Here is a 57,671-nt window from a genome sequence, read left to right on the forward strand (position 1 = left end):
CAAAAAAAGGGCCAACTCTTTCGAGTTGGCCCTTTCCAAACGTTTGGTGGAGCTGGCGTCATCTGAAAATAAAGATTATCTGACTGATTATTATAGAAAAAATTACAAATCATTTTCTTTTTGGGTAACTCATTGGGTACTAAAAAGAAAAGTAAGGGAAAATTATAAGAGTGTGATTTAGATCGACTTCAGCTACTAACTAAGCCACTTAACCTTATCTAATGAGAAATCTCTTACTGCTTACTCTGCTGTTTTTCGTCTTTCGTGCAATAAGCTTAGTTTGACTATTTGCAATAACTTTAAATCTCATAACGAAACATATCTTCGAAATCTCTTTTCTTTCTTTTTTGTGGTTCTACAGTCCTTTGTTTTCTTAGAGTTCTCTTTGGCCGTTTGTTGAGGTGCTCTGTTTGTTCTTTCAAGTATTCAGGACTTTTGATACTAGCAACCGCTTTATCTGACCATGAGATGAGTTTGAATTTTTTCATCTTCATACCATCTTGGGTAGTCATGTTTTTAAACAGTATTGGAGTTTGATAGTCCCAATATTTGAGGAATTCAGCTATCGATGCGTCTGTATATCCTTCATCTTCCTTAAACTTGATGGTTTTATGCAGTTGTTGAAGGCGAATAGAATTTCTACTCGGCTTTCTATTTTTGGGAAAATGATCTGTGAAGGTATCTATACAAACTTCGAGAATAGCGGAGAGATTTTCATTTTTTTTTAATTCGAGCTCATTGTATCCAATGAGTAATCCTAACTCATACAGTTTATCCACGGAATCTTGATGAAGATGAAATTTCTTCGTAACCAAGCCTGATTCTTTGCGTCGGATCGTGACGTATTCTTGTCTTGAGGCTGCATCAGATTTACATACCATAAAGCATAGTCTCTACTTAAAAATGATATATAAATATACACTATTTATTGTGAGTCTCACAAAGTGTTGTTGCTAACCTATTGTTTTGAAATTACTTAATAACACAAACTTTAAGTGAGGCTCACAAAAATTTGTGAGCCTCACTTAGCTAAAAAAACGCATGTTAGGATATGTTCTACGTATTGGGTTAGACCTGTAATTTTGGGATTAAAAATGCTTAGTGATAGATACTTAAAAATCGGAGAAGTATTGGAAAGAAGCTCCTACAGTAGAGCGCAAATCTATCGTCTGATGAAATCAGGAGAGTTTCCAAGTTCATATCGACTTTCGAAAAACCGAGTCGCATGGAAAGAATCTGAAGTGGATGCTTGGGTTGAAGAGCGTCAAAGTATTTTTCTATTTCCACAATTAGATAAAGGGCAAAAGCTACTCGAAGAGGTATGGAAAAGATGAAACTAGACATATTCTTATCTGGCATCAGATTAGAAGAGTGCGATTGGTTAATGAGCGAGTATGAAACTTATTTGGAGAATGAGTATCGCATCGAGCTGTTGAGAAAAATGGCTGATCATGTCCATGGGAGTCTTGGTCGAAGATATAGTTGTGGTCGACTGCATGCGCTAGCAGACAAGCTAAAAGACTGCAATGAAGGTCTATACGAGTGTAAGAGTGTGGCGTGTAAGAAGTGTAATCGGCAGTTTAAAATAGAACGTGTTAATAACATCATTGCTTCAATTTTGCTTGATCAAGAGCAAACAGAGAATGTTGAATACGGTGTCTACACTATAATCCAATACTCGCGCGGAGTGGATGCGTATGACTTCGTTGACTATGATATCCCTAAAGATAAAGACAGATTGAGAAAGTTATTGTCTAGATGTGGTATCGATGGTCCGGTATTGGGTTCTTTCGAGCTAGATTTTCATGATTCACCACAAAAATGGTTACCTCATTATCATGTTCTTATGCGTAAATCGGGTAACGAAGAGGCGATTGAACGGCTAAGAGAGAAGCTTACGAAGCTACACCCTAAGCATATCAAGCAAAACAGACAAGCTAGACCATTCATGAAGCAGGACTTTAGAGAACCTCTCAAGCAGTTGAGTTACATACACAAGCTGGCTTGCTTTGAAGTTCGTGATTATCAATCGTTTTGGGGTAAGAATCTGACTAAAAAATATCGACTTAATAAGTTGATGTTCTGTGAGTCTCTTTGCTGGTTAGATGAACAAGATAGAAGGACTCTATTTTTTCAATGGCATGCAAGACCGTGGTTAAAGCAGTCCAAAGTGTAATCTACGATTTGTGTAGATTACACCAATATGATCTATCTCAATGGCTTATATTTGCACTTTCAAGAAACATCCGATACAACACTAGTCGCCTATTAATTATGTTCTAGTGACAAGGTGTTAATTTTAAATTCATTCATTTAATAGGCGCGTTCGCGCGGCGTTTCTTTTTGTTTATAGTCCATTAAGTTAACAAATTGCTTGGGGGAGTTCCCATATGTTTCCTTAAATTTTTTGCAAAAGTAAGATGCGCTAGAAAAACCAGTTAAGTGAGCTACCTTTTTTATAGGATGTTTTTTCTTCAATAGTAAATAAGCAGCTTTGTTCATTCTTTCTGAAAGTATCAAGTCTGATAACGTGGTTTTTTCTTGAGATATCCTCCTCATAAGTGTAGCTTTTGACATATTAAGATTTTTGGATATTTCTTCTGCTGTCCAACGATGTTGGATTTGTTTAGATATTAGACGATGAACACGTTCAGATATAGAGTCATTTTTTTTAAGATCAAATCTTTTTAGAGTTCTAAAAGCATCTCTATTTATTAATTCGCGTAAAAAATCAGTATGTTCGAAAATGCCATTTTGAAGATTAATTAACGAATCGATATAAGGTTTCATTTTTTTAAACGTATAGCTATCATAATCCATATCACACATCACTAAATATAACTCATCGGATAACTCTTTTTTCAACGAAAAATTTATTAATGTATTTGAGGGTAACTGAATCAAAGCTTCCCCTTCTATCACTATGACGCATCCTGGGTATGAGATAGCCCCGAAAAAACCAGTGAATTTAATTATGTGTTTTGACTTAGATACAAAGCTTCCTGTATCTTTTATTTTTGAATTTATTTTTATCTTTCTTATCTTAAACATGTTCTTTATTCGTTATGTTCATTTCTCTTTTTAGCTGTGTCCAGCTTACTGGCGGAGAATATAAATATCCTTGAACCAGAACATCAAGGTTCTTCACGATATCGTGCTGATAAGAGGTTTCGACACCTTCTAAAATAATACCGTTCTTGGCGTAAGGAGATATTACCCTCAATAGATAGTTTATTGTATTAATATCATCAAAGTTATGATGAAGGAAAGACTTGTCTACTTTAATATAATCCCAATCAATAAATCCTAATGATGAGTTTGCAGCATTGTTTTTATGATAATAATCATCTAATAACAATCCTACACCAGAGCGTTTTAATAATCTGATACTACTTTGCAAGCGGCCGCAATTTACATCACAGTCGATATCTGTAATTTCAAGATCAAAGTTAACATCACATTCATTTAAGAGACTTTGCAAAAAAAAACTATCCTTTAAACATGACAAAGTGATATTAAGAGTTATAGGAATATGGACTTTGAGATCACTACAGAACTTAATTTGAGCTAGCGCGACCATTTTTATGAACTCTTGATCAATTTCAGAGAAAAACGTTTCGTTGTAGAAAATTTCACCGGAATCGCTCAAAACTTTAGATAGGATTTCAAGATGCCTTACTTGTCTCTGCTTCAAATCGATTATTGGTTGAAACAAAAACTCAAGCTTAACAAATGATGCATCGCTTCTTACTGTGATTCCACTTTCCGTGTAATTATATTCGTACATATTATTCTTCAATGAATTGATGTTGTTTTTTGTATCATCTATATGCATCACTTTTCCGTCTACTAAGCGTGTTGATCTTACAAAAGATTGAGTTGATATTTTCATTATTAACAAGCGTCATAATCCTGACGCACAAGGAATAACTGAAATAACAAAACAGTATGTTCTTTATTCACTGTCTTTTTAGGGACTAGACGGTTACGAACAGTGTGTGATTTCGGTTCAAAAATTTCATTAATTATTTTTGTTTTTCTTGGTGATTACCCCGGTTTGTTATATGGATCACGTTTTTTAGCCAATTTGCGAGTATCAGTTTCTACTTGGGTTGGTTAGCAAAGAAAGAAAGATTGATTGCTCTTGTTCGTGATCGTTTAATCAATTAACGGAGTCTAACTCTGCTCTCTTACTCCTTGGTAAGTTCGATGACTTAGCGTCTCTTCGCTGTTTAGAAGTAACTAAAGTTACGATGATTGTAGTATTTCAAACTGCGCTAGCTCAGCGGAATACCTGTTCGAGTAGCATCAACAATATGCTTACTCCACCAAGTCATAAGATCTCTTCTACGTTCTAGGTAATCTGTTCGGCTGTATGCACGATGTGTTTTGGTACCAATAAGGTGAGCGAGTGCTGATTCAATTAAAATGTAGTCGTGTCCAGCTTCATTCAGCGTTGAGCTAGCTATAGAGCGTAAACCATGGGAAACTAACCGACCTCCAAACCCCATGCGTTTTAGAGCCATATTAGCTGTTTGACTATGCATTGGTTTTTTTGGATCTGTTGCCGACGGAAAAACATATTCGCTATTTACTCTCATCGAGCTCATCGCATTTAATAGAACGATGACTTCGTCCGTTAGAGGTATTCGGTGTTCTTTGCGTTTTTTCATCCTTTCTGCAGGTATTGTCCAAACTCGATTTTCTAAATCGAATTCTGACCACTTGGCTCCAGCAGCTTCGTTTGGTCTGGTCATTGTATGTAGTTGAAACTTGATCAGGCATCGTGTAGAACGCTTGATACTTGCTTCAGTTAAAGTTGCCATTAATTCGGGTAATTCGTGTGGCTCTAGTGCTTTCAAATGCTCTTGTTGAGGCTTTTTAAAAGTAGCAAAAACATTGCTTATTGGATTGGCGTTAATTAAGCCACTGTGCATAGCGTAAAGCATGACTTCATTTAGCCGTTGAGATAATCGTTTGAGTGTTTCTAAAGAGCCTTTGGCTTCGACAACCTTTAGAGTTTGAATTACAGTCTGAGCTGTAACCATAGAGATAGGTTGTGGGCCCAAAGAAGGAAAAACATGTAGCTCAAGTGAACGCCAGATATCTTTCGCATAATCTTCGGTAACTGTTGATTTCTTTTGTTCCATCCACTGCTGTGAAACATTGAATAGCGTGTGCTTATATATAGCGTCGGCTTTTTCCTTTGCTTCTTTTTTGTGGTGTTTTGGATCAATGTCTAGTGCTATTAGCTCACGGTGGCCTTCTGTTATTTTCCGTGCATTAGCTATCGATAGATCTGGGTACTTGCCTAAGGTTATATTGCTGCGTTTCCCTGTCGCTGGACTCTTGTATACAAAACGCCAAGATTTAGTTCCATTTGGCATTATTCTAAGCTGTAAGCCTCGTCCATCACTGAGCAATTTTTCTTTGCCAGTTGGTTTTGTGCTTTTGACTTTTTTTTCTGTCAGTTGAACTGCTGGTCTTGCCATTTTTAAACCTATTTAGTACCCGAAATATCTTGGATGAGAGTATAGGGTAACTGGACGGGTACTAAAAACGTGAGCAGATATGAGACGCGATGAGACGCGATGAGACAGAAAAGTGAGTTAAGTGATTGAATTTTTGATGTTTTAGGTACAAAAAAGGCCACCCGAAGGTGGCCTTTTCCAAACGTTTGGTGGAGCTGGCGGGAGTTGAACCCGCGTCCAAAAATCATTCATCATTGGTACTACATGCTTAGTCGATCTTTAATTTCACCAGCAACCTGCGAACCGACACGCTAGTTAAAGGCTAACCTGAATTATAATTCGCGCTTTTCCTCTCAGGTGGGAGAAGCCACGCTAGCTAGTTTGGGTTTGATCTCTTATTATTCCCCGTCTTACGAGCGGAAGCTAGGGTAAGAGAGCTCTGAGCAGGTTATTAAGCTGCTAGTGCGTAGTTTTCGTCGTTTGCGACTATTTTTTTGCGGCTTTTAACGTGGCCAACCGCCCCACGGCATGCACCTCAGACTTCAAAATTCCTGTCGAATCCTAAATCAGCCCCAAGTGTTATTTGTATAGTACCAGAAAAGCTTAACCTGTCTAGCGCTGTGCGTTTAAGTGCTTAAAATTAACGCAAATTACTCTTCATAATTCGTGCTTTGTCTCTCGCCCAATCTTTTTCTTTCATATCAGTACGTTTATCATGCAGCTTCTTACCTTTCGCTACGCCAACTTTAATCTTCGCCCAAGAGCGAGACCAGTAAAGTGCGGTTGCAACAAGTGTCATGCCTTCACGGTTAATACGACCGATAAGGTTATCGAGCTCTTTTCTCGACATAAGGAGTTTACGAATACGTGTTGGGTTCGCCACAATATGAGTACTCGCTTGAGTGAGCGGAGTAATCGTCATACCACTGATGAATGCTTCGCCATCTCGGATGTAAACGTAGCTTTCTGCGATATTGGTTTTGCCTTCACGTAGGGACTTTACTTCCCAGCCTTGTAGCTCAAGCCCCGCTTCTATCTCATCATCGATGAAATATTCGTGGCGAGCTTTCTTGTTAAGCGCAATGGTATTGCTACCAGCTTTTGATTTTGATTTATTCTTTGCCATAATGGCCTCATTATACGGATTGAGCCCTAGATGGGGAATCCTTTTTATTTGCGCTCTGGCCCAATACAATTAAAATTGCAGTTTGTGTTAATGTAACGCTGTCTTTAACAGGAGTCTATATGCCAAAGGTTACTCGTTCAGCATTAGTGTCTTTTAGTGCCGACCAGATGTTCAGCTTGGTCAATGATGTTGCTCGTTATCCTGAGTTTTTGCCAGGGTGTTCTGGCTCTCGTGTGATCGAATCTTCAGATTCAGTGATGGTGGCTTCGGTTGATGTATCTAAAGCCGGTATCAGCAAAACATTTACAACGTCAAACCGAATGGCGAATGGCGCCGAGATCTTAATGGAACTGGTGGACGGCCCGTTTAAGAAGTTGGAAGGTGGCTGGTATTTCACTCCTCTAGACGACCAAGCTTGTAAAGTTGAGCTTAAGTTAGAGTTTGAGTTTTCTAGTCGAATGATTGAAATGGCATTCGGTAAAGTTTTTAATGAACTGACGAGCAATATGGTCAGCGCTTTTACTCAACGAGCGAAACAGGTGTACTAAACCATGACTATTGAATCTGATATGATCCACGTAGAAGTTGTGTTTGCACTTCCGCATGAGCAACGTGTATTTACTTTGGTTGTGAATAAAAACGCAACCGTTGAAGACATTATTGCACAGTCCGGTGTTTTGGAGTTGTATCCAGAGATCGATTTGGCGAAAAACAAGGTTGGTGTATTCAGCCGTAACGTTAAGTTAGATGCAACGGTTCGTGATAAGGATCGTATTGAAATTTATCGAGCATTATTGGCCGATCCGAAAGAGATTCGCCGTAAGCGTGCTGAACAAGCAAAAGCAGCAGCAAAAAAATAAAAATGCTCAACGAATCTGAATGAGAAGAGAGCTCGCATCGGCGAGCTTTTTTGTGTCTACTGGTTAGGTGATTAAGGTTGACTTGTTAGTAGATATTAAAAAACCTGCTCATGTGAGCAGGCTTTTGCGATTCTTGCTTTGTCGACTGAGAGCTTTGTTGATTGAAAGCTAGCGAAGGCTTTCGAAGAACTCATCACTGGCTTCAAAATCACCATTTATCGTTACTAAGGTGCCAGTCGCATCAAAGTTAACAACGAGGTTTTTCTGAATCGAGTCTTCATGGCCTTTTGTGTGATGGTAAATGTAGTACCACGTATCTGGGTAGCCGTTTTCGATAAGCATTGGTGAGCCCATAACGTAACGAACTTGTGTTTTTGTCATGCCAAACTTCAGCTGGTCGACAGCTTCCTGTTCAACATAGTTACCCTGATTGATGTCAATTCGATAAACCAACTTCTCTAGTAGAGAGCAACCGGTCAACATTGTTAGTGCAAGTGGAACTGCAACTAACCACTTTTTAATTCGCATAGTTTGAGATCTTTCTTCGCTAAAATACTGCCTGATAATAAACAAGCTCCAGCAAGAAGTAAAAAGCTCCTTGCGCTTTGAACTTGTTATGACTAGCAATTTTGAATTTAGTTGCAAAATTACCAATGATTTTCGGTAAATTATCAGAAAATTGCTGAATAGTTAACCTAGGCTGCGGTTAATAATTCTTTTGCATTGGCTAATGTCGACTCGGTGATCTGACTGCCGCCGAGCAAACGAGCAAGCTCTGAAATACGTTGTTGTTCATCCAATGTGTGCATTTGAGTTTCTGTTTTGCCCGATTTGGTGTTCTTCGCAACGAACAATTGTTGGTGACCACAACCTGCTACTTGAGGTAAGTGAGTCACACACATCACTTGAGTCGATTCACCTAGTGTACGCAACATTTTTCCGACAACCGCAGCGGTTGGTCCACTGATACCCACATCGACTTCATCGAAAATCAGACTTGGTGTGTCGACTTTCTGTGCCGTGATTACCTGAATCGCGAGTGAGATTCGTGATAGTTCACCACCAGACGCTACTTTAGCAATGGGCTGCATCGGTTGACCTGGGTTCGTCGACACAATGAAGGTCACGTTATCCATACCCAGTGGCGATGGGTGTGTATTGGTGTTGTTCACTTCAATAGCAAACTGCGCTTTTTCCATGCTCAGTTCGTGCATGCTTTGCGTGATCAGTTTGTTCAGCTCTTTCGCGTAACGAGTACGTGACTTATGAAGCTTATCGGATTTCGCCACGAACGACTGGTATTGGCTCTCAACTTCGTTAGCTAATTCATCCAGCTTTTCATCAGAGCAATCCAGCGCTTCGACTTGTTGTAGCAAGTCTTGGTGGTGTTTATAAAGTTCTTCTGGCAACACATGGTGCTTACGCGACATCGACATCACTTTTGAGAAGCGTTCTTCTACGTAAGCCATGCGAGCAGGGTCGACATCAATGCTGTCTAGGTAACTTCTTAACTCGCTATTGGTTTCTTCAATCTGAATGATGGCTTCAGAGAGTAGATTTGGTAGCTCAGCTAGTCTTTCATCTAAATCGGCAAGTTGAATTAGGGAGTGATTGGCCGATTGCAGAATACCAAGCGCATTAACTTCTTCACCTTCATAAATAAGTTCGATAGCTTGTTGGCAGGTTGAGGCCAATTCTCCGCTATTGGAGAGGCGCTTATGCTCTTGTTCGAGCTCTTCATATTCTTCCTCTCCAATAGATAATTCGTTTAGCTCTTTGATTTGATATTCAAGAAGCTGTTTTTGAGCTTGGTTTTGTTGGCTGTTTTCACGCAACTCTTTTAGATGGTTATCTGCTTGTCGCCATGCTTGGTAAGCGTTACGTGTCGACTTCAATAGGTTCAAGTGGCCTGCGTATTGATCAAGCATGGCCATTTGGTAGTCGCTCTTCATTAACTGGTGATGAGCATGTTGACCATGAATGTTAATCAACAGCTGCCCGAGCGATTTCAATTGCGAAAGAGGGACCGGGCTACCGTTGATAAATGCACGGGAGCGACCTTCTTTGGAGATGGTTCTGCGTAGGATACATTCACCGCCATCAAGCAGTTCATTGTCTTCTAACCAGCGGGTAGCGTGCAGGTTGTTCTCAAGTAAAAAAGCAGCACTGACTTCGGTTTTATCTTCTCCTTGTCTTACCATTCCTGCATCAGATCTTCCCCCAAGACATAAGCCTAAAGCATCGATAGCGATAGATTTACCCGCACCAGTTTCTCCGGTGATTGTTGTCATGCCTTTAGAGAGTTCTAGCTGTAAAGACTTAACAATAGCGAAATTATTAACACTTAAATGAGCCAGCATTTTTATTTACCTGTATAACTGAACAATACTGTATATAAGGTCAGTATATACTGTTTCTTTATACAGTAAAGTCGGCTGGTGAAAATTTTTTGCGATAGCTCTCAGAATTGAACTTGTCTATAGATCACTGAAACCGCTATAGATTCCCAACTCAGTCGTTCCTCCCTCTTGGGGAATGACGATATAAGAAAATTGACGAGAAGCTAGAGCTGGCGGGCTTTTTGTGAGGAATAAAAAAGGCTGACGGATGTCGTCAGCCTTTAAAATTTTCGGTTATTGCTAGAGTCGTTTAGTTAAAACAACTTACTCGACCAGCCTAGTTTATTACGTAGGACATGATAGTAGTTGTAGTCTTTCGGGTGGATTAGCTTGAGCACATTTGGGCTTTGGTAAATGTGGATCTCGTCGCCAGGAGACACAGGTAGTGAGATTTGACCATCGCAGCTCACTTCTTGAGTGCCGCGGTTATCAGGCGATACGATAAGCTTAATACGACGTTTTCCATCGACGACGAGTGGCCGGCTTGAAAGCGTATGTGGAAACATTGGGACCAAGGAAATGGCATTTAAGCTTGATGACAAAATAGGACCGCCGCCAGAAAGTGAATAAGCGGTAGAACCTGTCGGAGTGGACACGATCAAACCATCAGAACGCTGTGAGAAGGCAAAGCTGTCGTCGATATACACTTCAAACTCGATCATATGTGCAACTTGACCGGGGTGAAGTACCGCTTCGTTAAGTGCGGCGTTGTGACTTTTTATTTGGCCGTGACGGTGAATTTCAGTTTCAAGTAAGAAGCGCTCTTCTTCCATGAACTCTCCTTTGAGTACGTCGGTAAGTGCACTCTGGAAGTTTTCAGGATTGAGATCGGTTAGAAATCCAAGGTTACCTCGGTTAACACCAATCACCGAAATGTCAAAACGTGACAAGATCCTGGCTGCTCCGAGCATGTTTCCATCACCACCGACGACAATCGCTAGATCGGCACGCTTTCCTAATTCAATTAGGCTAGAAAAATGTTTTTTTGGGATATCATCTAAAATACTGGCGAGTCTGTCATCGACAAACACTTGATAACCCTCGGAACTCAACCATTGGTAGAGTTCTTTATGGGTCTGAATTGCTTGTTGATCTCGAGGTTTACCTATAATGGCGATGACTTCAAATGGCTTTTTCATACGGTTTCCAAACGAATTAGGCTTGAATCAAAATTCTTCATCCCCATAATAAAGGCAAGTTGAACGTCTATGCGAGTGTTTTATATCAATTTGAGGCGCAAACATGCCTGTCACTTGCATTGAAAACGAATTCTGGAGATATCATGAGCAACGAAGAAAACAAAGTAACCGAAGAAGAGCTAGATCAGATCATTGCTGAAGCAGAGAAAGTTGAAGAAGCTGAGCTTAATGAAGGTGCAGTTGACGAGCAGGAAGCAAAAATTGCTCAACTAGAAGCAGCGTTGCTATCTAGCGAATCTAAAGTGAAAGAACAGCAAGATTCTGTTCTTCGCGCAAAAGCTGAAGTTGAAAACATGCGTCGCCGCAGTGAGCAAGAAATTGATAAAGCACGTAAATTTGCTTTGAACAAGTTTGCTGAAGGTCTACTTCCTGTTATCGATAACCTAGAGCGCGCAATTCAAGCTGGCGATACAGAGAATGAAGCGGTTAAGCCAATCCTTGAAGGTGTTGAGCTTACGCACAAAACATTTGTTGATACTGTTGCTAAGTTTGGTCTCAGAGAGATTAACCCTGAAGGTGAAGTGTTCAACCCTGAGTTCCACCAAGCGATGTCTATTCAAGATAGCCCAGATCACGAATCAAACACAGTTATGCTCGTGATGCAAAAAGGCTACGAGCTGAACGGCCGAGTAGTTCGCCCTGCGATGGTTATGGTTGCTAAATAATTAAAGTAGTACGTAGTCAAGTGATTGACTGGCACTTTTACTGAGTAAATAGCGACTGCAAAATAATTCACTGGTTAATGTGAAATGAAAAGAGAGGCATATGCCTCTCTTTTTTTATGCTTGTAACTTGGAGTCCTCGTAAATAGTAATCAAAAACGTATTGATAACGTCGTTCTCTTTATTTTATCCAGATCAGGCATTTAGAGTTTTATGTTATGAAACTGATTGTTATTGATGGAATGTTTTGATGTCACATTTGTAAATTTTTTGTGAATAAGTGCTTTTAATTGTTATCTTTGTATGTAAAATCCACTGCAATATAGCGATTTGAGTCGCATATATAACTATAAAAGTGCAAATTTTAAACACAACAGACTGGAGAAGAACGATGGATAAATCGCTCTCAAGTAAGATTTTTGTAGGCTTGTTTGCAGGACTACTTATTGGTACTGCTATTCAGTACTTATTTAGCGGTATTACGATATTTGATACTTATCTGCTTGGTTTAGCAGAAGGTGCTGGTGGTATGTTTGTCTCTTTGATCAAACTATTGGTTGTTCCACTGGTATATGTTTCTATCGTGTGTGGCATTGTTGAATTGAAAGATATTCGTTCTTTCGGTCGCCTAGGTGGTAAAACTTTTGCTCTTTACATTATCAATACCATCATCGCGATCTCTGCTGCCCTAACCGTTGGTCTTATTTTCCAACCGGGTGCTGGCGCAGATCTAGCTGGAACGATCTCTGAGACAGTTCAATTAACAACAACTGAAACGCCAGATATCTTCTCTCTCGTTGTGAATATCGTTCCTAGTAACCCTGTAGAAGCGTTTGCAAGTGGCGACATGCTACAAATCATTTTCATGGCAATTTTGACAGGTCTTGCTATTCAAGCTCTTGATTCACGTGGCGGTCCAGCGATCAAAACGTTCAAGATGGCTAACGAAATCATGATGAAACTTATCGGCCTCGTCATGAGCCTGGCTCCATTTGGTGTATTTGCACTGATGATTCAACTGGGCGCAACGCTTGATGCTAATACCCTGATGTCGGTCGCCGGGTATGTTGCACTAGTAGTTGCAATGTTAGTGTTTTGGATTTTCTTCTTCTACCCAATGATGGTTGGACTAGCGACAGGTATTACACCTAAGCAATTCCTACGTGCAATCCGTGAGCAAATCCTTTTCTCACTATCGACGGCAAGTTCGAATGCGACGATTCCTGTAACAATGCGCACCCTAACTGAAAAGCTTGGTGTATCTAAATCAGTAGCTGGTTTCGGTGTTCCACTCGGCGCAACAATGAATATGTCTGGTGTATCTATCTACATCGCACTAGCGACAATGTTCGTCGCAAACGCATTCGGTCAACCAATCAACACTGCTGACATTTTTACTCTTGGTCTAACTATCCTGCTACTGTCTATCGGTGCTGGTGGTGTTCCAGGTGGTGGTGTTGTAATGGTAGGTGTTCTATTGCACCAACTAGGTTTACCACCAGAAGGTCTTGCTATCATTGCTGCTGTTGACCGTATTAATGACATGTTCTGTACTTCTTCTAACGTAGTCGGTGATACTGCGGTTAACACTATCGTTGCTAAGTCTGAAGGTGAAATCGGCGCAGAAGTTAACGAAGAAGCCGAATTAAAGAAAGCAGAAGCATAATCAGAGGCTGTTTGTAATATCGATGAAACTTGAATAGAAAGCCTGAATAGATAAACGGAGCCAAAATGGCTCCGTTTTTATTGGGTGAGAGGTTAATCATATTATATCGCTTTGGTTGAATAGAAACTGGGGCAGGTTGAGTTGATGAAAAGCTTTTTAACTAATCTGCTTACAGAAACAAGCTCTTCTATAGAAGAGGGGAGCGGCGGCTGATAAAGCTAGTTGTAGGAGTTATAAGCTCAGTAATGATAGGTATTCGTGCCGAATCATCCTTTTTAGCAAAATAAATTTAAAAAAATATCTTTTTACCCTTGAAAAGGTGTCGTGAGCCCTTATCTATTGGGCATACGAAAGCAAATTACATTTGCACTTTAATTTTGTGTCTTGGGGTTGAATCCCTGATTATCACCCCCCACATATGTGGGTATAGCAAAAACTAAATAATATATATTCGGAGATGGCCTGATGGGTAAAATCATTGGTATTGATTTAGGTACTACTAACTCTTGTGTTGCTGTTCTTGACGGCGACAAACCACGCGTAATTGAAAATGCTGAAGGCGAACGCACAACAGCATCAGTAATCGCATACACAGAAGGCGAAACGCTAGTTGGTCAACCTGCGAAACGTCAAGCTGTTACTAACCCTCAAAACACACTGTTCGCTATCAAGCGTCTAATCGGTCGTCGTTTTGAAGATGAAGAAGTTCAACGTGATATCGAAATCATGCCTTTCAGCATTATTAAGGCAGACAACGGTGATGCATGGGTTGAAGCGCAAGGCCAAAAAATGGCGGCTCCTCAAGTATCTGCTGAAGTTCTTAAGAAAATGAAGAAAACAGCTGAAGACTTCCTAGGCGAAGAAGTAACTGGCGCAGTTGTTACTGTTCCTGCTTATTTCAACGATGCTCAGCGTCAAGCAACTAAAGATGCTGGCCGTATCGCTGGTCTAGATGTTAAACGTATCATCAACGAACCAACTGCAGCAGCTCTAGCTTACGGCTTAGACAAGAAAGGTGGTGATCGCACTATTGCTGTATACGACCTTGGTGGTGGTACATTCGATATCTCTATCATCGAAATCGATGAAGTAGAAGGCGAGAAGACTTTCGAAGTTCTTTCAACTAACGGTGACACTCACCTTGGTGGTGAAGATTTCGATAACCGCATGATCAACTATCTAGTTGATGAGTTCAAAAAAGAACAAGGTATCAACCTTAAAACTGATCCACTAGCAATGCAGCGAGTTAAAGAAGCAGCAGAAAAAGCGAAAATCGAGCTTTCTTCTACGACTCAAACTGACGTAAACCTACCTTACGTTACGGCTGACGCGACTGGTCCTAAGCACATGAATATCAAAGTGACTCGTGCGAAGCTTGAGTCTCTAGTTGAAGACCTAGTTCAACGTTCTCTTGAGCCACTAAAAGTAGCTCTAGCAGATGCTGACCTATCTGTAGGCGAAATCACTGACGTTATCCTAGTTGGTGGTCAAACTCGTATGCCTATGGTTCAAGCTAAAGTAACTGAATTCTTCGGTAAAGAGCCACGTAAAGACGTGAACCCTGACGAAGCTGTTGCAATGGGTGCTGCTGTTCAAGGTGGTGTACTAGCTGGTGATGTTAAAGACGTTCTCCTACTAGACGTTACTCCTCTATCTTTCGGTATCGAAACGATGGGCGGCGTGATGACTAAGCTTATCGAGAAAAACACAACTATCCCTACTAAAGCGGATCAAGTGTTCTCTACAGCTGAAGACAACCAAAACGCAGTAACTATCCACGTTCTTCAAGGTGAGCGTAAGCAAGCGACTTACAACAAGTCTCTTGGACAGTTCAACCTAGAAGGTATCCAACCAGCACCTCGTGGCATGCCACAAATCGAAGTAACATTCGACCTAGATGCTGATGGTATCCTGAACGTATCTGCTAAAGATAAAGCAACAGGTAAAGAGCAGAAGATCACTATCCAAGCATCAGGTGGTTTGTCTGATGAAGAGATCGAAGCAATGGTACAAGAAGCAGAAGCTAACAAAGAAGCGGACAAAAAGTTCGAAGAGCTAGTAACTGCACGTAACCAAGCTGACCAAATGATTCATGGTACTCGTAAGCAAGTAGAAGAAGCTGGTGAAGCTCTACCTGCAGAAGAGAAAGAGAAGATCGAAGCAGCTATCACGGCACTAGAAGAAGTTAAGTCTGGTAACGACAAAGAAGCTATCGACGCTAAAGTTCAAGAACTTATGCAAGCAGCTCAGAAGCTAATGGAAATTGCTCAACAGCAAGCTCAAGCACAACAAGCTGGCGCTGAAGCGGGTGAGCAACCTAAGCAAGACGACGACGTTGTTGACGCGGAGTTTGAAGAAGTTAAAGACGACAAAAAATAATTTCGTCGCAGAGTAGCCTGGTTTCGTTGTCGGAAGTGCTCACCTACTAGCGTAGGCTCCGCGCTTCCTCCTAGAACTCAAGCTATCTGCTTAGAAATTTGTCTCGAAGACTTATTAATACGGGCGTCAGAGGTAACTCTCACGCCCGTAAATTTGTGTTTAGACTTGTCGATCTAGATAATAGCTTTATTCGGTTCTTCAGCCGACAGAACTTTTATCTAGATTGATACACAGACTACTGAAGTGAACATTCGGTAGTAGCAATTATTTTGGTGACCTAGAACATGTCAAAACGTGATTTTTACGAAGTATTAGGCGTAAGCCGCGATGCATCAGAGCGCGATATTAAAAAAGCTTACAAACGCTTAGCGATGAAATTCCACCCGGACCGTAACCAAGGTGACGCTGCCGCACCAGATAAGTTTAAAGAAGTAAAAGTAGCGTACGAGATCCTGACCGACCCTCAAAAGAAAGCAGCTTATGACCAATACGGCCACGCTGCTTTTGAACAAGGCGGTATGGGCGGCGGCGGTGGTTTCGGTGGCGGTGGCCAAGGTGACTTCGGCGATATTTTCGGTGATGTATTTGGTGATATCTTTGGCGGCGGTCGTCGTGGTGGCGGTCAAGCACGTGCACAACGTGGTTCTGATTTACGTTACAACATGGAGCTTTCTCTAGAAGAGGCGGTTCGTGGTATTTCTAAAGAAATCGAAGTACCAACACTGGTTGAATGTGATACTTGTGACGGTAGCGGTGCTAAAGCGGGCTCTTCTGCACAGACATGTGGCACTTGTCATGGCCATGGCCAAGTACAAATGCGTCAAGGTTTCTTTGCTGTTCAACAGACTTGTCCTACTTGTAATGGTAAAGGCAAGATCATCAAAGATCCATGTAACTCATGTCACGGTCAAGGCCGTAAGCAGAAGACAAAAACACTTAACGTTAAGATCCCTGCAGGCGTTGATACTGGCGATCGTATTCGTCTGTCTGGCGAAGGCGAAGCGGGAGAGCAAGGCGCTCCAGCTGGCGACCTGTACGTACAAGTTCACGTAAAAGAGCACAATATCTTTGAGCGTGACGGCAACAACCTTTACTGTGAAGTTCCAGTCAGTTTCTCTATGGCTGCTCTAGGCGGAGATGTTGAAGTCCCTACATTAGATGGCCGTGTTAACCTTAAAGTGCCAGAAGAAACACAAACGGGCCGTATGTTCCGTATGCGTGGTAAAGGCGTGAAAGGCGTTCGTGGCGGCGGTGTGGGTGACCTAATTGTTAAGCTAGTAGTTGAAACCCCTGTTAAGCTAAGCTCTCGCCAAAAAGAGTTACTGCGTGAATTCGAAGAAACATGTGGTGGCGAAGCGGCAAGCAAGCACAAACCAAAATCTGAAGGTTTCTTCAGTGGCGTTAAAAACTTCTTCGATGACCTAACTAAGTAATCAATTAATTACTTGGTAACTGGTTAAGCCAACTAATAGGGTTGTTGATAAAATTAGGAAGCCTGCTTATGTAGCAGGCTTTTTTGTATCTGTAGATCAGAGAATAAATAGCTGATTTTTTCGAGGTACGTTCTCGAATTATTTGATGGTTTAATTCGTTACTTCCAACATGTTTCTGGCTCCGAGATACCTGAGTGGTGCAATTCCAAAATATCGGTCGTCGAATCTAAGCAGTTATCGTTTGTTTGTGGTGAATGTGGTTCAGCCTGAATCGAATAGGTGGTGCTGCTGGCTGAAACCGCTAGCGTGTATCGGCTAGTATCGGTATCACAAAATAAACATGTCCCTCCAGAAATAATACCCGCCGCTGCCGACGCGTAGTTTCCCGTGTACAGGGTCTCTATTTCCAACTGTATCTTTGTCATATCAGCCATTGCTGTGACTCGATGCGCCTTTATCACATGATTGGTATAACTTGGATACGCTATTGCACCTAGTATCCCTATGATGATGACAGTCAACAATAATTCGATCAATGTCATTCCTTTAATACTTAAGTTGTTGTTGTTGCATTTATTTTTTCGAATCATCACGAGTAGTTCCCTTTTATTATTCTGCCCATTTTTCTCTGGTGATAGCATCTGTGCAAGATTAAATACGGTTACGTATCGGTTTACATAGGAATTTGGGAAATGTCTCGCGGGTTTACCTTCTTAGAGCTACTTATAACCATTTCAGTGCTCTCAATATTACTGGCAGTTGCTGCGCCAAGTTTTAGTTCTGTCTCTCAGACTATTAAGATGCAAAGGCTAGCAAGTGAATTGAACGGTTTTATGATGCAAGCGAAATCTGAAGCTGTGATGAGAAATACAGACCTTTGGGCGCACTTTCTGATGAATGGTAACTCAAGTGATACTGGTGACTGGAAAGTAGAGCTAACTGAATTTAATGTTCCTAATACAGGTACTGCAATATTAACGATGGAGGGCGGGGCGTTCCGTAACGTTGATGTCACCGTTAACTATAGTTCAGAACAAATAAAATTCAGTGGAATCAATGGAAGGGCTAAAGATGGAAGCTTTTTATTTGATATTAATTCAAAGCCATTGAAATTAATCACGTATAGAGCTTCTGGGCGGATGAGGATTTGTGGTGTTGGGGGAGACTTTTATGGTTATCAAGCCTGTAGTTAGAAGGCGACAATGTGGTGCGACTTTAATTGAATTTATGATCTCTTCTATCTTAGGCGTTATTGTTATTGGAAGTGTCGGTTCAGTCTTTATATCAGGACAAAATATAGCATCAGAGAAAAGTAAGGAGTTGCTATTACTACAGCAAGTTTCTGGTGCTCTCCAGTATTTTAAAGAAGATCTCCAGCGAGCTGGCTATGATGGAGGAGCTGGGATATCTCTAAAATTATCTGATGCCACAAATATAGTATACATATCTCCGGACTCAAAAACGGTCGCATACGCTTATACATATCAATCTGAGGTGAGAAATGTTGCGTTTGTATTTGATTCAGGTGTAGTAAAAGTCTGTGACAGTCCTTCTACCACTGTAAAAACAGTGTCTGCAGCCACGAGTGGTTGTTCTTCTATTTTTGAACCAAATCAAATCCGAGTGATTAACTTCGATGTTAGACAATCAAGTATAGGCACTCAAGGGGTTAGTTCAGGTATTACAACCATTGCGATCTCTGCGGAGTTGGTTGGGGAGCCTTCAGTAAGTTATTCATCAAGTGTGGTTGTAAAAAATAGGAATTGGGGATGAATAAAAATCAACAAGGCGCGGTTGTTCTATTGGTGACAAGCGTGTTACTGGTCTCTGCTTTAATGCTCACTTTCGGTAGCTACCGTTCGGTTTTCTACCAAATAAAGAGAGCTCAAAATGAAGTGGAAGCTCGTAAGCAGCATTGGAAGGCAGAAGGAGGTTTAGAATGTGCGATTACAGAAATTAAATATGATCGTTCTATTCATCCAGTAAATCAGGCTTATAGTTTATGTGATTTATCTTCAATATCTATTTCCCCTCAGACTGTTGGTGAAACGATATATACGTTGACATCAATGAGTGGTTACAATTCATTGAAAAAAAACATAGATATATCTTCTCGCTCAACTGGAGCTATTCAGGCTCGATCTGACCTTAAATTGATCGGTGCGAATGAATTTGTGCCCGATGTTGAAGGGGATGATCAATGTGTATCTGTTCGGTATGCGAGTGGGTTTATCATGAATGGTTCATTTAAAACCTTGAACCCTGCAGGTGTTATTTGTGACAGTGCGTACCAAACAGACACAGAGGCATCGGATTATATGTGCATATCAGGTGATAGTAATTGTGTGAAGCATAGTAAGTCGGATTACGACCTAACTGTTGTCGGGAGCGATATAACTCACAGAGGTGCAGATAAATTAGTTGAAAATGACTTTGTTTATGATCCTAGTCTTGACCCATTTGAAAGTTTTTTTGGAGATGCAAGAAGTAATATTGATTCAATAAAAGCAGAGTATGAGATTGTACAAGGGACTGTAACTTCAGGATCTTCGGGAAGTGATAGCTGCCAAGATAGAATCAAGAATGCTTACTCTATCAACGATAATGTTTGGGTTGAAGGTGACTGTGATCTTGAAAGTGGTAACTTGCTGAATACAACTTCAATTGGTGCATCATCGAAGGTGTTAGTCGTCGAAGACGGGATTCTTAGTGTAAATGGGACCAATGACTTCCCTGGTATTATATATCAGTTATTCACCTCTACGATTCCAAGCGATGCGAATTTAAGCTCGCGTTGGACAAGTGATGTTTCCACGTATAACAATCTTTCTACAGCTGAGTTAACGGTAGCCCAAAAAAAGAAACTAACATTCTTCTCTCGTGGTGCATTTAAGCCTAAAGGAGGTTATGTTTTTGATACACCGGGAGGCTTAACCGTTTTTGGTGTTTCATTAAGTTTAACCTTTGATTCTGGGTCTGTTCCAAATAACAGCTTAAAGGTTAAGTGGCAAAAAGGTTCATGGAATGATTTGTAGGCAAAAAGGCTTCAACTTAATCGAAGTACTCATTTCTTTTTTATTGATAGGAGTAGGAGCTCTTGGACTTATTAAACTACAAACGTATGTAGAGCAAAAATCTGATTTTGCTATTCAAAGTGTTGAGGCTTTGCACTTAGCTGAAAATAAATTGGAAGGGTTTAGAACTCGCGGAGCATCTGCAGCCTTGTCAAGTATTACCCCTACCGATTTTATTACTGATATCGTCGATGGTGAGGATCACACCCACGTTAAGTATCAACTTGATTGGACTGTGACGAGTCGTTTATCTGGAGCGTTGAAAACTATCCAGATGACCAGTTCGTGGCAAGATAGGTTTGGAGAAGATCAATCCATAACTTTAGATACAATGATTTCTAAATACAGTGAGTTTGACTGACCTTTTAAACAAACATTGTCTGTATATCAGTTTCCACCAACTTTTTACTGATAGTTGTAATTTTTCGGGTGTTATTTGCGCTCTGGTTAAAGTTATGTATACGAGATGGTGTGTTTTGTGTTTTTATATTGTTGCTTCCTAATAGTAATTTTGCAAAATATGTCTCCATTTATGTAAAATAAGGCGGAACCTTGTGCTTTTTAATGGCGATTTAAATAGAATATGTGCTGTGCCAATAGGCCTTGATTAAAATTTATATAAGCCCTAAACAAACAACATCACATATGGAGTTACCATGAGTAACCAAGCCGTAAAAAAAGCACCGCCGACTGATAAGATCAGTGGGATGGACCGCTTTCTAAACTTCATTGAACGTGCCGGTAACAAAATCCCAGATCCAGCCCTACTCTTTTTTTGGGGACTTATTTTAGTCTGGGTGTTATCTGCAGTATTCTCACGTTTTACTTTCGATTTGATTCACCCTGTATCTGGTGAAGCCATTGTCGTTTCGAACTTATTAACCGGTGAGTCCTTTGCGAGCTTTTTAGCTAATATGGTGACTAACTTTACCGGGTTTGCACCTCTTGGCATCGTACTGGTTGCTATGTTGGGTGTTGGTGTTGCTGAAGCTTCAGGCTTTATTAATACTGGTCTGAAAAAGATGCTGAACGTGACTCCAGTTAAGCTATTAACGCCGATGCTTATCTTGGTAGCTATTGTGTCTCACACAGCTGCCGATGCTGGTTACGTACTGGTTATTCCTCTTGGTGGTATTATTTTCCACGCCGCGGGTCGCCACCCTCTAGCGGGTATTGCAGCTGCGTTTGCTGGTGTATCAGGTGGCTTTGCGGCAAACTTCTTGCCATCAGGTATCGATCCTCTTTTGGCGGGCTTTACACAAGAAGCTGCGCAAATTCTTGATCCAGATTACATAGTAAACCCTCTTTCTAATATCTTTTTTACAGGTTTATCTTCCCTATTAATTGTAAGTATTGGTTGGTATGTAACGGATAAGATTATTTCACCACGTCTTGCTAAAACGGCTATCGATGAAGATGCAGAAGAAGCACCGGATATGGGGTCATTTACCGAAATTGAAAGTAAGGCTTTCTCGCGTGCGGGTTGGGCAATGGTCATTGGTATTGTTGCTTTGATTGCTGCTTTAGTCCCTGAGACCTCGCCTTTGCGTTCTCCTGCGGGGGAGATCACTTCTTTTAATGCGCCAATTATGAAGTCTATTGTACCGCTTATCTTTATCCTGTTTATTATTCCAGGGGTGGTTTACGGTCGTATTGTTGGTACTTTTAAAGCTAGCGACGACATCATTAAATCGATGTCTGCAACTATGGCAAGCATGGGCAGCTTTATGGTAATGGCTTTCTTCATTGCTCAGTTCCTAGTCGCTTTCTCTCAATCTAACTTGGGTACATTACTGGCGCTATCTGGTGCTCAGTTATTGCAAGCGATGAATCTACCAGGACAAGTGACGATTATTGGTATGATTTTACTCACCGCATTTGTTAATTTATTAGTCGGTTCGGCTTCTGCTAAGTGGGCGCTGATTGGTCCTATTATGGTTCCAATGCTAATGGCTGTCGGCATCTCTCCAGAGCTGACGCAAGCGGCATATCGTGTTGGTGACTCAGTTTCCAATATCATTTCTCCGATGATGGTGTTCTTCCCATTAGTTGTTGTTTACATGCAGCGTTATGTGAAGGGGTCAGGCATTGGTTCATTAGCCTCTATGATGATGCCATACTCTATCGCGATGGCTATTGGTTGGTCTATCTTCTTGCTAGCTTATTGGGCGCTTGGTATCCCACTAGGTATCCAAGCACCTTACACTTACACAATGTAAGGTCCCACTCAGTCATATTAAGCAGCACTAATAAATGTTAAGCTCGCACCGAACAAGCGGGCTTTTTACTGATTATTTTCCAATATTCTATATTTATTAGGGCAGCTTTAATGAGCTAATGACTATTTTTATTCCGTGTTTCGTATTCCTTATACTGAGTATAAGACTAGGATCTAACTTAAATAGCACGGTATTCTCAGATAACCGAACTCTATTTTTAGTCACTTCAATTAGAACCCCGTTAGTCACTTTATTTCACGATATTGTCCACTTTCGCTAAGATTAGGTATGCTTTTATTGCATACCTTTTTTGTTCCTATTTCTTTGTTTTTCTGGAGTTCCCTTTGTCAGACTATCAATTCAGCCCTCAAGATGAAATTTTTATGCGACGTGCCATTGAGGTGGCTAAGCAAGCTGAGAGTGAGGGAGAGGTTCCCGTGGGTGCCGTGTTGGTAAAAGATGATGAGATTATCTCTGAAGGGTGGAACCGTTCGATTGGTAGTCACGATGCCACGGCACACGCAGAAATCGAAACTTTGCGTAAAGCGGGGCAAGCTCTGGAAAATTACCGACTGCTCGATACCACTTTATACGTCACGCTAGAGCCATGCCCTATGTGCGCGGGCGCCCTGTTACATAGTCGTGTAAAACGCATTGTGTTTGGTGCGCCTGACTTGAAAGCTGGTGCGGCGGGTACAGTATTGAACTTGTTTGAAAGCCAAGCCTCGTACCACTATGCCGACGTTGAATATGGTCTATTAGAAGAAGAGTGTCGCGAGCAATTGCAGGCATTTTTCAAGCGTCGTCGAAAAGAGATCAAAGAGCAAAGAAAACGACAGCGATTAGATGAAGAGCTGGTCGAAAAGGCAGATAAAAGCCACCAGTCTGAATAGAGCGTGCCGCGCTCATGAGACGTTAAGAATAGGCACTTTCTATGCGAAAGTGCCTACGTAAACTTACTCGGCAATCATCTGCATGAAAGCACGGTTGCGCCAAATGATCTTTTTCTTATTATTTGAAAGCATACGCTTACGACGGTTTGCAGCAACGGTCTTATCAAGGCGCTTCGGTTTCAGCTTGTTCTTTATCATTTTAACGATTTCCTATTTGTCGTCTGACTTGTAGTTTGGATCAATGTTTAATTATAGTGTTATTCGTTCTGCCACGTTCGAATTTGCTTCGAGAGACATTCTACTCAACATTCGACGTCTTGATGAGACAACCCGTAATATTGATTATGGTGTGCCGTTATAAAGTTCGATTGTTACTGCAATATGACACGCTGCCTCTAAGCCTCCCTTTGCCTATCCCACTCCGTTAGCACGAAGCCATAAATTAGGGTAATAAAAAAGAGCAAGGCTAAATGGCATTGCTCTTTTAGATTTTACTGTGGGGAAGCAGAACTATTAATAACCGACTGAGCAGCATTGATGGCTGATTCAGAGCCTGAAATCTCTAAAGGCGGGATCACGACCAAATCTTCAAGGCTCGCTTCTTGTTCTTTATGCCGCTTATTTACATGGCCGATAATACTCTGGTAATAACGGCGAATGTTTTCAACGTAATTTTTTGCTTCATCACCGCGGGCGTACCCGTAACGAGTATGTCTATAGTATTTCTTCTGTCGTAATAGAGGTAACCTATCTTTTACATCCCCCCAAGCATCAGGATCGCCACCTTGTGCTTTGGTTAAGCGACGTGCATCCATCATGTGCCCGTAACCTACATTATATGATGCAAGGGCAAACCAGATTTTCTCATGTTGGGCAATGGAGTCTGGGACCCGGTTTACGATACGACGCAGGTATTCGACCCCACCCTGTACCGATTGCTTAGGGTTGAGACGGTTAGTCACACCAACACTCTTCGCTGTAGGTAATGTCAGCATCATCATACCGCGAACACCCGTCGGTGAGCGTGCGACAGGGTTCCAATGTGACTCTTGGTATGCCAAAGCAGCAATTAAGCGCCAATCAAATTCTTTCGAGTATTTCTGAAACAGTGGTGACCATTTTGGTAGTTTGCTATCTAACGCGCGGATAAAGGCACGAGTATCAACGTAGTCAAAGGTACCAATGTGGCCGATATATTTCTCTTCCAGTGAAGCCAATTCACCAGATTGCTTTAGGTGGCCGAAGAACTCGATCAGTAAAGCATAAAGACTTTCATCTTCAGATCTCTGTAAATACCAAGAGATTGGTTGGTCTTCTGTGAGCTCAAAAGCTAATGCGACGTCTGGGTACAAACGTTGTGCCAGTGATAGCTCGATAGAGTCTGCCACCGTAAATAAACGTTCACCTGTCGATACTTCTTTTAGCAGGTCATTGATGTCTGCATTGTCGACCGCATCGTAGATAAAGTCATCGTGTATGTTCTGCAGCTGCTTGAGTGTTGGTTCGAAGTGTGAGTCTTTCACTACCACCAAAGCTGGAGTTAACGTGTCACTGGATGGTGTTTCTTCCGATTGAGTTTGTGCGTTTACAAATTCAGCCTGACGTTCGTTTTCAAACGAGATCAGTTGTTCGAGGTTTCTTGGCCTCCATTGACCTTTCTTGTACACGACTTGTTGGCTTACATAGTAATAAGCAGGTGCAGCTCGATACGCACGTGTCAGGTTATTGTTTTGTGTTAATCCGGTTGCGATGAGATCGATTTCACCTTTCTTTAAAGCAGGGAATAGGCCGGATAAGCGGTAAGCGGGTTTAACCTCAAGCCTTACACCAAGCTCTTGTGCAAACTCACGAGCTAACTCGTAATCTAAGCCTGCTGGGCCATCAGGACCAATGTAATAAGAGAGTTGGTTATTGAGGGTTCCGACACGAAGAACGCCGCGATCTCGTATCTGCTCAAGGACACTTTTAGGTTCAGATTCAATCTGGCACCCTGTTAGTCCAAACAAGGCAATAGCGAGCAGAAGGAATTTAAACGAAAAGGTGAGCGTAAATTTAGGCATCAAAATGAAATCTCGAAAAGTGGAAGCCCCTTTATACCAAACCATGCAAGGCTGGCAAAGTAGGTTTAATTAAACAGATGTAAAAGTGGTGATAAATGCAGCAAAAGTACCATTTACACAGAAAGATAAAAAAAATAACGCAAACGGTTGCTTTTGGTGTTACGTCACAAAAAGAAATGCTTTATAATGCGCTCGCATTGAAGAGGTGGAATCGGCATAGGTTTGGCAACCTTCGGGAAATACTCTCAGGAATAGCTTCGAAGAAAACAGTTAGGTTGTACCTGTAACCCACTGAATTTATTCCAATACTACCTTAATCAACTGCATAAGAGACCTAAGCACATGAGAATTTTGCGTGGCTCCCCAGCTCTATCTGAGTTTCGTGTTAACAAGCTTTTAGAGCTTTGTCGTGAATTAAGCTTACCTGTAACAGGTATTTACGCTGAGTTTGCCCACTTTGCTGATTTAACGGCAGACCTAGATGAGTCTGAAGTTGAGAAGCTAGAAAAGCTACTGACTTACGGTCCAACGATTGAAGAGCATGAACCTGAAGGTTTACTGCTGCTTGCAACGCCACGCCCGGGCACTATCTCGCCTTGGTCTTCAAAATCAACAGATATCGCACACAACTGTGGACTGGCTAAAGTGTCACGTCTAGAGCGCGGTACTGCTTTCTACATTGAAACCTCTGCTGAACTTTCTGAGCTTCAACTTGTTGAGCTGAAAGCAATTCTGCACGATCGTATGATGGAAGTGGTTTTCACTGACTTCGAATCTGCAGCGGCACTGTTCACGGTTGCTGAGCCTGCTCCTTATGCGGAAGTTGAGCTATTAACAGGCGGACGTAAAGCGCTTGAAGAAGCAAACGTTACCCTAGGTCTTGCACTTGCAGAAGATGAGATTGATTACCTTCTTGAAAGCTTCACTGAAAAGCTAGGTCGTAACCCGACTGACATCGAGCTAATGATGTTTGCACAAGCGAACTCAGAGCACTGTCGTCACAAGATCTTTAACGCTGATTGGACTATCGATGGCATTAAGCAAGAAAAATCATTGTTCAAGATGATTAAGAACACCTTTGAAACGACACCAGAACACGTTCTGTCTGCTTATAAAGATAACGCAGCGGTAATGACAGGTTCTGAAGTCGGTCGTTTCTTCCCAGATCCAAAAACTCGCCAGTACAACTACCACCAAGAGAAAACACACATCTTGATGAAGGTTGAAACGCACAACCACCCAACGGCTATCTCTCCTTGGCCAGGCGCATCAACAGGTTCAGGCGGTGAAATCCGTGATGAAGGCGCAACGGGTATTGGCGGTAAGCCAAAAGCTGGCCTGGTTGCTTTCTCTGTATCTAACCTTAAGATCCCGAACTTTGTTCAACCTTGGGAAACCGACTTTGGTAAGCCAAGCCGTATCGTTACTGCATTGGATATCATGCTTGAAGGTCCTCTTGGTGGCGCGGCATTCAACAACGAATTTGGTCGTCCAAACCTACTAGGTTACTTCCGTACTTACGAAGAGAAAGTCAACTCTCACGCAGGTGAAGAAGTCCGAGGTTACCACAAGCCAATCATGCTGGCTGGTGGTCTTGGTAACATCCGTGATGATCATGTTCAGAAGAAAGAGATCCCAGTAGGCGCAAGCCTAATTGTTCTTGGTGGCCCTGCGATGAACATCGGCCTTGGTGGCGGTGCTGCATCTTCAATGGATTCGGGCTCTTCTTCTGAAGATCTAGATTTCGCTTCGGTACAACGTGAAAACCCAGAGATGGAACGTCGTTGTCAGGAAGTGATCGACCGTTGTTGGCAGCTTGGTGATGCGAACCCAATCGCATTCATTCACGATGTGGGCGCGGGCGGTATCTCGAATGCGCTTCCTGAGCTAGTAGACGACGGTGAGCGTGGCGGTATCTTTAACCTACGCGACGTGCCAAACGATGAGCCGGGCATGAGCCCACTTGAGATCTGGTGTAACGAATCTCAAGAGCGCTACGTAATGGCCGTTGCTGATAAAGACATGGCAACATTCGACGCGATTTGTAAGCGTGAGCGCGCACCATACGCTGTGGTTGGTAAAGCGACTGAAGAACGTGACCTGAAACTTGAAGATTCACACTTCGACAACACGCCAATCGATATGCCAATGGACATCCTATTAGGTAAAACACCTAAGATGCACCGTGATGCGAAGACGCTAAAAGCGAACAACCCTGCGATTGACCGCTCTGGCATCGAGATGAACGAAGCGGTTGACCGTGTTCTTCGTCTACCAACAGTGGCTGAGAAAACATTCCTTATCACTATCGGTGACCGCTCGGTAACTGGCCTTGTTGCTCGTGACCAAATGGTTGGTCCATGGCAGGTTCCAGTTGCTAACTGTGCGGTAACAGCAGCAAGTTACGACTCTTACCACGGTGAGGCGATGTCTCTTGGTGAGCGCACGCCAGTGGCACTACTAGACTTCGGCGCATCAGCTCGTCTAGCGGTTGGTGAAGCAATCACAAACATCGCTGCGACCAACATCGGCGATATCAAACACATTAAACTGTCAGCGAACTGGATGTCTCCTGCGGGTCACCCAGGTGAAGACGCAGGTCTTTACGAAGCGGTGAAAGCAGTCGGTGAAGAGCTATGTCCAGCACTGGGTCTAACTATCCCTGTGGGTAAAGACTCTATGTCTATGAAGACTAAGTGGGAAGAGAACGGCGAGCAGAAAGAAGTCACTTCTCCGTTATCTCTTGTTATCACTGCATTTGCTCGTGTTGAAGATGTTCGTAAGACGATTACGCCTCAGCTTCGTACCCCGAATAACCTTGAAGGCTTAGGCGCTACAAGCCTAGTACTTATCGACCTTGGTAACGGCCAAAACCGCATGGGCGCAACAGCACTTGCTCAGGTTTACAAGCAGCTTGGTGATAAGCCAGCAGACGTAGACAACGCGGCACAGCTAAAAGGTTTCTACGAAGGCGTTCAAGCTCTGGTTGCTAACGACCAAGTTGTGGCTTACCACGACAAAGGCGACGGTGGTCTATTCGTTACTCTTGCAGAGATGGCGTTCGCAGGTCACTGTGGTGTTAATGCAAACATTGAAGCGTTAGGCGAAGATGCTCTAGCTGCACTATTCAACGAAGAGCTAGGTGCGGTAATCCAGGTTCGTAACGACGACCTAGACGCTGTTCTTTCAACTCTTGCAGCAAACGGTCTAGAAGCGTGTTCACACGTAATCGGTTCTGTTGAAGCTTCTGACGAGCTAGTGATTAAGTCTGGTGAGTCTGTAGTGATTGAACGTAACCGTACTGAACTACGTACTATCTGGGCTGAGACGACGCATAAGATGCAAGGTCTACGTGATAACCCAACATGTGCTGACCAAGAGCACGAAGCGAAGAAAGACAACTCAGATCCAGGTCTGAACGTGAAACTAAGCTTTGACGTAAATGAAGACATTGCTGCTCCTTACATCAACACGGGCGCTAAGCCTAAGATGGCGATTCTACGTGAGCAGGGTGTTAACTCTCACGTTGAAATGGCAGCAGCATTCGACCGTGCAGGCTTCGAAGCGACTGATATTCACATGAGCGACATCCTAACGGGTCAAGCGGTACTAGAAGAGTACAACGGCCTTGTGGCATGTGGTGGCTTCTCTTACGGTGATGTACTGGGCGCTGGTGAAGGTTGGGCTAAGTCGGTTCTATTTAACGACTCTACTCGTGACCAATTTGAAAACTTCTTCAAGCGTGAAGATACTTTCTCTCTAGGTGTGTGTAACGGTTGTCAGATGTTATCTAACCTGCGTGAACTTATCCCTGGAGCTGAGTACTGGCCACGTTTCGTTCGCAACGAATCTGAGCGTTTTGAAGCTCGTTTCAGCCTAGTTGAAGTTCAGAAATCTGATTCTGTATTCTTCAACGGCATGGAAGGTTCTCGTATGCCAATCGCTGTTTCTCACGGTGAAGGCCGCGTAGAAGTGCGTGATAACGACCACCTAAACGCGATTGAAAACTCAGGTACAGTTGCTCTACGTTACGTTGATAACAACGGTAACCAAACGCAGCAATACCCGAACAACCCGAACGGTTCGCCAAACGCTATTACAGGTTTAACAACGACTGACGGCCGCGTGACTATCATGATGCCTCACCCAGAACGTGTATTCCGTACGGTTGCTAACTCTTGGTCTCCAGAAGGTTGGGGCGAGAATGGCGCTTGGATGCGTATGTTCCAAAACGCACGTAAGAATGTGGGTTAATCTGGTTCACTAAACCTAAGAGTTTTAAAAGCTAATAAAAGCGCAGACCTAAAGGTCTGCGCTTTTTTGTTAGGCTTGATGTTTATAGAGCTAGGATCAAAAAAAGCCGCTGGATTTAACTCCTGCGGCTTCGTATTTTTCTAGCATCTAGCATCTAGCATCTAGCATCTAGCATCTAGCGCGTAGATTAGTTGTTACTGTGTAGCTCGCTGTTTAGTTCAATAGCAGACTTGTTCGCTAGACATTCAATTTGACCAGTGATCGAGTTGCGACGGAACAGAAGATCAGAAACGCCAGCTAGGTCGCGAGCTTTAATGATTTCGACTTCGTTGCCTTCTTTATCTAGCATACGAACCTTAGTACCCGCAGTCACGTAAAGACCAGACTCAACCGTACAACGGTCACCCATTGGGAAGCCAAGACCCGCGTTTGCGCCTAGTAGGCAGTTTTCGCCGATAGAGATAACCATAGTACCGCCACCAGATAGCGTACCCATTATAGAAGCGCCACCGCCGATGTCTGAACCGTTACCCACAACAACACCTGCAGAGATACGACCTTCAACCATGCTTACGCCAGTTGTACCCGCATTGAAGTTGATGAAACCTTCGTGCATAACCGTTGTACCTTCACCCACATGTGCGCCAAGACGAACACGAGAAGTGTCAGCAATACGAATACCTGTTGGTACCACGTAATCCACCATTTTAGGGAACTTGTCTACGCAATCTACAGACAGAGCGCGACCAGCAAGGCGAGCTTCGATTTGACGCTCAGCCAGCTCTGGAAGGTCGATAGGGCCTTCGTTTGTCCATGCGATGTTGTGCAGTAGACCGAAGATGCCGTCCAGTACTGTACCGTGCGGTTGTACTAGGCGGTTAGAGATAAGTTGTAGCTTAAGGAAGCCTTCAGCAACCGATGCTGGCTTCTCGTCAGCCGCAAGAACAACAAGAACAAGTGGTTGCTCAGATGCTGCTGCTTTTTCTGCAAAAGATGCGTTTGCTGCATCGTCGTTTGCTGCGAATGCTTTCGCTAGTTCTGCGCTTTGTGCAGCAGAGATTTCGATAGCTTGGTTGCCTTCAGTGTAACCTACTACCTCACCAACAGCTGCTACAAGAGCATCGCTTGGGTTTAGAAGTGGGTTAGGGAAGAACGCTTCAATGATTTTATTGTCGCGATTTTTGGTTGCCGTACCGAAGGCTAGTGAAAAGTAAGCCATGTTAAATCTCCATATGATGAGTCTTGATTTTGCTATTCAATAACAACGGCTCGAATAATAAGCGCTGCCGTTAGCAAAGTTAATTTAATTGCGTTCATCATAAAGAGAGCGCCTCTGTTATGAAAGAGCGTAGGGGGATAAAGTCTGTAAAATGATACTGCTTGTCTTTTTAGCGATAGTTTTTATTATCCGGATACTAACCTAAGAGCTTAACGAGTCGCACTCACTTTAGTTGCACGCAACAACCTCTATTCCATATCTGATACTTATGTTAAGTAAGCTCTTTGTTATCAGTATCAATAGGATTAGTCACACTTCCTTCATAAATATATGTTTATTATGAAAATTAATCGAGTTCTGTTGATTTATCGTTTGTGCTTACAATCTGAGTAAATACTTAAACTTTCAACCAACTAACTAAGATGAAAATCACTAAAAATTAAAAAAATATCAGTATATTCCTGCAATAACGACATTAAAACGATGAATAAAGGATCTTCTATGAATTTTACTAAGTCTTTACTGGTGCTCTCTATCGGCGTGGCGATGGTTGGCTGTGGCTCGGACAATGATGATATCACGGTGACATGTGACACTGCCGCTTCTTGTACCAAGTTTACGGTTTTACATACTAACGATAACCATGGTCGCTTCTGGGAAAACAGTAAGGGTGAGTATGGAATGGCGGCTCGTAAGACGTTGATTGATAGTATTCGTGCAGAGGTCACTCAAAACGGTGGTGAGACGATCTTACTGTCCGGTGGTGACATTAATACTGGTGTGCCAGAGTCTGATATGCAGGATGCGGTACCAGATTTTGTTGGCATGAACCTTCTTGGTTACGATGCGATGGCATTAGGTAATCATGAGTTTGATAACAGTTTAGATGTGTTAGACATGCAGGCTGAATTAGCTGACTTCCCGATGCTAGCGGCGAATATTTATATCAAAGATGGAGACACAGTTACTGATGAACGCCTTTTCTCTCCATATAAAGTATTCAGCATTAATGGCCTAAAAGTCGCTGTTATTGGCCTGACAACCAAGGATACGGCGAAATTAGTTAATCCTGACAACGTTGCGACAATTCACTTTGCCGACCCACAAGTTGAAATCAAAAAAGCCATAAAAGAAATCGAGGCCAATGAAACGGTTGACCTGATTTTTGCTACCACGCATATGGGGCACTACGCAGATGGTCAGCATGGTAGTGAAGCGCCTGGCGATGTATTGCTTGCTCGTTCTATAGAGGAAGGTCAACTGGACGCCATCATCGGTGGACACTCTCAAAATCCAGTTTGTATGGAAGGCAATGAATACGCAGATTTTAATCCGGGAGATGATTGTAAACCGGATCAACAAAATGGTACTTACATCATGCAAGCTCACGAGTGGGGTAAGTATGTAGGTCGAGCTGACTTTGAATTCTATGACGGTAAATTACATTTAGCGAAATACGATCTGGTTCCGGTGAACTTAAAAGAGAAGGATGAAAATGGTGATTATCAGTTTATCCAAGCTGAAATTGAACCAGACTCAACTGTGATTGCGACGCTTTCTGCGTATCAACAGCAAGGACAAGAGTTGCTTGATGAGGTTATCTCGAACACAGATGCGAAGCTTGAAGGTGATCGTAATGTGGTTCGATCTGAGCAAACCAATCTGGGTCACTTATTAGGGGAAGCATACCGCACTTATGACTTAGTGAATGCTGACTTTGGTGTGATGAATTCCGGTGGTGTTCGCGACTCAATTAAAGCAGGTGATATTGCTTATCGTGATGTACTGACGGTGCAACCTTTCGGAAACTTCGTGACCAAAGCAACGATGACAGGGGCTGAGGTGAAAGCGTATTTAGATGTGGTTGCGACGATGACTGCGGGTTCAGGCGCTTATGCTCAACTCGACAACATTAGCTTAACCGTCGACTGTGATTTGAGCGATGTGACTATTCGAGATATCAATGGCAAAGGTTTTGACTTGGCAGATACTTACACCTTCTCTGTGATCAGTTTCAGCGCGGCTGGTGGTGATGACTATCCTGTAATTGATGTTGAATCGACTCAAATGACAGACGCCTCCGTACTGCGAGAGTTTTTTGTCAATAACCCTCAAGTGAAAGCTGACGATTATGCTCCAGTGGACGGTGAACTCATCTATAGGAGCAATGGCGTAGACGTGAAAGGTTGCCCTGCGAACTGATTTTTAAGAAGGCCCTGAAGACAATAGCCAGCGAATCGCTGGTTATTTTTGTATAAAATTTAGTGAAATCAAACGCTAGATAAACAGCGCCTTATAAGCCTGCTCAATCCCTTCAATCAACATCTGCATACCGATCACTGCGAGTATTAGACCCATCATTCGAGTAATCACGTTCAGTGCGCTTGGTCCTACGGCTTTCACGAAGCGTTCGCCGAATACAAACAATATGTAGGTTAAGGTACACAGTAGACCAAACGCGACAATGGTAATGATTGTCTCGTAAATTCCTTCAGTGCTGGCGAAGTTCATCGCAGTGGCAATGGTGCCGGGACCGGCCAGTATGGGCATGGCTAAAGGTGATACTGCGATGCTTAGCGCCGCGTCTCGTTGAGCGTCTGAGTTTACTTTTTCTTTCGCTTTGGCGTGTGTTGAGTCACCTTGCAGCATGTGAAAGCCAATCAAAAAGACCAGAATTCCGCCCGTGATGCGCAGTGCGTACAGTGTGATACCAAAGAGATCAAAGATCAGTTTGCCAGAGAGCGCAAAAGTACTGACGATGACGAATGCGATAAATACTGAACGGAAGGCGATGGACTTGACCGTTTCCCTGTCATTGTCACCGGTTAATCCAAGAAAGATCGGGGTATTGGCGATTGGGTTCATGATGGCAAAAAAGCCCATGAATACGGTAATGGTATGAATGATGAGCTCTTTCATATTATTCCTTTGAAAATATGCAGCTAAATACCAATGTGTATTTAACCTTAGATACAAATAATTATTAGAAATAGATAGTAGAGTAAGTGTGAATAAAAAACAGCCAGCATCAGGCTGACTGTTTGGTTTTAGTGATAGGTGTAGAGTTTTGGTCGTGCGTTATTGCGCGTTTCTCAATTAAAAAGTTCTACAAAAGGCTCTATATGACAGGCCGACTATAGAGCTTGTTTTGTCGCTATGCGTTTTGAGATTCGCTTACTGCTACAGCCAATGCAACCGTAGCACCTACCATAGGGTTGTTACCCATACCGATGAAGCCCATCATTGCAACGTGAGCAGGAACAGAAGAGCTACCAGCGAACTGAGCGTCAGCGTGCATTCTGCCCATGGTATCTGTCATACCGTAAGACGCAGGGCCAGCGGCTACGTTGTCTGGGTGCAAGGTACGGCCTGTGCCGCCGCCTGAAGCGACTGAGAAGTAAGGCAAGCCTTGGCGAGTACGTTCTGCTTTGTAGATACCCGCAACAGGGTGTTGGAAACGCGTTGGGTTGGTTGAGTTACCCGTGATACTCACATCCACTTCTTCTCTGTGCATGATCGCTACACCTTCACGTACATCATCAGCGCCGTAACACAAGATCTCTCCACGAGGGCCTTGTGAGAAGCGGCGACGTTCTGTTTCAACTAGCTCACCCGTTTGGTAATCAAATTGAGTGCGAACATAAGTAAAGCCATTGATGCGAGAGATTAGGTAAGCGGCATCTTTACCTAGACCGTTCAAGATAACTTTCAATGGCGTTTTGCGTGACTTGTTCACGTTCAGTGCAATCTTGATCGCACCTTCTGCAGCAGCAAAAGACTCATGGCCTGCAAGGAAAGCAAAGCAGTGGCTCTCTTCATTTAGAAGACGTGCAGCCAATGCGCCATGGCCGATACCGACTTGGCGTTGCTCCGCAACACTGCCGGGTTTGGTGAATGCTTGAAGGCCTTCACCAATGATATTCGCTGCTTGTTCTGCGTTGTTCGCTTTACGGAACAGAGCCAATGCTGCACCAAGAGTGTAGGCGTCAGCTGCGCTTTCAAATGCGATAGGTTGAGTGTCCATCACTAATGCTTTTGGGTCGACATTGTGTGATAAACAGTATTGGTTTGCTTGCTCTAAAGAGTCGAAGTTCATTTCTGCCAATACGCGAGTTACTGATTCATTAAATTGAGTGTTCATCATATCTTTCCTCTTAATTGGCAAAAATTATTGTTGGCGTGGGTTAATGGTGGTCACGGCTTCGTCGAAGCGACCATAAGTACCTGTCGCAAGATCAGCAGCTTCGTTCGCTGGTACACCTTGGTTAATCGCCTTCATCATTTTGCCGAGGTTGAGATATTCGTAACCAATCACTTCGCTGTGATCATCAAGTGCAAGCTTGGTCACGTAACCTTCTGCAAGCTCTAGGTAACGAACGCCTTTCGCTGAGGTTGAATAGCTGGTGCCGACTTGGCTGCGCTGTGTTTGACCTAAGTCTTCCAATGCTGCGCCGATTTCTAGGCCACCTTCAGAGAAAGCAGACTGAGTTCGACCGTAAACAAACTGCAGGAAGATTTCGCGCATCGCTACGTTGATAGCGTCACATACTAAGTCAGTATTGAGCGCTTCAAGAATGGTTTTTCCTGTGAGGATTTCGGCGGCCATCGCGGCAGATTGCGTCATGCCAGAGCAGCCGATGGTTTCGATTAAGGCTTCTTCGATGATGCCGTTTTTTACGTTAAGAGTCAGTTTTGCGGCACCTTGTTGTGGTGCACAAGTGCCCACGCCATGGCTTAAGCCAGAAATAGCGATGACATCTTTTGGGCTAACCATTGCGCCTTCAACTGGAATTGGAGCTGAATTGTGAAGATCACCCCTTTGAATAGGGCACATTGATTGAATTTCTGAAGAGTAGTGCATAATGTTTTCTCACTTATAGAGCCATTTAAGACCTAGGGCGTTGAGAAAACAGGACGTGTTGGAAGAGGTGCGGCTAATTCACTACAGATCTTGAGTATCGATAATCCAAAGGTGTCATGGATCTTGGTCTTAATAGACTAAGTCCATTTCAAAATGGAGGAATAGCGATACATCCAACAGTATTACCTGTTTTCGATTCTGTAGGAGTCATTAGCACTGTTCGAAAAGAACGGGCGGTTGAAGCAAAAGCTTAGGTGGTACCCCATCACCTGATGGCTATAGATTAGATCTTTATCACACTTTCATGCAAGCGAATGTTTAGAGCGATTTCGACTTTAAACAAGCTTCATTATATTTCGATAAGTATAAAAAAACGTCAATAACGAACCCTAATTAGAGGCGTCATTGACGTTTTTTAGAAAAGGGAACAGCTAGTTAAGCTGCATCTTCTTCTGCGTCTTCAACAGCTTCAAGCTTCTTAGCTTTTTTCGGAGCTGGTTTACGCTTAGCACCTAATGCGTAAAGAACTTCTTCTTTGTTCTTCGCTAGGTACATTGCAAGTTCTTCTTGCTTGCCTTCATCTTCAACTAAATCGCTTTTGCCTAACAGTTCAAAAAGCTCATCAGCCATATCCAGCATTTTGTCGTATGCGTCAGCTTCGGCTTTAGAGGTAAAAGTCATTTTCTCTTCTCCGTTGCGTTCCACCACGTACTTGACGATAACAGCCATGGTTAATCCTCTAAGTTTGATAAATTTTACTGGCTTTTTATACAGTTTCTGATGCTAAAAGTCCAGTTGGAGCCCGAACTATGCGGCCTCAATCTTGATGTGTAGCCCAGTCTTCACAATAACTCATGAAAGATTTCAGTAGTGGGCTTTGATATTTGTCTTTATGGACCAGCATCCAGAATCGGCGTTTCATGTCGAGTGGTACATCAAGTGCTTTCACTCGGCCTGAATCAATCGCTCGTTGTGCTGCTAAACGCGATAAACAGGCAAAGCCAAGTCCTGCTGAAACAGAGTTGATGATCGCTTCGGTGGTGTTGAGCTCAAATGATTCATACCAGTGCTCGATTCGCGGTGCAACGGCACGCAAGAAAAACTCACGTGTACCTGAGCCTGATTCGCGCAATATCCAATGACTGTCTTCTAAATCATGTAGGGCAACTTTGTCTTGTGAAACGAGAGGGTGTTGATTACTAACGATAATACACATCTCATCGCTACTGAACTGGCTAGAGATCAATTCAGGATGGAGTGTTTTTCCTTCAATTAGCGCGATATCCAGTTCGTAATCCACCAACTTTTGGCAGATCTGCGCACTGTTTGAAATGAACAAGCTCTGGTCTTGATGCTGAGTTCGTTCGCGAAAGCCAGACAGAATAAAGGGTGCGACCTGATTACCAATCGTGTCACTCGCGCCAACCTTGAGATTGCCACTTAATGGTTGGTCATCGCGGAACAAAACATCGATCCCCGCAGCTCGGTGAAGTATCTCATCAGCCAAAGGAAGTAACTTTTGTCCCTCCTGATTGAGAATTAATCGGTTGTTAACCCGGTCAAATAGAGAGTGACCTAGTTGTTTCTCCATTTCGCCTAGTGCCATGCTGACCGCGGCTTTAGACAAAAACAGCGCTTCTGATGCGGCGGTAAGCGTCGAATGCTGGGTAATGGTGACAAACACTTTGAGCTGTTTGATTGAGATATTAGCCATCAGGTTCCTAGTTTTACGCTGCTGGTGGAAAAGGTTGTTCAGTATTGATGAACACTTGTTATATATAATTGGATATTGTTTAACGAATCGCAAGCGTATTATGGCTTCAACAAGCTGATGAGCTCACAAGTTTAGTGAATTAAGTTTAAGAGAGGCTGACATGATTCAACGCATTAAATATAGATTAACAGGAGCTCCAACACCCATGGCAGGGTTAGCACTAGCAATCGCAAGTTTAGGCTGGTGCTGGGATGGCGTTTTAGTCGCACAAGGTATTTTGCACACTCCTGGCTTAGTGCAGTGGATCAGTGCAGGTATTGCAGCGGTATTGCTTCTTGTTTTAGCTGTGAAATTTTTTATTTATGGCCACTTATTGCGTGAAGATCTTGCTCACCCTGTTGTCGGCAGTGTGGTACCAACATTTGCGATGGGATGCATGGTAGTGTCAGCGTCTTTGGCGCCAATCTCTCAATTCTTACAAGAAGCGATGTGGTTAGCATCTGTGGCTTTACACGTTGTGTTTCTAGTGAGCTTTTTGTACCACAGAGCTAAACACTTTGAGATTCACCACATGGTACCAAGCTGGTTTGTACCACCGATTGGTATTATTGTGGCTGACGTGTCTTTCTCTGGTAATCCAGTTTTAGAGCCAGTAGCGAACGCGACTTTGGTATTCGGTTTATTGGTTTACGCTGTGATGCTACCACTAATGGTTTACCGTTTGATCTTCTCTCACGAAGTGCCAGATGCAGCAAAACCAACGATTGCGATTATGGCGGCACCAGCGAGTCTATCTTTGGCGGGTTACTTAACCGTTACTGCTAGCCCTTCACCAGTGATCATTGGTTTACTCTTTGGTATTGCAGTGTTGATGACGTTTATTATCTACATCGCGTTTTTCAAACTACTTCGTCTGCCATTCAGCCCAGGCTATGCAGCGTTTACTTTCCCAATCGTGATTGGTGCAACAGCGTTATTTAAATTGGCGGCTTGGATGCAAGTACAAGGTGTTGAAGCTCGCTACATCAGCCAAGTGTTCAATCTAGCGTATCTAGAACTGATTGTGGCAACCTTAGTCGTCGGTTATGTCGCCGTTCGCTATTGCATTAATTACAAACCTCATCGTGTTTTAAGTGCGGTAGCGGGTAGATTGTAAAGGGCAATAGTTCAAAAGATAAACGGAGCTTAAGTTTTCAGTATTTCATAAGCTTATATTCCTCATTCAAACTCAGCACTTATGCTAATCTGGCAGTATATTGTGGCAAGATTAGCGTGAGTGCACTTTGTTTACTGTTTACCATTCCAATAAAGTTGATACTTTAAAAATTCTTCTCGTTCACTTGATCAAAAGTGACCCTTTAGCCAATCCTTTCGAAAAAGAGCAAATTCTGGTTCAGAGCCCAGGTATGTCTCAATGGCTTAAGATGGAACTCGCGAAAGAGTTTGGTGTAGCAGCAAATATTGATTTTCCTCTTCCTGCAACCTTCATTTGGGATATGTTTACCCAAGTGCTTCCTGATGTACCTAAACGCAGTGCTTTTAACAAAGAAGCGATGACGTGGAAGCTGATGAGTTTGCTACCTGCGAAACTTGACTACCCTGATTTCTTACCCCTACAGCGCTATCTTGAAAACGACGAAGATGATTCAAAGCTGTATCAATTAGCTGAGAAAATTGCCGATATCTTCGATGGCTACTTAGTATATCGTCCTGAGTGGATGGCGATGTGGGAAGCGGGCGAGCCCGTTAGAGAACTGGTCGATAGTGAAGGGCAGCAAGAGCACCCTTGGCAGCCTATTTTGTGGAAAGCGCTTTATGATCAGACCCTCTCTCAAGGCCAATCAAAGTATCACCGTGGTAATTTGTATCACGACTTCATTGAAGCGTTAGCTAATCAACAAGGCCAGTTACAACACCTGCCAAAACGTCTGTTTGTATTTGGTATTTCGTCGCTGCCTCCTCGCTACATGGATGCTTTGAAAGCACTTGGCGAACAGATTGATGTTCACCTGATGTTTACCAATCCTTGCCAACATTACTGGGGCGATATTCGTGACCGTAAGTACTTGGCAAGAGTGGAAGCGCAGCGTCGCAAGCAGTTTGCTCTGGTTGATGGTTTACCTCAGCTAGAAGGTGAAGTCTCCCCATTAAAAGATGGTATTGAAGCGAATGTTGAAGACGAGCTGCATACCAGCCAAGCGGTCGGTAATAGCTTGCTTGCGTCTATGGGTAAGCTGGGCAGAGATAACCTGTTCTTGCTGTCTCAATCAGACAGTGAAGAGCACGAGTTCTTTATTGATGTTGAGAGAGACAGTCTGCTGCATCAACTGCAAGCCGACATTCTCCAGTTAGAAGAACACCAAGACGACCACATCCTAGATTCCAGCAGCCATAAACAGGTGGTTGAGCTTGGCGATCGCTCGTTGACTGTCCACGCTTGTCACAGCCCGATGCGCGAGGTGGAAGTCCTTCATGATCAGCTGTTGGCGATGTTTGATGCCGATCCGACACTAAAACCACGCGATATCATCGTAATGGTGTCTGACATCAATGCTTATAGCCCTGCGGTTCAGGCGGTATTTGGTAATGCTCCGGGTGAGCGCTATATCCCTTACTCGATCTCAGATAGAACCGCCGACCAAGAGAGCCCGATTCTGACGGCGTTCATGCAGCTGGTCGCGCTACCAAACACGCGCTGCTTAGCTTCTGAGCTGTTAGAGCTACTAGAAATCCCAGCGATGATGGCACGCTTCGGTATTGATGAGTTTCAATTTGAGCAAGCCAAGCAATGGGTTGAAGAAGCGGGTATCCGTTGGGGCGTCGACTCGTCTACGGCAACCGAGTTTGACTTGCCTGCTACTGAGCAAAATACCTGGTTATTTGGTATCCAGCGAATGCTACTGGGCTATGCGATGTCGGATTCTGCGGGTCTGTTTGAAACCGATCACTCTCCAATCGCGGCTTATAACGAAGTTCAGGGCATTAACGCCGAACTTGCTGGTAAGTTAGCGCACTTTATTGACCGTATCGCTCATTACCGTCAGCTCCTTGCTGAGACGCAATCTATCGATATGTGGCGTGAAACCTTGCTGCAAATGATTGATGATTTCTTCGCCGTTGAGCTAGAAGGCGAGGTGGTACTTAAGTCGATTCGTGATGCACTTTCTCAATTGAACGAACAGCTTGATGATGCCTTGTACGAACAAGAACTGTCGCCAAGCATTATCTATCAGTACTTGAACAATAAACTGTCGGGTGCGCGTATTAGTCAGCGTTTCTTAGCGGGGCAAGTTAACTTCTGTACCCTAATGCCGATGCGTTCCATTCCGTTCAAAACTGTTTGTCTATTAGGCATGAATGATGGTGTTTACCCTCGATCAATGCCGCCAGAAGGGTTTGACCTAATGAACGGGCGCACACGACCGGGTGACCGTTCTCGTCGTGATGATGACCGCTACCTATTCTTAGAAGCGATGTTGTCGGCGCAAGAGTGCTTGTACATCAGTTATGTTGGCCGTTCGATTCAAGATAATACTGAGCGAGTGCCATCGGTGCTCGTTTCAGAGTTGATAGAGTACTGCCAGCAGAACTACTGCCTAAGTGAAGACCAATCACTACCAAGTGATGATTCTGGTATCAAATTGACTCAAGCGATAAGCTTTGAACACACCATGACGCCGTTTAGCCCTGCAGCCTTTACTCAAGGTGATGCAAGCCATGTATTGAGCTATGCCAAAGAATGGCTTCCAGCGGCTAACCGTTCCGGTGAACGCAGTGGTGAATTCAATCGCGCATTGGATGATTACTTGTTGGGTGTAACGTATCCGTTAGAACTCGACTTGGTTGAGTTACAGCGTTTCTGGCGTTTACCAGTACAGTACTTCTTTAATCGTCGCCTAAAAGTGGTGTTTGAGCCACCGCTTCCGGTAATGGAAGACGATGAGCCATTCGTACTCAATGGACTAGAGAGCTTCCATCTTAAAGATGCGCTGCTGCAAGTGTTGCTGGATCACCCAGAAGGCGAAGACGAAGCGGTGCGATTGTTTGTCTCTGAGCAAAAAGCACAGGGTCGATTACCGGTTGGCGCTTTTGGTGACATTGAATTTGAAACCAACCGAGTTCAAGCGGAAGACTTAGCCAAAGAGATTCGATTTGTAAGTGGGCAGCCACAGCAAGATCTTGAGGTAAATATTGAGTTTGACGTGTTAGGTGAGGGGAAACCCGTTCGTTTGATGGGTTGGCTTACTCAAAATTATCAATCGGGTTTAGTGCGCTTCCGTAGCGGTAAAATTCGTTCGCAAGATTACTTGGCCGCATGGATTGATCATCTGTGTTGTGCGCTGATGGGGCACGGGAAAACGACTCATATTATTGGCTATGACAGAAAAGAAGGTGTGGTTCACCAAACGCTACAACCTATCGGCGATGCACAGCAGGCGAAGGGTTTATTGGCTGAGTTAGTACGACTGTTTTACCAAGGCATGACAGCACCACTACCTTATTTCCCGAAAAGCGCATTGGCTGGCGTTGAGGCGGGCTTTAGCCGCGGTAAATGGGTCGATGATGAAGAAAAGTCGCTAAAGAAAATGGCTGATACCTTTAATGACAGCTTCGCCTTTACTGGCGAGGGTCGAGATACCTACATCTCACGTATTTGGCCTAAGTGGGATGATGAACTGGCTGCTGAGTCGCGTATGTATTCAACGCTTGTGTTACAGGCCGCAAGACTTGCCGCTGCCGATCTTGAAGATCAGGAATAATCGGCAGTGATCAGCAAGATCGCCAATGATACTAACGTCAAAGAGATGTGCTTGAATAAAGACATGGAAAATAAAGAGTTAGGTATAAAGTTGGAGTGCTGGGCTTATCAAAAGGTTAGAGACAATCGAGGTATAAGCTTAGTCAAAGCGATAGATAGTGATTTGCGGGAAGTCAGGGTACAGGAAATAAAGTGGCCGCCAGTAAATCATTATTAGTGTAGGGCGTTCGCTGTACGGCCACAGGTCAGAGGGACCATTATTCTGTGGTTCAAAGTGACGCATGAGTATAAAACTCGAATCGCGCTCCTGAACTCGTGGGCGCATAGTAGCGAGGCGATCCGAATTGATCCGTGAGAGAGATCGCACTAACTATTAACAAATCAGCGTAGGACGTAAATTGAATGACGTTTTCCACGCTAGGTCACATTTGTAACAACATATTTATCAGAAGGCAGTAAGGCATGACGACCACAAGCAGTGTTCAGGTAATTGCTCCACAGACACTCAATACCATGACGTTTCCACTTCATGGCGCGCGTTTAATTGAAGCATCAGCGGGTACAGGTAAAACATTTACCATCGCTGGCTTGTACTTACGTCTACTGCTCGGGCACGGTACGGCAGCACCACAAGGTGAGCTCGCGGAAGCTACGCGACACCATGAGCCGCTGACCGTAGACCAAATTCTGGTGGTGACCTTTACTGAAGCAGCAACGGCAGAGCTACGTGATCGTATCCGTGCCCGAATCCATGATGCACGCATTGCGTTTGCACGTGGGCAAAGTGACGACCCAGTAATTGCTCCTTTGTTACAAGCCATCGAAGATCATGCTGGTGCGGCGAAAACCTTACTCAATGCCGAAAGACAAATGGATGAAGCGGCGGTGTACACCATTCATGGCTTCTGTCAGCGTATGTTGACCCAAAATGCCTTTGAGTCCGGAAGCCGTTTTGATAATGAATTTGTGACCGATGAAAGCCACCTTAAAGCGCAAGTGGTAGCCGACTATTGGCGTAAGCAGTTTTACCCGCTGCCAATTCAGCTGGCTGGCGAAGTGCGAAATATTTGGGGCTCTCCCGCTTCGTTATTGGCTGACGTAAATCGCTACCTGACGGGCTCTCCACTAAAGCTAACCGTGGAAGCGATGTCGGGCGACTTGCAAACTCTGCATAACCAAAACCTAGATAAAGTGAAGCAACTTAAGGCGTTGTGGTGCGAATCCGAAGCGGACTTTTTGGCTTTGATTTCAGGTTCAGATGTCAACAAACGCAGCTACACCAAGAAGTCTTTGCCGACTTGGTTAGAAGCCGTCACAGCATGGGCGCAGAGCGACACTCATGATTACCAGTTTCCAGATAAACTAGAGAAGTTCTCACAAGCAACATTAATTGACAAAACACCTAAAGGTACTGCTCCTCAACACGCGGTGTTTGAGGCTATTGAGAGCTTCTTAAACTCTCCTGCAGATCTAAAAGCCCCATTGTTGGCACATGCGATTACCCATTGTCGAACTATGTTAGCCAAGGCGAAACAGCAGAAGCAGTGGTTATCGTTTGATGACTTGCTGACTCAGTTGTCTGCATCGATTGATGTGGATGAGCAGTCATTGCTGGTGGAAAGAATTCGCACTTTATACCCGGTGGCGATGATCGATGAATTCCAAGATACTGACCCGCTGCAATACAGTATTTTTAGCCGAATCTATCTCGATAATCCGAAGTGCGGCTTGTTTATGATCGGTGACCCGAAGCAGGCGATTTATGGCTTCCGTGGCGCAGATATCTTTACCTATATCAAGGCGAGAAACCAAGTTAGTGCTCACTACACCTTAGGCACCAACTGGCGCTCAAGTGCCGATATGGTCAGTGCAGTAAACCAAGTGTTTATGAATTCGGACAGCCCGTTTATCTATGACCAAGACATTCCATTCTTACCCGTTGCTGCCAGCCCATCGGCCGACAAACGCCAATGGGTGATGAACGGAGAAACTCAGCGTGCACTTACCTTTTGGTTGCAAGCGGCTGAAGACAAGCCACTACCAAAGGGCGAATATCACAAAGCAATGGCTGAAGCGACGGCGAGTCAAATTCAAACCATTCTGACCGCTTCTCAAAACCAGCAAGCCTATTTTGATAACGGCAAAAAACAACATGCCGTGAATGCGGGTGATATTGCTGTCTTGGTTCGAACCGGTAGTGAAGGTCGTCTGATTAAGAACGCGCTGTCTGAGCAAGGCATAGCGAGTGTGTACTTGTCGAACCGAGACAGTGTGTTTACCAGCTTGGTCGCGCAAGATATTCAACGCCTGCTACAAGCGGTGCTGACACCTGAAAACGACCGTGCATTACGCGCCAGTTTAGCCTCTGAGTTGTTTGCTCTGGATGCGGCATCATTGGACGAACTCAACAACGATGAAGTAGTTTGGGAAAACGTCGTTAACGAATTTCGAGAATATCGTAAGTTATGGCTACAGCGCGGCGTGTTACCAATGCTTCGTAGTGTGATCAGTAAAAGACATCTCGCGGAACGCTTACTGGAAGAAGAAAATGGTGAGCGCTCACTAACCGATTTGATGCATATTGGCGAACTGTTGCAACAAGCAAGACAAGAGCTCGACAGTGACTATGGCTTGCTACGTTGGCTAGCAGAAGCGATTTCCGATGCTCAAAATGGTCTAGGCGGCAGTGAAGACGACATTCAACGCCTTGAATCAGAAAGAAACTTGGTTCAAATCGTTACCATTCATAAGTCGAAAGGTTTGGAATATGACTTGGTATTTCTACCATTTGTTGCGAGTTACCGAGAAGCGAGCGAGGGCAAATTCTACGACCATGATTCAGATACCACAGTACTGGATATTACAGGTAGTGACAGTGCCTTAGCTCAAGCGGATAAAGAGCGATTGGCGGAAGACCTACGTTTGATTTATGTAGCGCTGACTCGTGCGGTATATGGCTGTTTTATTGGTATGGCGCCACTGCGTAAAGGGCGTTCAACCAAAGAACCGACAGGCGTGCATTTGAGTGCGATGGGCTACTTGGTTCAAAACGGACAAGAGCAGGGTATTGCCGAATTGCATCAAGCTCTAGCAGCAATTGAAGGCAAAAATTCAAGTGTGCTGTTAGCCGAAACACCAACCGCTCACGAGCAAGTGTTTGTACAAACAGAGCAAGTGAGTGAAGACTTACATGCTAATGAACTCAAGGCTTCAATTGATCGATCTTGGCGAATCACCAGTTACTCGGGGCTTGTAAAGCAAGGCAGCCACGGCGCGAGCCATGACGCGACCATAGAGGTCTCTGGCTTTGATATTGACTCGGCTGATGAGCAAGATGAGTCTGAGTTGATTGAACCTGAACGCTCTATCTTTACGTTCCCTCGTGGTGCTCGCCCAGGTACTTTCTTGCACACCTTGTTTGAGGATGTTGAATTTACTGAGCCAGCAACCAGCGAACATAACACGCAAGTAATCACTCACTTATTAGAGTCTGAACAATACGAATTAGAGTGGTTACCTGTGCTTCAGCAACTGGTCGATACCGTTCTTAACACAGCGCTGGATGGTAAAAGCCTAAAGTTAAGCGAGAAAGATTCAACTCAACGTTTAGTTGAGATGGAATTCTTACTACCGATCGAAGTGTTAGCCGCATCGGAATTGAATCAAACCATTCAATATCATGATCCATTATCGGCCAAAGCGGGCGACCTAGGTTTCCAAACCGTGCAAGGTATGCTGAAAGGCTTCATCGATTTGGTGTTCGAGCATCAAGGTAAATACTATGTACTCGACTGGAAATCGAATCATTTAGGTGATGATGTTGCAGTATACCATGGTGAAGCATTGAAATCGGCGATGGCCGACCACCGCTATGATCTGCAATATCAGATCTATGCATTGGCGCTGCACCGCTTTTTACGTAGCCGCGTTGCCAATTACAGCTATGAACAACATTTTGGTGGTGTTTATTACTTGTTCTTACGAGGAATGGACGGCCAATCTCAACAAGGTATTTTCTCGGCGAAACCAACACTGGCGTTACTTGATGAAATGGATCAATTGATTGACGGTAAGGTGATAGACAGACGTTCAGCACAATTGAATGACGATGAAACTGGACAGATGGGACTTTTATAATGACAACAACGACCACTAATACCAGCATAGAAACTGCGAACACAGCAAAGCCAGTTTCACTTATTCCTGAGCAACTTATGGATGTACTCAAGTTTCTCGCGGATAAGGGTTCTATTCGTCAGTTGGATTATCAATTTGCCCGTTTTATAGCTCAGCAAGCCACGAGTCACTCTCAAGAAATCGGTTTTCTTGCTGGTGTGGTGAGTCATGAATTAGGCAAAGGGCACATTTGTACTCAGCTCATACAAGCTCAAACAGCTGACCTTGCCCAGTTACTTGGGTTGTACGGTGAAACTGCCCTGCAACTGAATCAAAAGTTGTTAGGCATTGATTGGGCGACTGTTCTGCAATCATCTAACCTCGTTGGCACAACCAATGGCTGTGTTAAGCCGTTGATGTTTGATGGGCAGCGTGTCTACTTACAGCGTTATTGGAACTATGAAGTCGTGCTGGCTGAAACGTTAAATCGTTTAAGTAAGCCAGTCGAGTTCAATATTGAACAGAAAAAGGCGCTGACTGAAACGCTGAATCAGCTCTTCGCACGCAGTTATCATTTCCTGTTTAACGCATTAGCAAAGGCTGAAGCAAACCAACAAACGTCTCAGGTATTACGTCAACAGCTGGTGTGTGATCATCTTGATATCGTCGATGAGCAACCTCTGAATTGGGGTGCAATCGACCAAGCGATTGTCCAAGCCAAGCAAGTGACGGACTTAGATGTTCTAGACGGTTTGGTACCGTTATCGGCATGTTTGAACTGGCAAAAAGTGGCGGCAGCGGTGGCGTTGAGTCGTCGCTTTGCGGTGATTTCTGGTGGACCGGGTACTGGTAAAACAACCACGGTAACCAAATTACTGTCGGCGATGGTCGAGCAATCACTAAGCCAAGGCAAAACACCAACGATTAAGCTAGTTGCACCAACGGGTAAAGCGGCGGCGCGTTTAACAGAGTCGATCGGTAAAGCGATTGAGCAACTGCCTTTAGCGCCTGAAGTAAAAGCCAACATACCAACGGAATCGAGCACTTTGCACAGGCTGCTTGGCGCGATTCCTAATCGTGCTGAGTTTAGACATAACCGACGTAATCCACTTCACCTTGATATCTTGGTGGTGGATGAAGCTTCTATGGTCGACTTATCCATGATGTATAAACTGGTGGATGCACTCCCTGAACACGCAAGGCTGATTCTGCTTGGGGATAAAGATCAACTCGCTTCCGTTGAAGCTGGCGCGGTGTTGGGTGATATCTGCTCGTTTAACTCTGCCGGTTACAGCAGCGCGCAAGGCAATTTGATTGCGGAAATGACAGGCTTTGATGCGATAGCTAATACACCGCAGGCAAAAGCGGGAGCAGTTAATCCTCCTGCGATTGCAGATAGCTTGTGTATGCTGCAGAAGAGTTATCGTTTCGATGCACGTTCAGGTATCGGACAGTTGGCAAAAGCAATCAATAACGGCTCGGCTAAGCAGGTCGATCAAGTGTTTGCCAAAGGATTTGGCGATATTGAAAATCATCCTCTATCAAGCGATAGCTATAACTTGATGCTGCGTACTTTAGTCAATGAGTATGGTGCGTATCTGAACCGAATGAACGTGCCGTTAGAAGAATTAGAAACTCAGGAAGCGAGAGCTAAATCGGTGCTCGACTTGTTCAGCCAATGTCGATTGCTGTGTTCCATTCGTGAAGGTGACTTTGGTGTTAAAGGCCTCAACCAGCGAATCGAAAGAGCACTTGCCGCCAGACGCTTGGTGAATCCACACAACGATGAGTTGTGGTATCACGGACGTCCTGTAATGGTAACGCGTAACGATCATGGTTTGGGTTTATACAATGGTGATATTGGTATATGTATGCTTGAATCTGATTCGAGTCATTCTGATACAGCACCTAGATTGAAGGTTTATTTTGAATTGCCGGATGGCAGCGTGAAAGCGGTGTTACCAAGCCGAGTCCCCGATCATGAAACGGCTTATTCGATGACGATACACAAATCTCAAGGTAGTGAATTTGATCTGACCTTAATGATCTTACCACCAGATTTTAGTCCAATTCTAACACGAGAGCTTATCTATACCGGTATTACACGAGCGAAGAAACGACTGATGATGTTCAGTGATACGAATGTATTGAAGCGTGGTATTAAGGTGAAAACAGAGCGAGTGAGTGGTTTAGGCAGTCGCTTAACCAGCTAACGAAGATAGATACTTGGCGAAAGTGTTTAGGAGAGTCAAGTGACCAAATTGCAGGGGGGATAGCGTATACATAAAGCAACCATCCTTGGTTGCTTTGAGCGTTATTAGGAATCAGAGCTTAAAAACGCTCGAGTAAACGATATATGGTTTATCTTGTACTTTGCTTGGCAATTCAAAATAAACTCTTTAAGGTTCTCACTCACAGGGAACACGCAGTGTACGTCTAGCCCTTCTAAGAATTGGTTGTCGGCCATATCCCAAAAACTTTGCAGCGAGTTACAAACAATGGTTCTCATATCAATGGTGCTCTTTTTGCTGTTTATATCAACGAGCAGAGCTATTTCTAGCGTGCTGACCGTCAACGGGTATAGCAATCCGTGCAGTGACCACCTTAATTAACTCGATACGATTATCAAGATGGTAATTCCAATTAAAATTATTTGTTAATATCATTAAAGCGGCTAAATACTATACAATTATACGTGTGAGTGAAAGTGCATATTTGTTAAAAATTGCACAGCAAACGATTACATTTGCAATTATTTTAATGAGAAAGTGTGACTAGTGTCTGAAAGTTTCACTGGACGTCTAGGGCTAGAATTTTTGAATTCCGTTGATAGTTGTACAAACCTTGTTTCTTCATCGGCAACTCGTCGACACCTATTTCGTAAAATCCTTGTTCACGAAACCAATGTAGGCTATGTGTGGTAAGAACAAAAATCTGGTCGATATCACGAGATTTGGATTGATGACGCATGTAATCCAATAGTAACTGGCCACGGTTTCCATCTCGATAGTCAGGGTGGATAGCCACACAAGCCATCTCTGCCATGTGATCTTCTGGGTAAGCGTATAGTGCTGCGCAGCCAATAATCAGTCCGTCTTTCTCGATAATAGTAAAGCGATGGACTTCTTGCTCTAACTGCTCTCTTGAACGACGAACGAGGATGCCTTGTTCTTCAAGCGGACGAATGAGGTCAAAGATACCACCGATATCATCAATCTGAGCTTGTCTTACTTGTTCGGCACTCGCCATGACCACTTGGGTTCCAATACCGTCGAAAGAGAACAGCTCTTGGATCAATGCGCCATCCACTTTGTAGCTGATTAAGTGACAGCGAGGCACACCTGCGTGGCAAGCGGAGATAGCTCCCTTTAAAAAACGCAGCGTTCCGGTACTCATGTCTTCTGTAGGGTTCTGAGATTCCGTTAAGCGTTCTAGAATTTGTTTCGCGTCTTTAGGGAAAAGTTCGGCGAGGACATTACCGTTTTCGTCAGTTACACCTTGTTCGGAACAAAAACCAATCAGCTTGTCTGCCTTTAGGCGAATTGCAACTTGGGTCGCGACCTCTTCTGAAAGCAGATTAAAGCTTTCTCCGGTGACTGAACTGGCAATCGGGCCAAGTAATACGATGGAACCTTGGTCGAGTGTGCGATTAATCCCTTCAATATCGATTCGACGAATACGCCCACTATGACAGTAGTCGGTGCCATCATCCACGCCTAGCGGTTGAGCTGTGATAAAGTTGCCGCTCATCACATTCAGTTGAGTGCCCGCCATTGGGGTGTTGTTCAAGCTCATTGAAAGACGAGCGGTAATAGCCAACTGTAATTGGCCTGCAGCCTGCATCGCGACACCCAGAGAATACTCGTCAGTGACCCTAATATTCTTGTGATAAGGCGTATGGCAATCTTGTTTTACCAACAGTTGGTTTATCTGAGGTCTTGCCCCATGAACAAGAACTATCTTGACTCCAAGGCTGTGGAGTAAAGCTATATCATTAATAATATTGCCAAAGTTTTTAGCGGCAACGGCTTCGCCTCCCAGCATAATTACCATAGTCTTGCCACGGTGAGCATTTACGTAAGGGGTTGATTGTCTGAAACCTTTTACTAGCGCTGTACTTCTTAATTTCACAGAATAAGTCCATTTTGTTTATTTATTCGATAATTTAGCATTTAAATTCAAATTTAAACAACACCTTTTTGGAATAAAGCGCAAACTATTCTTATCTAGACTTCATTATATAAACGGTCTCAGTGTAGAATATGCATAGCATCTTTATGAGTAGTTCCCGAATGCAACAAGCTCCAGCAACAAAGAACAAGATCGATGAGATAACCACAGGCCTTTATAGTAAGGAAGAACAGCGAAACCAATCTAAGTTAAAGCGTAAGATCATCGAACGTTGTCTCATGGTCTTGGCTTTGGTAGGTTCGTTCGCAGTGGTGTCACTTTTTGGTGATGTGATCACTCGATTGCAAGATTCAGTAACGCCAAATCACTTGCTTTATGGTACTTGGGTAGAACAAGATGTTGCGCATTATGCGACGGATGAGTTTGTGTTAAATGCTTATGGTGTATCAATGGCAGGTTCTATTGTTGCAACTCACTTTGAGTTTGATGGTAACTACTTCGAATATAAGGCGGGCGATCAAACGTATCGTTTCCGTATGACCAATTCCGACAACACCGAAATGATGCTTGATTCGGATAGTCACTATAATCCTGTATTTCGCCTTAAAGGCCATATCGATCACTCGGTCCGATAGGTTATCTTATTGTAAACTCTTACAATCTAAGATTGTGTTATCTGACTGTTTTTGTCATCCTCGATGCATAGAATTTTTAGGATGACTCTTGTGATTAAAAAATGGCTTCCCCTTGTTGCCGCCTCTCTACTATTTGGCTGTGCTCAACCAACCGATCGTGCTCAACAACACCTTGATGATGAATTTCCCCGTACTTTAAATAAGATCGATCAGGTTCAATCCAACAAGCCAAGAGACTACACCGCATTTGCTGAACAAGCTGAAATGGTGGTGTCCAAATCTCCTTCGATGGCGAAAATCTACGAGCCGCTTTATCAACAGCTCAATGAGTGGGCAATGCTGAGTGGTGACCCAAGCGAGTTAGCTAATTTCGGCGTTCAAACCGCTCAACTCGGTGGTGGAGATAAGCAAGGTAATGTCTTATTCACGGGGTATTTTTCTCCAGTAATGGAGCTTCGTCATGAAGCGAATGAAGAGTATCGATTCCCTGTTTATGGGCTTCCTAAGTGCGATAAAGAGTGTCCAACTCGCGCAGATATCTACAACGGCGCATTAGAAGGCCAAGGCCTTGAGTTAGGTTACTCTGCAAACCGTATTGACCCATTTATGATGGAAGTGCAGGGCAGCGGTTTTGTGCATTTTGGTGATGATGACACCTTGCAGTATTTTGCTTATGCGGGTAAGAACAACAAGGCGTACGTGAGTATTGGCCGAGTTTTGATCGAACGAGGTTTAGTTCCGCGCGAAAAAATGTCATTAAAGGCAATCAAAGAGTGGGTATTGGCGAACGAGCCTGAAGTGGTCAAAGAGCTGCTTGAGCAAAACCCGTCTTTTGTGTTCTTTAATGCAAGAGATGATTTGTCGGTGATGGGAAGCGCAGGCATTCCACTGTTACCAATGGCTGCGGTAGCGGGCGATCGCTCACTCTTGCCTATGGGTACACCAATTCTGGCTGAGGTTCCGTTATTAAATGCCGATGGTACTTGGAGTGGGGCACACCAATTAAGATTGTTACTGGTTTTGGATACGGGGGGAGCGGTTAAGCAGAACCACTTGGACCTCTACCACGGTATGGGGCCAAGAGCGGGTACTGAAGCGGGGCATTACAAACATTTTGGTCGTGTATGGAAGTTGGGTTTAGATGGTAGCGCAACCGAAGCGCCTTGGGCTTTGCCTCCTGAAAAGATCGAGTAAAGCCTAATAGAATAGGGCTGTTAAAGTGATTCGCTAATCCCCTAGACTTTTTATTCAAGAGTGCGTATAAAACGCACTCTTTTCTTTTTCTCAGAAATAAATTGGCGGCAACCATGCGTGAATTGACCACTCCAGCTTCAGAAAACTATGACCAACGATTCGGTGGCACTCGTCGCCTATATGGAAATAGTGAAGTCGACATACTTAGAGCTGCACATGTGTGTGTGATCGGTATTGGTGGCGTGGGTTCATGGGCGGTTGAAGCGCTTGCTCGTACTGGTTTAGGTGAGCTGACGTTGATCGATATGGATGATGTGTGTGTGACTAACATCAACCGTCAAATCCACGCAATGTCGGGAACTGTCGGTAAGAGTAAAATCGAAGTAATGGCTGAGCGCGTTAAGCTGATTAACCCTGAGTGTAAAGTTAACCTGATTGATGATTTTATCGGCCCTGACAATCAAGCTGAGTACTTGTCGAAAGAGTTCGATTTTGTTCTCGATGCGATTGATAGCATGAAAGCTAAGGCTTCACTATTAGCGTATTGTCGTAGTAACAAAATCAAAGTGATCACCACTGGTGGTGCGGGTGGCCAAGTCGACCCGACTCAAATCAAAGTTGCCGATTTGACCAAGACGATTCAAGATCCGCTAGCAAAAAAACTGAAAGACACTTTGCGTCGTCACCACAACTTCCCTACAAATCCAGCGCGTAAGTTTGGTATTGATTGTGTATTCTCAACTGAACAGCTTAAATACCCGCAAGCTGACGGCAGTGTGTGTGCTGCGAAAGCGACAGCCGAAGGTCCAAAACGCATGGATTGTGAGACGGGGTTTGGTGCTGCAACTGTGGTAACGGCGACGTTTGGTTTTGTGGCTGTTTCGCGTATTGTCGAAAAGATCATTCAAAAGCATACTAAGTAACTCGTTATTGTTCGTTTCATAATAATTTACTGGATATTAAAATGATGTCATTCCCAAGCTCTCCATTCGGCACTGAAATTACCAGTGATGATATTGTCGCGAAAATGCAGACATTCAACGGTTGGGAAGACCGTTATCGCCAAGTGATTCAATGGGGGAAGAAACTGCCAGTGATGCCTGATGAACTGAAAAGTGAGCAGGTATTGGTGTCTGGTTGTGAAAGCCAAGTGTGGTTAGTTTCTCAGAGTATCGATGATGTTTGGTATTTTTGTGCCGATTCAGATGCGCGTATTGTTCGTGCCCTTATTGCGTTAGTGATGGCTGCTTTTGATGGTAAAACGTCACAACAAATTCAAGTGTTCGATATTGATGGTTACTTTGAAAAGATCGGTCTAATCACCCATCTAAGCCCATCTCGCGGTAATGGATTAAAAGCGATCGTTGCTCAAATCCAAGAGCTAAGTGCTTAACATTTCTTAAAAACACCGATACAAAAAGGGTTAACGCTAAACGCCAACCCTAATAACTTCGCTATTCGTTATGTTTACCATCTACAACATATCAACGGCTTTTTCTATCGCCGCTATGAGCCTTTCAACATCATCCATGTTGTTGTAAATGCCAAACGAAATTCGCACGGTTCCTTTCACATTAAGCGCATCCATTAATGGGTGAGCACAGTGGTGACCAGCACGAACTGCGATACCTTGTTGATCCAATAGCGTTGCAATATCTTGATGGTGAACACCGTCCATCACAAAAGTAATCACACTTGAATTAGATTTATAACCAAGGATCTGGATATCATCCAATTGATTGAGCGCTTGATAGGTTTTCTGTTGTAGCTGGTGGATGTGTTCTTCCACGTCTTTTGGGTCAAACTGATGTAACCACTCTATTGCGGTACTTAAAGCAATAGCGCCTGCGACATTGGGCGTGCCTGCTTCGAACTTGCCAGGTAGTTCAGAAAAAGTAGTGCCAGAGAAAGAGACACGATCAACCATTTTGCCACCGCCATGCCAAGGTGGCATCGCTTCGAGTAATTCAAGCTTACCGTAAAGCACACCAATGCCAGCAGGAGCATAGAGCTTATGCCCAGAGAACACGTAGAAATCTGCACCTAAAGCCGCTACATCAACAGATTCATGAACAATACCTTGCGCGCCATCGACCACAACAATGGCATTCATCGTGTGTGCTTTTTCGATCACTTCCTCAATCGGTTGGCGAGAACCCGTCACGTTGGTTATCTGAGCCAGAGCAACAATCTTTGTTCGTTCATTTAAGAGCGTGTCAAACGCAGTTAGGTCAAATTCGCAATCCGATGTCATTGGTACTTTTATGACTTTAGCGCCGGTTTGTTCTGCCACAATTTGCCAAGGCACTATGTTGGCGTGATGCTCCATTTCACTCACTACGATCTCATCGCCAGGTTGAAGCGTGCTTCTTGCGTATGTTTGAGCAATGAGGTTAAGTGCTTCGGTGGCACCACGAGTCCAGATAATTTCCTTTGAAGACGTAGCGCCAATAAACTGAGCGACCTTGTCTCTTGCTGCTTCAAATTGACTGGTTGCTTGCGCGGTTAAGCTGTGGCTACCACGGTGAACATTGGCATTTTGCTTAGAGTAATATTGGCTAATAGCATCAATAACCACCTGAGGTTTTTGTGTGGTTGCCGCGCTGTCTAAGTAAATCAACGGTTGTTGGTTGACGGTTTGTGATAGCGCAGGAAACTGCTCTCGGATGTGATTGATATCAAGCATCTATTCTTACCTAAATCTTGGAAATTGGTGCCAGCGTTACGCTGAGCGGTATCGTTATTTTATCGCGACTTGTAAAGCGTTGCTGACTAATCTTGATGATTCCAGCTATTTTCTCGTTCTTTAACCATTGCGAGCAGCTTTTGGTTAGTGGGTACTTCTATTTGATGCTTGAGTGCGGTCTTTATAAGGTGCGCGGTAATGAAGTCGATCTCAGTCTTTCGTTTATAAAACATATCTTGCTTCATTGAAGAGTTGTTCTGTGCTGTGGCATGAATAACCTTGTTGACGCTTGCTTCTAACTCATTGAATGAATAAGTAATACCTTCCGCCTGCATTACTTGCGTGAGTTCGTGAATGATGGAATTCAGCGTCTCGCTGAAGCGTTGATCGGCGAGCTCCCCATTCTTAATCTGTTCTAATCCAGTCAGTGGGTTGATAGCACAATTGATGGCGAGCTTAGTCCAAAGTGCCGTTTTTATCTTAGGGTTCCAGTTCACGGTTGGTAGGGCGTGTTCCAACACATCAACCAAAAAAGTGCATTGCTGACCTTTGAGGTTAAAAGCCCCTAGTTGAGTTTGGCCGATTCCTGTGTGGGATACATTGTTGCGGTCGGATTTAAAAGCTGCTTGGGTGGTGGTCGCCAATACTACCGGATGAGCATCAATTTGAGTGGCTATCTCGTCTACTGCTCCCATTCCGTTGTGCATGAACATAAGAATGGTGTCAGGGGCGAGATATTGAAGTAACGGAGTGGTGGCTTCTTCCACTTGCCAAGCCTTGACCGTGACGATCACTAAGTCACTTGCAGATAGCTTTTCGATATTGTTGTTACTAAAGGAAAGTGAAGTTTGCTCATCAAGCGATAGGTCTGTAGAGATTTCAGAAGAGCGACTCCACAAAGAGACATTATGACCCGCTTGAAGTAGTTTTATGGCCCACAAAGATCCAATAGCCCCTGGCCCAACAATCGTGATGTTCACAGCAATACCGAGATAAGAAAGTGATGCTGCAAGGATAGCGAGGCATTATATGAAAGCAATAAAAAATGGCACCCGAGGGTGCCATTTAGGAAATATTTCTTAGAAGTTCGATTAGAACTTGTAAGTTACTGCTACGTAGTGACCTACGCCAGAAGAATCAGCTTGTGAAGTCGCATCCCACGGAAGGTTTGCACCGTCTTCAAAACCGTATACATCACTGTATAGTTTTAAACCGTAACCAACCGCGAAGCGATCTGAGTGCCAGTAAATACCGTTGAACATTGCGCCGCCGTTGCTTACTTGAGCGTACTCATCCTTCATTCCGAATTGGTAATCGATGTAACCTTGGTAAGAGATGAACGAACCGTTCTCGAAGAAGTAGAAAGGTTTGAACCAGTTAGTCGAGATTTGGAAACCGTTCCAATCTTTTTGGTTTGAGTCGTATGTACCGTAAAGGTTTAGACCCACCTTACCGAACCATGGAACCATTACGTCAGAACCCAGACCTACTTTCTGAGTATTCACGCCACCCTTGTTACCATCCCACTCAAAAAGAGTTGAAAGGTATAGCTCTTCAACTGGACCGAAAGACAGATCTTTGCCCGTTAGGCCATCAAGAGACATACGAGGCGCAAACTTCATAAAGATTTTTCCATCTTTGTCTGCTTTGTCGCTGTTTGAGTCTGATGTTAGGTTAAATACATCAACGTAACCGTAAAGGTCGAAGATTCCAGAGCGACCACCAAATTCCATCTCTAGGTAATCGTGAGTAGATTCGTAAGGACCTTTCTCGTTGATTGCACCCATAAGGTTGAACTGCATCCATTTATAGTCGTTTTTATGGATGTCGCCGTCAGAATAATCTGCTGCCATTACTGGAGCAGAAGTTGCTGCAAGTAGGCCAAGAGTTAAAAGTGATTTACGCATAATGGAACTCTCTATATTTGAAATAAGTAACCCGCAAACTTGTAAGTGTTTACGTTGTCCGAATGCCGAGCATAATAGCGATTTTGTTCTCAAATAAAAGTGAGACAGAGTGAAAACTACAATTATTAAAGTGAAGCTTATCACACTAACGATCTAAATGACGGAACTTTAAGATAGCAATGCATCTTGATGCACCATAAATTCTATTGATTTTGTGAAATTCGATTATTTTGTGGGGGAATTGCTGAAATACCGTCCTAAGCAAACGATTCTACTGAATAGAGTGACATGCATATCAAAATCAACAGTATTCTTTTCTAAGCTTTCTCTTCCTCAAAATGAGGTAAATCGTCCGTCTCGTTTTCTTTGCTTTGAGCTAGTTTTGATCGACGTTGTACTGGAATTAGAATCATTTGATGAAGAGGTAATTGGGGTAATCGAGCTTTGTTGTTTATTTATAGAAAGAGATTGTTCTTTGCACTAAACATGGAGAGAACTTTTGAGAGTTTGCAATTGATGATTTGGTGGGAACTGAGTTCCACTTAACCGTGACTGGTACAATAGATTTTCGGTTTCGTCTCTGCCGTCAGAAAGTAAAAAGGGTAGTTTGACGCTACCCTTTTTTACTATTCTTGATGGTTTTTGGCTTTTTCTAATAAATCAGTGAAAAAGTGGCGTAATGAATAGAGCATGATCAAACTCGGAATCACCATTAATGCTGTCAGTATGAAGAAAGTCGACCAGTCATTGAGGT

Annotated in this window: 47 protein-coding genes, 1 other RNA gene, 1 pseudogene and 1 riboswitch (1 of these 50 running past the window's edge); of the genes and pseudogenes, 25 read left to right on the forward strand and 24 right to left on the reverse strand. The window is 43.6% G+C overall.

The window, feature by feature from the left end; genetic code table 11:
* The coding region (locus OCT63_RS13930; RefSeq protein WP_269983908.1) for a hypothetical protein at positions 1-181 on the forward strand (181 nt) is incomplete at its 5' end.
* Between the two features lie 118 nt (positions 182-299).
* Here OCT63_RS13930 and OCT63_RS13935 read toward each other — a convergent pair.
* The gene (locus tag OCT63_RS13935) at positions 300-881 is read right to left on the reverse strand and encodes a hypothetical protein (RefSeq protein ID WP_146162395.1); all 582 of its coding nucleotides are present in this window, start codon (positions 879-881) and stop codon (positions 300-302) included.
* Positions 882-1,094: 213 nt separating this feature from the next.
* Here OCT63_RS13935 and OCT63_RS13940 point away from each other — a divergent pair.
* Positions 1,095-1,259: pseudogene (locus OCT63_RS13940) on the forward strand (helix-turn-helix transcriptional regulator); the annotation flags it as partial.
* A 62-nt stretch (positions 1,260-1,321) separates the two neighbouring features.
* On the forward strand, positions 1,322-2,176 hold the full coding sequence (locus OCT63_RS13945; RefSeq protein ID WP_261802836.1) for a hypothetical protein: 855 nt from the start codon (positions 1,322-1,324) through the stop codon (positions 2,174-2,176).
* Positions 2,177-2,313: 137 nt separating this feature from the next.
* Here OCT63_RS13945 and OCT63_RS13950 read toward each other — a convergent pair whose 3' ends face one another.
* The 5 genes from OCT63_RS13950 to smpB form a co-directional block, all read right to left on the reverse strand.
* Positions 2,314-3,051 (reverse strand): helix-turn-helix transcriptional regulator, encoded by a 738-nt coding sequence (locus tag OCT63_RS13950; RefSeq protein WP_060468487.1) that lies wholly within the window; start codon positions 3,049-3,051, stop codon positions 2,314-2,316.
* Complete coding sequence (locus OCT63_RS13955) at positions 3,044-3,892, reverse strand: EAL domain-containing protein (RefSeq protein ID WP_246851154.1); 849 nt, start codon at positions 3,890-3,892, stop codon at positions 3,044-3,046. The genes OCT63_RS13950 and OCT63_RS13955 overlap by 8 nt, the downstream gene beginning before the upstream one ends.
* A gap of 385 nt (positions 3,893-4,277) precedes the next feature.
* Positions 4,278-5,492 (reverse strand): integrase domain-containing protein, encoded by a 1,215-nt coding sequence (locus OCT63_RS13960; protein ID WP_108193214.1) that lies wholly within the window; start codon positions 5,490-5,492, stop codon positions 4,278-4,280.
* 186 nt (positions 5,493-5,678) lie between these two features.
* Positions 5,679-6,045: a transfer-messenger RNA gene (gene ssrA / locus OCT63_RS13965) on the reverse strand.
* A gap of 66 nt (positions 6,046-6,111) precedes the next feature.
* Positions 6,112-6,597 carry an SsrA-binding protein SmpB gene (smpB, locus tag OCT63_RS13970; protein WP_004735156.1) on the reverse strand — a complete coding sequence of 162 codons (486 nt, stop codon included), beginning with the start codon at positions 6,595-6,597 and terminating at the stop codon, positions 6,112-6,114.
* A gap of 119 nt (positions 6,598-6,716) precedes the next feature.
* Here smpB and OCT63_RS13975 point away from each other — a divergent pair, with 119 nt between their 5' ends.
* Positions 6,717-7,145 (forward strand): SRPBCC family protein, encoded by a 429-nt coding sequence (locus OCT63_RS13975; protein WP_060468485.1) that lies wholly within the window; start codon positions 6,717-6,719, stop codon positions 7,143-7,145.
* Positions 7,146-7,148: 3 nt separating this feature from the next.
* On the forward strand, positions 7,149-7,457 hold the full coding sequence (locus OCT63_RS13980; RefSeq protein ID WP_060468484.1) for an RnfH family protein: 309 nt from the start codon (positions 7,149-7,151) through the stop codon (positions 7,455-7,457).
* A 168-nt stretch (positions 7,458-7,625) separates the two neighbouring features.
* On the opposite strand, the gene bamE is transcribed toward OCT63_RS13980, so the two are convergent.
* The 3 genes from bamE to nadK all read right to left on the reverse strand — a co-directional run bounded on the left by bamE (position 7,626) and on the right by nadK (position 10,995).
* Positions 7,626-7,985 carry an outer membrane protein assembly factor BamE gene (gene bamE / locus OCT63_RS13985; RefSeq protein WP_010438918.1) on the reverse strand — a complete coding sequence of 120 codons (360 nt, stop codon included), beginning with the start codon at positions 7,983-7,985 and terminating at the stop codon, positions 7,626-7,628.
* 167 nt (positions 7,986-8,152) lie between these two features.
* A complete protein-coding gene (recN, locus tag OCT63_RS13990) occupies positions 8,153-9,817 on the reverse strand; it encodes a DNA repair protein RecN (protein ID WP_161685766.1) in 1,665 nt (554 codons plus the stop codon).
* A gap of 293 nt (positions 9,818-10,110) precedes the next feature.
* Entirely contained in the window at positions 10,111-10,995 is an 885-nt protein-coding gene (gene nadK / locus OCT63_RS13995) for an NAD(+) kinase (protein ID WP_017056730.1), read from the reverse strand.
* A 143-nt stretch (positions 10,996-11,138) separates the two neighbouring features.
* Between nadK and grpE the strand changes: the two genes are divergently transcribed.
* The 4 genes from grpE to dnaJ all read left to right on the forward strand — a co-directional run bounded on the left by grpE (position 11,139) and on the right by dnaJ (position 17,195).
* Positions 11,139-11,720, forward strand: coding sequence for a nucleotide exchange factor GrpE (gene grpE, locus OCT63_RS14000; protein WP_017056731.1), 582 nt, complete (start codon positions 11,139-11,141; stop codon positions 11,718-11,720).
* Between the two features lie 388 nt (positions 11,721-12,108).
* The gene (locus tag OCT63_RS14005; protein WP_060468482.1) at positions 12,109-13,383 is read left to right on the forward strand and encodes a dicarboxylate/amino acid:cation symporter; all 1,275 of its coding nucleotides are present in this window, start codon (positions 12,109-12,111) and stop codon (positions 13,381-13,383) included.
* Between the two features lie 465 nt (positions 13,384-13,848).
* The gene (gene dnaK, locus OCT63_RS14010) at positions 13,849-15,762 is read left to right on the forward strand and encodes a molecular chaperone DnaK (protein ID WP_017056733.1); all 1,914 of its coding nucleotides are present in this window, start codon (positions 13,849-13,851) and stop codon (positions 15,760-15,762) included.
* Positions 15,763-16,046: 284 nt separating this feature from the next.
* Positions 16,047-17,195: a molecular chaperone DnaJ gene (gene dnaJ / locus OCT63_RS14015; RefSeq protein WP_017056734.1), complete on the forward strand. Its 1,149-nt coding sequence runs from the start codon at positions 16,047-16,049 to the stop codon at positions 17,193-17,195.
* A gap of 158 nt (positions 17,196-17,353) precedes the next feature.
* Here the strand turns inward: dnaJ and OCT63_RS14020 are convergent, their stop codons facing one another.
* Positions 17,354-17,785 (reverse strand): type IV pilin protein, encoded by a 432-nt coding sequence (locus OCT63_RS14020; RefSeq protein ID WP_269983928.1) that lies wholly within the window; start codon positions 17,783-17,785, stop codon positions 17,354-17,356.
* A 102-nt stretch (positions 17,786-17,887) separates the two neighbouring features.
* Here OCT63_RS14020 and OCT63_RS14025 point away from each other — a divergent pair, with 102 nt between their 5' ends.
* The 6 genes from OCT63_RS14025 (at position 17,888) to tadA (ending at position 23,381) form a co-directional block, all read left to right on the forward strand.
* Positions 17,888-18,388 (forward strand): GspH/FimT family pseudopilin, encoded by a 501-nt coding sequence (locus OCT63_RS14025; protein WP_017056736.1) that lies wholly within the window; start codon positions 17,888-17,890, stop codon positions 18,386-18,388.
* A complete protein-coding gene (locus OCT63_RS14030) occupies positions 18,366-18,968 on the forward strand; it encodes a PilW family protein (RefSeq protein ID WP_269983909.1) in 603 nt (200 codons plus the stop codon). Before OCT63_RS14025 ends, OCT63_RS14030 begins: the two co-directional genes overlap by 23 nt.
* Positions 18,965-20,230, forward strand: coding sequence for a hypothetical protein (locus OCT63_RS14035; RefSeq protein ID WP_161685772.1), 1,266 nt, complete (start codon positions 18,965-18,967; stop codon positions 20,228-20,230). The genes OCT63_RS14030 and OCT63_RS14035 overlap by 4 nt, the downstream gene beginning before the upstream one ends.
* The gene (locus OCT63_RS14040; RefSeq protein ID WP_017056739.1) at positions 20,220-20,630 is read left to right on the forward strand and encodes a type IV pilus modification PilV family protein; all 411 of its coding nucleotides are present in this window, start codon (positions 20,220-20,222) and stop codon (positions 20,628-20,630) included. The genes OCT63_RS14035 and OCT63_RS14040 overlap by 11 nt, the downstream gene beginning before the upstream one ends.
* A 295-nt stretch (positions 20,631-20,925) precedes the next feature.
* Positions 20,926-22,488 carry an AbgT family transporter gene (locus OCT63_RS14045; protein WP_269983910.1) on the forward strand — a complete coding sequence of 521 codons (1,563 nt, stop codon included), beginning with the start codon at positions 20,926-20,928 and terminating at the stop codon, positions 22,486-22,488.
* Between the two features lie 344 nt (positions 22,489-22,832).
* Entirely contained in the window at positions 22,833-23,381 is a 549-nt protein-coding gene (tadA, locus tag OCT63_RS14050; protein WP_443088550.1) for a tRNA adenosine(34) deaminase TadA, read from the forward strand.
* 63 nt (positions 23,382-23,444) lie between these two features.
* Here tadA and OCT63_RS14055 read toward each other — a convergent pair whose 3' ends face one another.
* Positions 23,445-23,579: a hypothetical protein gene (locus tag OCT63_RS14055; RefSeq protein WP_017056742.1), complete on the reverse strand. Its 135-nt coding sequence runs from the start codon at positions 23,577-23,579 to the stop codon at positions 23,445-23,447.
* 293 nt (positions 23,580-23,872) lie between these two features.
* Complete coding sequence (gene mltF, locus OCT63_RS14060) at positions 23,873-25,441, reverse strand: membrane-bound lytic murein transglycosylase MltF (RefSeq protein WP_161678875.1); 1,569 nt, start codon at positions 25,439-25,441, stop codon at positions 23,873-23,875.
* A gap of 342 nt (positions 25,442-25,783) precedes the next feature.
* Here mltF and purL point away from each other — a divergent pair, with 342 nt between their 5' ends.
* On the forward strand, positions 25,784-29,695 hold the full coding sequence (purL, locus tag OCT63_RS14065; RefSeq protein ID WP_269983911.1) for a phosphoribosylformylglycinamidine synthase: 3,912 nt from the start codon (positions 25,784-25,786) through the stop codon (positions 29,693-29,695).
* Between the two features lie 187 nt (positions 29,696-29,882).
* On the opposite strand, the gene dapD is transcribed toward purL, so the two are convergent.
* The gene (dapD, locus tag OCT63_RS14070) at positions 29,883-30,914 is read right to left on the reverse strand and encodes a 2,3,4,5-tetrahydropyridine-2,6-dicarboxylate N-succinyltransferase (protein WP_161685778.1); all 1,032 of its coding nucleotides are present in this window, start codon (positions 30,912-30,914) and stop codon (positions 29,883-29,885) included.
* Between the two features lie 501 nt (positions 30,915-31,415).
* On the opposite strand from dapD, the gene ushA reads away from it, so the two are divergent.
* The gene (ushA, locus tag OCT63_RS14075; RefSeq protein ID WP_269983912.1) at positions 31,416-33,116 is read left to right on the forward strand and encodes a bifunctional UDP-sugar hydrolase/5'-nucleotidase UshA; all 1,701 of its coding nucleotides are present in this window, start codon (positions 31,416-31,418) and stop codon (positions 33,114-33,116) included.
* Between the two features lie 75 nt (positions 33,117-33,191).
* On the opposite strand, the gene OCT63_RS14080 is transcribed toward ushA, so the two are convergent.
* The 5 genes from OCT63_RS14080 to OCT63_RS14100 all read right to left on the reverse strand — a co-directional run bounded on the left by OCT63_RS14080 (position 33,192) and on the right by OCT63_RS14100 (position 37,489).
* Positions 33,192-33,833 carry a MarC family protein gene (locus OCT63_RS14080; protein WP_161673080.1) on the reverse strand — a complete coding sequence of 214 codons (642 nt, stop codon included), beginning with the start codon at positions 33,831-33,833 and terminating at the stop codon, positions 33,192-33,194.
* Positions 33,834-34,068: 235 nt separating this feature from the next.
* A complete protein-coding gene (locus tag OCT63_RS14085; protein ID WP_017631946.1) occupies positions 34,069-35,058 on the reverse strand; it encodes a GGGtGRT protein in 990 nt (329 codons plus the stop codon).
* A 24-nt stretch (positions 35,059-35,082) separates the two neighbouring features.
* On the reverse strand, positions 35,083-35,775 hold the full coding sequence (locus OCT63_RS14090; protein ID WP_017068533.1) for an iron-sulfur cluster assembly scaffold protein: 693 nt from the start codon (positions 35,773-35,775) through the stop codon (positions 35,083-35,085).
* A 194-nt stretch (positions 35,776-35,969) separates the two neighbouring features.
* Positions 35,970-36,054, reverse strand: a riboswitch (Fluoride riboswitch).
* 156 nt (positions 36,055-36,210) lie between these two features.
* A complete protein-coding gene (locus OCT63_RS14095; RefSeq protein ID WP_008223840.1) occupies positions 36,211-36,504 on the reverse strand; it encodes a YebG family protein in 294 nt (97 codons plus the stop codon).
* An 88-nt stretch (positions 36,505-36,592) separates the two neighbouring features.
* Entirely contained in the window at positions 36,593-37,489 is an 897-nt protein-coding gene (locus OCT63_RS14100; RefSeq protein ID WP_161673086.1) for a LysR family transcriptional regulator, read from the reverse strand.
* Positions 37,490-37,694: 205 nt separating this feature from the next.
* On the opposite strand from OCT63_RS14100, the gene OCT63_RS14105 reads away from it, so the two are divergent.
* The 4 genes from OCT63_RS14105 to recD all read left to right on the forward strand — a co-directional run bounded on the left by OCT63_RS14105 (position 37,695) and on the right by recD (position 48,577).
* Positions 37,695-38,645, forward strand: coding sequence for a TDT family transporter (locus OCT63_RS14105; protein ID WP_161685783.1), 951 nt, complete (start codon positions 37,695-37,697; stop codon positions 38,643-38,645).
* A gap of 127 nt (positions 38,646-38,772) precedes the next feature.
* Entirely contained in the window at positions 38,773-42,249 is a 3,477-nt protein-coding gene (recC, locus tag OCT63_RS14110) for an exodeoxyribonuclease V subunit gamma (protein WP_269983913.1), read from the forward strand.
* A 461-nt stretch (positions 42,250-42,710) separates the two neighbouring features.
* On the forward strand, positions 42,711-46,385 hold the full coding sequence (gene recB, locus OCT63_RS14115) for an exodeoxyribonuclease V subunit beta (RefSeq protein ID WP_161685787.1): 3,675 nt from the start codon (positions 42,711-42,713) through the stop codon (positions 46,383-46,385).
* On the forward strand, positions 46,385-48,577 hold the full coding sequence (gene recD / locus OCT63_RS14120; RefSeq protein WP_161685789.1) for an exodeoxyribonuclease V subunit alpha: 2,193 nt from the start codon (positions 46,385-46,387) through the stop codon (positions 48,575-48,577). Before recB ends, recD begins: the two co-directional genes overlap by 1 nt.
* Before the next feature lie 104 nt (positions 48,578-48,681).
* Here the strand turns inward: recD and OCT63_RS14125 are convergent, their stop codons facing one another.
* Positions 48,682-48,873, reverse strand: coding sequence for a hypothetical protein (locus tag OCT63_RS14125; RefSeq protein WP_082710347.1), 192 nt, complete (start codon positions 48,871-48,873; stop codon positions 48,682-48,684).
* A 281-nt stretch (positions 48,874-49,154) separates the two neighbouring features.
* The gene (gene argA, locus OCT63_RS14130; RefSeq protein WP_060468467.1) at positions 49,155-50,495 is read right to left on the reverse strand and encodes an amino-acid N-acetyltransferase; all 1,341 of its coding nucleotides are present in this window, start codon (positions 50,493-50,495) and stop codon (positions 49,155-49,157) included.
* 161 nt (positions 50,496-50,656) lie between these two features.
* Here argA and OCT63_RS14135 point away from each other — a divergent pair, with 161 nt between their 5' ends.
* The 4 genes from OCT63_RS14135 to csdE all read left to right on the forward strand — a co-directional run bounded on the left by OCT63_RS14135 (position 50,657) and on the right by csdE (position 53,717).
* Positions 50,657-51,130, forward strand: a complete 474-nt coding sequence (locus OCT63_RS14135) for a DUF2850 domain-containing protein (protein WP_161685817.1) — start codon at positions 50,657-50,659, stop codon at positions 51,128-51,130.
* An 81-nt stretch (positions 51,131-51,211) separates the two neighbouring features.
* Positions 51,212-52,324: a murein transglycosylase A gene (mltA, locus tag OCT63_RS14140; RefSeq protein WP_269983914.1), complete on the forward strand. Its 1,113-nt coding sequence runs from the start codon at positions 51,212-51,214 to the stop codon at positions 52,322-52,324.
* Between the two features lie 113 nt (positions 52,325-52,437).
* Positions 52,438-53,247, forward strand: a complete 810-nt coding sequence (gene tcdA, locus OCT63_RS14145) for a tRNA cyclic N6-threonylcarbamoyladenosine(37) synthase TcdA (RefSeq protein WP_269983915.1) — start codon at positions 52,438-52,440, stop codon at positions 53,245-53,247.
* 41 nt (positions 53,248-53,288) lie between these two features.
* Positions 53,289-53,717, forward strand: a complete 429-nt coding sequence (gene csdE, locus OCT63_RS14150) for a cysteine desulfurase sulfur acceptor subunit CsdE (RefSeq protein ID WP_269983916.1) — start codon at positions 53,289-53,291, stop codon at positions 53,715-53,717.
* 81 nt (positions 53,718-53,798) lie between these two features.
* On the opposite strand, the gene csdA is transcribed toward csdE, so the two are convergent.
* From csdA to OCT63_RS14170, 4 genes are all read right to left on the reverse strand, one after another.
* Positions 53,799-55,010: a cysteine desulfurase CsdA gene (csdA, locus tag OCT63_RS14155; protein WP_269983917.1), complete on the reverse strand. Its 1,212-nt coding sequence runs from the start codon at positions 55,008-55,010 to the stop codon at positions 53,799-53,801.
* Positions 55,011-55,096: 86 nt separating this feature from the next.
* Positions 55,097-55,990, reverse strand: a complete 894-nt coding sequence (gene panE / locus OCT63_RS14160) for a 2-dehydropantoate 2-reductase (RefSeq protein WP_161754763.1) — start codon at positions 55,988-55,990, stop codon at positions 55,097-55,099.
* Positions 55,991-56,101: 111 nt separating this feature from the next.
* Positions 56,102-56,917, reverse strand: a complete 816-nt coding sequence (locus OCT63_RS14165) for a nucleoside-specific channel-forming Tsx family protein (RefSeq protein ID WP_161678861.1) — start codon at positions 56,915-56,917, stop codon at positions 56,102-56,104.
* A gap of 626 nt (positions 56,918-57,543) precedes the next feature.
* On the reverse strand, positions 57,544-57,671 hold the final stretch of the coding sequence (locus OCT63_RS14170) for an AmpG family muropeptide MFS transporter (RefSeq protein WP_161678860.1). The gene runs 1,231 nt beyond the window's last position; the window shows 128 of its 1,359 coding nt (coding positions 1,232-1,359); the start codon falls outside the window, past its right edge; its stop codon occupies positions 57,544-57,546.

Source organism: Vibrio sp. RW (assembly GCF_027587105.1).
GTDB lineage: Bacteria > Pseudomonadota > Gammaproteobacteria > Enterobacterales > Vibrionaceae > Vibrio > Vibrio toranzoniae.

What these genes read in the sequence shown, in the direction of transcription:
- dapD (WP_161685778.1), bottom strand. Translation starts at nt 30,914, where the DNA reads ATGGCTTACTTTTCACTAGCCTTCGGTACGGCAACCAAAAATCGCGAC.
- OCT63_RS13945 (WP_261802836.1), top strand. Translation starts at nt 1,322, where the DNA reads ATGGAAAAGATGAAACTAGACATATTCTTATCTGGCATCAGATTAGAA.
- csdE (WP_269983916.1), top strand. Translation starts at nt 53,289, where the DNA reads ATGATGTCATTCCCAAGCTCTCCATTCGGCACTGAAATTACCAGTGAT.
- recN (WP_161685766.1), bottom strand. Translation starts at nt 9,817, where the DNA reads ATGCTGGCTCATTTAAGTGTTAATAATTTCGCTATTGTTAAGTCTTTA.
- mltF (WP_161678875.1), bottom strand. Translation starts at nt 25,441, where the DNA reads ATGCCTAAATTTACGCTCACCTTTTCGTTTAAATTCCTTCTGCTCGCT.
- OCT63_RS13980 (WP_060468484.1), top strand. Translation starts at nt 7,149, where the DNA reads ATGACTATTGAATCTGATATGATCCACGTAGAAGTTGTGTTTGCACTT.
- grpE (WP_017056731.1), top strand. Translation starts at nt 11,139, where the DNA reads ATGAGCAACGAAGAAAACAAAGTAACCGAAGAAGAGCTAGATCAGATC.
- OCT63_RS14105 (WP_161685783.1), top strand. Translation starts at nt 37,695, where the DNA reads ATGGCAGGGTTAGCACTAGCAATCGCAAGTTTAGGCTGGTGCTGGGAT.
- OCT63_RS13935 (WP_146162395.1), bottom strand. Translation starts at nt 881, where the DNA reads ATGGTATGTAAATCTGATGCAGCCTCAAGACAAGAATACGTCACGATC.
- OCT63_RS14095 (WP_008223840.1), bottom strand. Translation starts at nt 36,504, where the DNA reads ATGGCTGTTATCGTCAAGTACGTGGTGGAACGCAACGGAGAAGAGAAA.
- OCT63_RS13975 (WP_060468485.1), top strand. Translation starts at nt 6,717, where the DNA reads ATGCCAAAGGTTACTCGTTCAGCATTAGTGTCTTTTAGTGCCGACCAG.
- OCT63_RS14025 (WP_017056736.1), top strand. Translation starts at nt 17,888, where the DNA reads ATGTCTCGCGGGTTTACCTTCTTAGAGCTACTTATAACCATTTCAGTG.
- dnaJ (WP_017056734.1), top strand. Translation starts at nt 16,047, where the DNA reads ATGTCAAAACGTGATTTTTACGAAGTATTAGGCGTAAGCCGCGATGCA.
- csdA (WP_269983917.1), bottom strand. Translation starts at nt 55,010, where the DNA reads ATGCTTGATATCAATCACATCCGAGAGCAGTTTCCTGCGCTATCACAA.
- nadK (WP_017056730.1), bottom strand. Translation starts at nt 10,995, where the DNA reads ATGAAAAAGCCATTTGAAGTCATCGCCATTATAGGTAAACCTCGAGAT.
- mltA (WP_269983914.1), top strand. Translation starts at nt 51,212, where the DNA reads ATGACTCTTGTGATTAAAAAATGGCTTCCCCTTGTTGCCGCCTCTCTA.
- OCT63_RS14125 (WP_082710347.1), bottom strand. Translation starts at nt 48,873, where the DNA reads ATGAGAACCATTGTTTGTAACTCGCTGCAAAGTTTTTGGGATATGGCC.
- bamE (WP_010438918.1), bottom strand. Translation starts at nt 7,985, where the DNA reads ATGCGAATTAAAAAGTGGTTAGTTGCAGTTCCACTTGCACTAACAATG.
- recD (WP_161685789.1), top strand. Translation starts at nt 46,385, where the DNA reads ATGACAACAACGACCACTAATACCAGCATAGAAACTGCGAACACAGCA.
- OCT63_RS14045 (WP_269983910.1), top strand. Translation starts at nt 20,926, where the DNA reads ATGAGTAACCAAGCCGTAAAAAAAGCACCGCCGACTGATAAGATCAGT.
- OCT63_RS14035 (WP_161685772.1), top strand. Translation starts at nt 18,965, where the DNA reads ATGAATAAAAATCAACAAGGCGCGGTTGTTCTATTGGTGACAAGCGTG.
- OCT63_RS14085 (WP_017631946.1), bottom strand. Translation starts at nt 35,058, where the DNA reads ATGATGAACACTCAATTTAATGAATCAGTAACTCGCGTATTGGCAGAA.
- OCT63_RS14005 (WP_060468482.1), top strand. Translation starts at nt 12,109, where the DNA reads ATGGATAAATCGCTCTCAAGTAAGATTTTTGTAGGCTTGTTTGCAGGA.
- OCT63_RS14030 (WP_269983909.1), top strand. Translation starts at nt 18,366, where the DNA reads ATGGTTATCAAGCCTGTAGTTAGAAGGCGACAATGTGGTGCGACTTTA.
- OCT63_RS14135 (WP_161685817.1), top strand. Translation starts at nt 50,657, where the DNA reads ATGCAACAAGCTCCAGCAACAAAGAACAAGATCGATGAGATAACCACA.
- OCT63_RS13955 (WP_246851154.1), bottom strand. Translation starts at nt 3,892, where the DNA reads ATGAAAATATCAACTCAATCTTTTGTAAGATCAACACGCTTAGTAGAC.
- OCT63_RS14055 (WP_017056742.1), bottom strand. Translation starts at nt 23,579, where the DNA reads ATGATAAAGAACAAGCTGAAACCGAAGCGCCTTGATAAGACCGTTGCT.
- OCT63_RS14080 (WP_161673080.1), bottom strand. Translation starts at nt 33,833, where the DNA reads ATGAAAGAGCTCATCATTCATACCATTACCGTATTCATGGGCTTTTTT.
- tcdA (WP_269983915.1), top strand. Translation starts at nt 52,438, where the DNA reads ATGCGTGAATTGACCACTCCAGCTTCAGAAAACTATGACCAACGATTC.
- OCT63_RS14090 (WP_017068533.1), bottom strand. Translation starts at nt 35,775, where the DNA reads ATGCACTACTCTTCAGAAATTCAATCAATGTGCCCTATTCAAAGGGGT.
- smpB (WP_004735156.1), bottom strand. Translation starts at nt 6,597, where the DNA reads ATGGCAAAGAATAAATCAAAATCAAAAGCTGGTAGCAATACCATTGCG.
- OCT63_RS14040 (WP_017056739.1), top strand. Translation starts at nt 20,220, where the DNA reads ATGATTTGTAGGCAAAAAGGCTTCAACTTAATCGAAGTACTCATTTCT.
- OCT63_RS14020 (WP_269983928.1), bottom strand. Translation starts at nt 17,785, where the DNA reads ATGATTCGAAAAAATAAATGCAACAACAACAACTTAAGTATTAAAGGA.
- OCT63_RS13950 (WP_060468487.1), bottom strand. Translation starts at nt 3,051, where the DNA reads ATGTTTAAGATAAGAAAGATAAAAATAAATTCAAAAATAAAAGATACA.
- purL (WP_269983911.1), top strand. Translation starts at nt 25,784, where the DNA reads ATGAGAATTTTGCGTGGCTCCCCAGCTCTATCTGAGTTTCGTGTTAAC.
- OCT63_RS14165 (WP_161678861.1), bottom strand. Translation starts at nt 56,917, where the DNA reads ATGCGTAAATCACTTTTAACTCTTGGCCTACTTGCAGCAACTTCTGCT.
- ushA (WP_269983912.1), top strand. Translation starts at nt 31,416, where the DNA reads ATGAATTTTACTAAGTCTTTACTGGTGCTCTCTATCGGCGTGGCGATG.
- dnaK (WP_017056733.1), top strand. Translation starts at nt 13,849, where the DNA reads ATGGGTAAAATCATTGGTATTGATTTAGGTACTACTAACTCTTGTGTT.
- OCT63_RS14100 (WP_161673086.1), bottom strand. Translation starts at nt 37,489, where the DNA reads ATGGCTAATATCTCAATCAAACAGCTCAAAGTGTTTGTCACCATTACC.
- OCT63_RS13960 (WP_108193214.1), bottom strand. Translation starts at nt 5,492, where the DNA reads ATGGCAAGACCAGCAGTTCAACTGACAGAAAAAAAAGTCAAAAGCACA.
- recB (WP_161685787.1), top strand. Translation starts at nt 42,711, where the DNA reads ATGACGACCACAAGCAGTGTTCAGGTAATTGCTCCACAGACACTCAAT.